The organism is Dolichospermum sp. UHCC 0260 (assembly GCF_009711985.1).
Lineage (GTDB): Bacteria > Cyanobacteriota > Cyanobacteriia > Cyanobacteriales > Nostocaceae > Dolichospermum > Dolichospermum lemmermannii.
This window is the reverse complement of record NZ_VIKZ01000035.1, coordinates 14,701-57,733: the sequence shown is the minus strand read 5'-3', so window position 1 is coordinate 57,733 and position 43,033 is coordinate 14,701. Positions and strand designations below refer to the sequence as shown.

Annotated in this window: 42 protein-coding genes and 2 pseudogenes; 22 read left to right on the top strand and 22 right to left on the bottom strand. The window is 36.6% G+C overall.

The annotated features are described in order from the left end of the window. From FJR08_RS14670 to FJR08_RS14650, 5 genes are all read right to left on the bottom strand, one after another. Positions 1-547: carotenoid oxygenase family protein (locus FJR08_RS14670; protein WP_174783105.1), on the bottom strand; the 547-nt coding region annotated here is incomplete at its 3' end. A gap of 23 nt (positions 548-570) precedes the next feature. Next, positions 571-1,902 carry a folate/biopterin family MFS transporter gene (locus FJR08_RS14665; RefSeq protein WP_168633650.1) on the bottom strand — a complete coding sequence of 444 codons (1,332 nt, stop codon included), beginning with the start codon at positions 1,900-1,902 and terminating at the stop codon, positions 571-573. A 755-nt stretch (positions 1,903-2,657) separates the two neighbouring features. Next, on the bottom strand, positions 2,658-3,119 hold the full coding sequence (locus FJR08_RS14660) for a hypothetical protein (protein WP_015078414.1): 462 nt from the start codon (positions 3,117-3,119) through the stop codon (positions 2,658-2,660). Positions 3,120-3,124: 5 nt separating this feature from the next. Then, on the bottom strand, positions 3,125-4,276 hold the full coding sequence (locus FJR08_RS14655; RefSeq protein ID WP_168633649.1) for a ParM/StbA family protein: 1,152 nt from the start codon (positions 4,274-4,276) through the stop codon (positions 3,125-3,127). Positions 4,277-4,640: 364 nt separating this feature from the next. After that, complete coding sequence (locus FJR08_RS14650; RefSeq protein ID WP_041457566.1) at positions 4,641-5,723, bottom strand: Gfo/Idh/MocA family protein; 1,083 nt, start codon at positions 5,721-5,723, stop codon at positions 4,641-4,643. Between the two features lie 576 nt (positions 5,724-6,299). Here FJR08_RS14650 and queC point away from each other — a divergent pair. Beyond that, a complete protein-coding gene (queC, locus tag FJR08_RS14645; RefSeq protein ID WP_168633648.1) occupies positions 6,300-6,983 on the top strand; it encodes a 7-cyano-7-deazaguanine synthase QueC in 684 nt (227 codons plus the stop codon). 155 nt (positions 6,984-7,138) lie between these two features. On the opposite strand, the gene FJR08_RS14640 is transcribed toward queC, so the two are convergent. Continuing rightward, complete coding sequence (locus tag FJR08_RS14640; RefSeq protein WP_168633647.1) at positions 7,139-7,477, bottom strand: XisI protein; 339 nt, start codon at positions 7,475-7,477, stop codon at positions 7,139-7,141. Between the two features lie 353 nt (positions 7,478-7,830). Here FJR08_RS14640 and FJR08_RS14635 point away from each other — a divergent pair, with 353 nt between their 5' ends. From FJR08_RS14635 to FJR08_RS14600, 7 genes are all read left to right on the top strand, one after another. Then, positions 7,831-8,067 carry a type II toxin-antitoxin system HicA family toxin gene (locus FJR08_RS14635; protein ID WP_168633646.1) on the top strand — a complete coding sequence of 79 codons (237 nt, stop codon included), beginning with the start codon at positions 7,831-7,833 and terminating at the stop codon, positions 8,065-8,067. A gap of 1 nt (position 8,068) precedes the next feature. Continuing rightward, entirely contained in the window at positions 8,069-8,470 is a 402-nt protein-coding gene (locus FJR08_RS14630) for a type II toxin-antitoxin system HicB family antitoxin (protein WP_168633645.1), read from the top strand. 169 nt (positions 8,471-8,639) lie between these two features. Beyond that, positions 8,640-9,620: a pentapeptide repeat-containing protein gene (locus FJR08_RS23665; protein ID WP_254435761.1), complete on the top strand. Its 981-nt coding sequence runs from the start codon at positions 8,640-8,642 to the stop codon at positions 9,618-9,620. Positions 9,621-9,790: 170 nt separating this feature from the next. After that, positions 9,791-10,045, top strand: coding sequence for a hypothetical protein (locus FJR08_RS14615; RefSeq protein WP_168633644.1), 255 nt, complete (start codon positions 9,791-9,793; stop codon positions 10,043-10,045). After that, entirely contained in the window at positions 10,038-10,481 is a 444-nt protein-coding gene (locus FJR08_RS14610) for a type II toxin-antitoxin system VapC family toxin (RefSeq protein ID WP_015078407.1), read from the top strand. Before FJR08_RS14615 ends, FJR08_RS14610 begins: the two co-directional genes overlap by 8 nt. A gap of 119 nt (positions 10,482-10,600) precedes the next feature. Continuing rightward, positions 10,601-11,650: a cobalamin biosynthesis protein CobW gene (gene cobW, locus FJR08_RS14605; RefSeq protein ID WP_168633643.1), complete on the top strand. Its 1,050-nt coding sequence runs from the start codon at positions 10,601-10,603 to the stop codon at positions 11,648-11,650. 1 nt (position 11,651) lies between these two features. Beyond that, the gene (locus FJR08_RS14600; RefSeq protein WP_168633642.1) at positions 11,652-12,113 is read left to right on the top strand and encodes an ABA4-like family protein; all 462 of its coding nucleotides are present in this window, start codon (positions 11,652-11,654) and stop codon (positions 12,111-12,113) included. A gap of 66 nt (positions 12,114-12,179) precedes the next feature. On the opposite strand, the gene FJR08_RS14595 is transcribed toward FJR08_RS14600, so the two are convergent. The 4 genes from FJR08_RS14595 to FJR08_RS14580 form a co-directional block, all read right to left on the bottom strand. Then, entirely contained in the window at positions 12,180-12,404 is a 225-nt protein-coding gene (locus tag FJR08_RS14595) for a hypothetical protein (RefSeq protein WP_015078404.1), read from the bottom strand. 57 nt (positions 12,405-12,461) lie between these two features. Beyond that, a complete protein-coding gene (locus FJR08_RS14590) occupies positions 12,462-12,770 on the bottom strand; it encodes a DUF3181 family protein (protein WP_015078403.1) in 309 nt (102 codons plus the stop codon). A 118-nt stretch (positions 12,771-12,888) separates the two neighbouring features. Further along, positions 12,889-13,146 carry a hypothetical protein gene (locus FJR08_RS14585; RefSeq protein WP_015078402.1) on the bottom strand — a complete coding sequence of 86 codons (258 nt, stop codon included), beginning with the start codon at positions 13,144-13,146 and terminating at the stop codon, positions 12,889-12,891. 140 nt (positions 13,147-13,286) lie between these two features. After that, on the bottom strand, positions 13,287-13,550 hold the full coding sequence (locus FJR08_RS14580) for a hypothetical protein (protein WP_168633641.1): 264 nt from the start codon (positions 13,548-13,550) through the stop codon (positions 13,287-13,289). A 692-nt stretch (positions 13,551-14,242) separates the two neighbouring features. On the opposite strand from FJR08_RS14580, the gene FJR08_RS14575 reads away from it, so the two are divergent. Next, positions 14,243-15,643 (top strand): TldD/PmbA family protein, encoded by a 1,401-nt coding sequence (locus FJR08_RS14575; protein WP_168633640.1) that lies wholly within the window; start codon positions 14,243-14,245, stop codon positions 15,641-15,643. Between the two features lie 121 nt (positions 15,644-15,764). Here the strand turns inward: FJR08_RS14575 and FJR08_RS14570 are convergent, their stop codons facing one another. The 4 genes from FJR08_RS14570 to purQ all read right to left on the bottom strand — a co-directional run bounded on the left by FJR08_RS14570 (position 15,765) and on the right by purQ (position 23,579). Continuing rightward, a complete protein-coding gene (locus tag FJR08_RS14570) occupies positions 15,765-19,313 on the bottom strand; it encodes a helicase-related protein (RefSeq protein WP_168633639.1) in 3,549 nt (1,182 codons plus the stop codon). A gap of 147 nt (positions 19,314-19,460) precedes the next feature. Then, complete coding sequence (locus FJR08_RS14565; RefSeq protein WP_168633638.1) at positions 19,461-19,604, bottom strand: hypothetical protein; 144 nt, start codon at positions 19,602-19,604, stop codon at positions 19,461-19,463. 123 nt (positions 19,605-19,727) lie between these two features. After that, positions 19,728-22,766, bottom strand: coding sequence for a hypothetical protein (locus FJR08_RS14560; protein ID WP_168633637.1), 3,039 nt, complete (start codon positions 22,764-22,766; stop codon positions 19,728-19,730). A 141-nt stretch (positions 22,767-22,907) separates the two neighbouring features. Continuing rightward, a complete protein-coding gene (purQ, locus tag FJR08_RS14555) occupies positions 22,908-23,579 on the bottom strand; it encodes a phosphoribosylformylglycinamidine synthase subunit PurQ (protein WP_168633636.1) in 672 nt (223 codons plus the stop codon). Positions 23,580-23,660: 81 nt separating this feature from the next. Between purQ and FJR08_RS24035 the strand changes: the two genes are divergently transcribed. Then, positions 23,661-23,786, top strand: coding sequence for a hypothetical protein (locus FJR08_RS24035; protein WP_256369724.1), 126 nt, complete (start codon positions 23,661-23,663; stop codon positions 23,784-23,786). Between the two features lie 67 nt (positions 23,787-23,853). Here the strand turns inward: FJR08_RS24035 and purS are convergent, their stop codons facing one another. Continuing rightward, on the bottom strand, positions 23,854-24,132 hold the full coding sequence (gene purS, locus FJR08_RS14545; protein WP_041457555.1) for a phosphoribosylformylglycinamidine synthase subunit PurS: 279 nt from the start codon (positions 24,130-24,132) through the stop codon (positions 23,854-23,856). A gap of 125 nt (positions 24,133-24,257) precedes the next feature. On the opposite strand from purS, the gene FJR08_RS14540 reads away from it, so the two are divergent. Further along, positions 24,258-24,692 (top strand): Fur family transcriptional regulator, encoded by a 435-nt coding sequence (locus FJR08_RS14540; protein ID WP_168633635.1) that lies wholly within the window; start codon positions 24,258-24,260, stop codon positions 24,690-24,692. Here the strand turns inward: FJR08_RS14540 and FJR08_RS23660 are convergent. After that, positions 24,679-24,780 (bottom strand): annotated as a pseudogene (locus FJR08_RS23660) (NfeD family protein); the annotation flags it as partial. The gene FJR08_RS14540 and the pseudogene FJR08_RS23660 sit on opposite strands and share 14 nt — an antisense overlap. A 235-nt stretch (positions 24,781-25,015) precedes the next feature. Here FJR08_RS23660 and FJR08_RS14535 point away from each other — a divergent pair. Together FJR08_RS14535 and FJR08_RS14530 are read left to right on the top strand one after the other, a co-directional pair. Beyond that, positions 25,016-26,944: a protein phosphatase 2C domain-containing protein gene (locus FJR08_RS14535; protein WP_168633634.1), complete on the top strand. Its 1,929-nt coding sequence runs from the start codon at positions 25,016-25,018 to the stop codon at positions 26,942-26,944. A gap of 305 nt (positions 26,945-27,249) precedes the next feature. Beyond that, a complete protein-coding gene (locus tag FJR08_RS14530; protein WP_015078389.1) occupies positions 27,250-27,471 on the top strand; it encodes a ferredoxin-thioredoxin reductase variable chain in 222 nt (73 codons plus the stop codon). 80 nt (positions 27,472-27,551) lie between these two features. On the opposite strand, the gene hetI is transcribed toward FJR08_RS14530, so the two are convergent. Both hetI and FJR08_RS14520 read right to left on the bottom strand, forming a co-directional pair. Next, on the bottom strand, positions 27,552-28,268 hold the full coding sequence (gene hetI, locus FJR08_RS14525) for a 4'-phosphopantetheinyl transferase HetI (protein WP_015078388.1): 717 nt from the start codon (positions 28,266-28,268) through the stop codon (positions 27,552-27,554). A gap of 12 nt (positions 28,269-28,280) precedes the next feature. Next, positions 28,281-29,354 carry a YheT family hydrolase gene (locus FJR08_RS14520; protein WP_168633633.1) on the bottom strand — a complete coding sequence of 358 codons (1,074 nt, stop codon included), beginning with the start codon at positions 29,352-29,354 and terminating at the stop codon, positions 28,281-28,283. A 219-nt stretch (positions 29,355-29,573) separates the two neighbouring features. Here FJR08_RS14520 and FJR08_RS14515 point away from each other — a divergent pair, with 219 nt between their 5' ends. Next, entirely contained in the window at positions 29,574-30,317 is a 744-nt protein-coding gene (locus FJR08_RS14515; RefSeq protein ID WP_015078386.1) for a response regulator transcription factor, read from the top strand. Between the two features lie 293 nt (positions 30,318-30,610). Here the strand turns inward: FJR08_RS14515 and FJR08_RS14510 are convergent, their stop codons facing one another. After that, a complete protein-coding gene (locus FJR08_RS14510) occupies positions 30,611-31,234 on the bottom strand; it encodes a hypothetical protein (protein ID WP_168633632.1) in 624 nt (207 codons plus the stop codon). A gap of 450 nt (positions 31,235-31,684) precedes the next feature. Between FJR08_RS14510 and der the strand changes: the two genes are divergently transcribed. From der to FJR08_RS14495, 3 genes and pseudogenes are all read left to right on the top strand, one after another. Then, positions 31,685-33,049, top strand: a complete 1,365-nt coding sequence (gene der, locus FJR08_RS14505) for a ribosome biogenesis GTPase Der (protein WP_015078384.1) — start codon at positions 31,685-31,687, stop codon at positions 33,047-33,049. 244 nt (positions 33,050-33,293) lie between these two features. Beyond that, positions 33,294-34,223 carry an energy-coupling factor transporter transmembrane protein EcfT gene (locus FJR08_RS14500; RefSeq protein ID WP_168633631.1) on the top strand — a complete coding sequence of 310 codons (930 nt, stop codon included), beginning with the start codon at positions 33,294-33,296 and terminating at the stop codon, positions 34,221-34,223. Between the two features lie 207 nt (positions 34,224-34,430). Continuing rightward, a pseudogene (locus tag FJR08_RS14495) lies at positions 34,431-34,637 on the top strand (nucleotidyltransferase family protein); the annotation flags it as partial. Between the two features lie 173 nt (positions 34,638-34,810). On the opposite strand, the gene FJR08_RS14490 reads toward FJR08_RS14495, so the two are convergent. Together FJR08_RS14490 and FJR08_RS23275 are read right to left on the bottom strand one after the other, a co-directional pair. After that, a complete protein-coding gene (locus tag FJR08_RS14490) occupies positions 34,811-34,981 on the bottom strand; it encodes a hypothetical protein (protein WP_168633629.1) in 171 nt (56 codons plus the stop codon). Between the two features lie 147 nt (positions 34,982-35,128). Next, on the bottom strand, positions 35,129-37,348 hold the full coding sequence (locus FJR08_RS23275; protein ID WP_217357520.1) for a tetratricopeptide repeat protein: 2,220 nt from the start codon (positions 37,346-37,348) through the stop codon (positions 35,129-35,131). Between the two features lie 218 nt (positions 37,349-37,566). On the opposite strand from FJR08_RS23275, the gene FJR08_RS14470 reads away from it, so the two are divergent. Then, positions 37,567-38,403 (top strand): DUF4351 domain-containing protein, encoded by an 837-nt coding sequence (locus tag FJR08_RS14470; protein WP_168633628.1) that lies wholly within the window; start codon positions 37,567-37,569, stop codon positions 38,401-38,403. 89 nt (positions 38,404-38,492) lie between these two features. Here FJR08_RS14470 and FJR08_RS14465 read toward each other — a convergent pair whose 3' ends face one another. After that, entirely contained in the window at positions 38,493-39,629 is a 1,137-nt protein-coding gene (locus FJR08_RS14465; protein ID WP_015078379.1) for a cob(I)yrinic acid a,c-diamide adenosyltransferase, read from the bottom strand. Positions 39,630-39,904: 275 nt separating this feature from the next. On the opposite strand from FJR08_RS14465, the gene fraC reads away from it, so the two are divergent. From fraC to purN, 4 genes are all read left to right on the top strand, one after another. Then, positions 39,905-40,450 carry a filament integrity protein FraC gene (gene fraC / locus FJR08_RS14460; protein WP_168633627.1) on the top strand — a complete coding sequence of 182 codons (546 nt, stop codon included), beginning with the start codon at positions 39,905-39,907 and terminating at the stop codon, positions 40,448-40,450. 36 nt (positions 40,451-40,486) lie between these two features. Next, the gene (fraD, locus tag FJR08_RS14455) at positions 40,487-41,497 is read left to right on the top strand and encodes a septal junction protein FraD (protein ID WP_168633626.1); all 1,011 of its coding nucleotides are present in this window, start codon (positions 40,487-40,489) and stop codon (positions 41,495-41,497) included. Positions 41,498-41,517: 20 nt separating this feature from the next. Next, on the top strand, positions 41,518-42,297 hold the full coding sequence (locus FJR08_RS14450; protein WP_168633625.1) for an ABC transporter permease: 780 nt from the start codon (positions 41,518-41,520) through the stop codon (positions 42,295-42,297). Between the two features lie 83 nt (positions 42,298-42,380). After that, complete coding sequence (purN, locus tag FJR08_RS14445) at positions 42,381-43,031, top strand: phosphoribosylglycinamide formyltransferase (protein ID WP_168633624.1); 651 nt, start codon at positions 42,381-42,383, stop codon at positions 43,029-43,031. Positions 43,032-43,033 lie beyond the last annotated feature (2 nt).

Genomic DNA, 43,033 nt, shown 5'->3' with positions numbered 1-43,033 from the left:
GGGCGCTAAAGGCTTCTCCTTTGGATAAAACGCCGTTAAAATATTCATTTCCTAATGTTTCTAAGGTTTGGGGATTAAGTGAATAAGGTTCGGCTGCTTCCCATAATGCTAAGAGTTTTTTACCCCAATAAATCACATTTGTATTAGCAATGTTTTTAATTTTTAAATCAAAAATGTTAGCTAACCAACCACCAGGTTTTTGTGTACCAAAAACACCACGATAAAGAATTTTACCCGCTTTCTGTTCTGCTAAATAACCGGCTGTTTGCACAAATCGGTTACGAAAATGGGCGCGGCCATTGGTAAATGTAATGCGGCTAATCATTCCGTCACCATCAAAAGGATGATGTAATCTTTGCTTGTTGATATCTAATAAACCAGCCCCGTTCCTAAATAATGTTCCTGCTAGTTCTGGAGGAATTTCTCCTTCTATATCATCAATCCAATAGTCATATTCTTCGGTAAGAGATTCATATCCTCCTTGCCAGTCTTTGAGGGTGTAGGATTTCTCTAAAACTTGACTATCTTGGGGTTCTAATATTTGCATTTTTTGTTTGCTATGCTGAAAAACTAGATTGATTGACTATGCTCAATCTCAATTTTAGCATCTGGTAGCCAGTTAATAAAAAATATTGGGATAAGTGAGCTACAGTTAGTAATAATGATTAACAACCATAATGAATCAAATTGATGTTCTGTGATTCCCAACCATTTCATCATGATTGATCCTAATGCGTAAGAAACTGTTCCTCCTAAATTAAATACAGACATTATTAAAGCAAAGAATGTGGCCTCTATGCCGGGAGGACAAAGTTTTGTTGATAATACTAATATAGGCATAAATAAAACTTGCCCAATCACAGTAATAATTAAACTATCACCTAAACTGAACCAATGATCATCTATTCCTAAAAGTCTGTTGGTATGAGTTACTAATAATAAAGTTGTCATTCCTAAAGCTGTGGATAGAAAAATCCCCCAACTAAACATAATTCTAAAGGGGATAGTTTTCAGGTAACGTTGAAAAGCCCAAACTCCAATTAAGGAAGCCAAACTGGTGACTAACCGAACTCGCCCTAAAAATTCTGGTTGAAATTGTAGTTCGTTAGTTGTAAAATAGAAAAATGCTGATTCGGCATTTGGTGTAGCGTGCCAAACAAATATAAATGCTGTTGGTAGCCAAATTGCTTTCTGCGTAATAGCTTGGCGTATCTGTCCTAATTGATATTTTGTGTTATTGCTTTTTTTATCATCTTTATTAATAGGTTTTTCGGAAATTAACCAAGCTACACATGAGATAATTAGCGGAAATAATGCTGTTATTAAAAATACTGTACGGTTGGTAAAATATTCTAAAAGTAAGCCGCCAAGGTAAGCTGTACACAAGCCACCTATAGCTGAACTACCCCAACAAAGAGATTGTAAAGAACCTATTTTGGCTTCTGATTCACTTCTAGCTCTTTCAACTACTATGGAATCAACTATCACATCACTAATAGCTACAGAGAGAGAAGAAAGTACAATCATAATTGTGGCTGTTGTGCTAGTATGAACTGTTGTTCCTAAACATACCAAAGCCGCACTTCCCAAAATTCCAGATAGGACTATATAAGGCTTTCTATGGTAGCCAAATAATGGTAAACTATCAGAGATAAAACCATATAATGGCTTAGTCATCCAAGGTATGGTACTGATGCCCACGATTGCTGACATCTGCACTGGACTTAATAGCAATTCATCTTTGAGAAAAAAGCTAACAGCTAAACGGGATAATGCCAAGATGCCTTGAACAAAATAGATGGTAAGAATTGCTATTAACTCAGCACTAGGTTTATTACCTAAGAAAATTTTTTGGGTTAGTAGATCTTTGAATTTGGGTAAGGTAGGGGAGTCATTTAGCATTTGGATGAATAAAAATTAAGTTTTATTTACTTTTATATCATGGATTTTTAAATTGGGGATAAGTTTTTATTAATTATGAATAAAAGCGAACAACCATGTTCAATGAATTGCAATACTTTTGATACATTTATAGAATTTGTATAAGAGGATGTTTTAAAAGTTTTTAATGTGTAAACAGACCCCTCTCCAAACCTCTCCCCTACCAGGGGAGAGGCTTTAAAACCCCTATTCCCTTGTAGGGAGTGGGGGGAGGGGGGTTAGGTTTTTGGAGATTATGGGTTTCATATAATACTTTTCAAACAACCTCTAAGTTTATCTACCAAAGGACATTCCGCAGATGTGACTGATGATTATTGATAAGTAATCAGACAAAATTAATTAGATAGTTTTCTGCAAATTCTCTGAGAATTTTTTCAACAAATGCGACGAAAGTTTTCCAATCTTTGTAAGCAATGCCAAAAATTTCTATTTACTACTTTTATCGAGAACTAAGTAGGTGAACGGAAAAAAACCGTAGACGCGGAGCGGCTTCTCGAAGAGTAATATGTAACGAAAATTAAAATCGTCCAAATCCTCTTGCCTCTTGCCTAGTGCCATAACGACGATTTTCAATGCTAACCTACTTATCTACATCTTTGTGGTCAAATAAACAAAATATCCCACCAATAATGCCGAAATGGCTTATGGGTGGGACTCATGGTAGTTTAGTTAAGAATTTTTCTCGAAGTAAAAACTAGGTTCTTCCTGGTTTTTTCTTAGAAATCATCAAGAAACTGACCAATACGACTAATTACAGGGTCTACTTCTTGAGGTATGGCTGGTGCCACGCTAACGCTATCAGAAGGAATACAAGTAAGTGGTTCCTGATTCAGGATGATTGTCAACTTTGCTACTTGTTGAGTAAGTTGCAACATTTGACTTTCCATAGACTCCAAACGATGAGACTCTTTAGCGAAAAAACGTTCTTCAAAACCAGCTATTTGATTTTGGATCTCACCGATTTTTTGTTCAACCGTGGTTACATTTGCTATCTTAGAAGTTAGTTGTACAGGTTCTGGGACACACAAAAAGTTCCAAAGAGCCTCTTTGCACAGGTCACTGAAAGTTTTATCTGGCTGTGTCTCTAAGTAGTTTTCCACCTGCGCTAACAAGCTCTCATCAGCAATTTCTGGATTGAACGTAACGGATTTAACTACCTTTTTTGACCATTGGAACATCGGTTTTATGACCTAGCACGAACAGCAGCAGATAATTGCGCTTCTCCATAAATATACTGCCCCAAAGCATTAGCCTGGCGAGAAGGTGCAGCTAAGTAAGCGTTGATTTGAGCTTCTTTGAGCAGACGTTGGACATCTTCCCAGAAAAATTCTCCACCACCACCTGTAATAATCACATCAGTTACCCGCTCTGGCAACCACGCTAACACACGAGAGCAAATTTCCCGTGAAAACTGTTCTTTGAGGTTAGGCAGAAAATCATCTAAATTGGTAGGTTTACTAGCACCTTTAGGACGATAAAAGCGATCGCCTTTAGGCTTATTAACCGCAGAAATCAGTGCCAAAGATTGACTATCAGCACCCTGTACTTCCGCAGCTACCAGTTCATAAAACTTGCTCATGCCAAAGTCTTCACTCTTAGAAGCAGCCCTGGCAAAGCGGAAATTATCCACCATGATCATATCAATGGTTTGGTGGCCAATATCAACAATCCCTACAGATATTTTCGTAAAATCGGGAACTGCTGTGCCTTTATTAGGTTGAGTTTCTGACCACAGCAAACTACCATAGCCTTCGGGCATTACCCAGACTTTGCTAATATTCAAAGTTATGGATTCACCTCGGAAATTCAATACATGAGGTCCAGTTACCAAGCTACTTAACTGTGCCTTTTCTTTTTCAAATTGTTCCAACGATAAGAACGGCAAACCCAGGACAACGAAAATTTCATCTCTGAGTTTAAAGTACCCGGCAGATGATAATACTTTGACCAGAGCATCTTCTACCTTAGATTGGCCAACGCCAAGATTAGCCCCAAAATCGGCGGCTAATTGCCCTACAGCATAACCACTACCTTGATACTCCAGCCACAAATCCATCAGTGGGTCAGTTGCCTTAGCCTCAAATACACCGCCGCGAATTTGCTCAATTGATGTTTGCTTGACATTGGCAGGAATGAAAGCCACATTAGCGGGTTCACGGCTCACACAAGTCTTTGTAGAGGTTCTACCTAAATCCACACTCAGAATAGTTTTACCGGTAATATTGCTTGGCCTTCCAGGATTTACCGAATTCATGGGTGTCGCTGCTGCTGGTTGACGGTTCATGGAAATGGCAGCGGCATTCATTGGATTGGCTACGGGGGGTTGGTCTGTCATGAAATCTCCTCTTTAAAAAGTTATCATGCTCATCTTACAAAAAAGGTGAGCTCCAAAAAATTTTAGGTTGGGTTAAGTGTAACTAGAAATACGTGAAAATTGAGAACAGGCAATGGTCAATTTTCGATGATTTAGCATTTTTGATGGCGGTTTTCGGTAGATGTCCGGCTTTTCTTCCTGATTTGGTGTTTTTACGCTTGTAATTGATTTGCCAACAAATCAACACTATAGCAAGTAGTCCTACTTTAATTGCTAAAATTAGTTGCAGAAGATTATTTTATCAATACTCCTGAGTTCTGACTCCTGATATGGTGGGAGAAAAAATCATTAATTTCCCCCCACTGCCAGTTTTAGCTACATCTAACTAAATGCTTGATGTCAACGATTGAACTCTGGATTCCGAAGACCACTCTAATGGATTCCAAACTCTTTCTTCTAAAGCCATTTGCTCAATTAAACTAGCCAAACGTAAAGCTTTGAGAGCTTGTTCACCACCGACAGAAGGCTGATTGCCACCACGGACACAGTTGACAAAATGCTCTAATTCTGCACTGAGAGGCTGAACATTACTGGTATAAACCTTTTCGATTAAACCATCTTGTCTATAGAGGACTTTTTGGTGGTCAATCAGAGGATTTATCGGTGTTTGCCGATGTACCAATATCTCATTAGTGAGAAAATCTGCTTCTGTAAATGAATTTTTACAATGGGCAACTAAGCGGCGAATTTTGCGATGAGTAACTTTGCTGGCTGTAAGCGTGGCAACAACACCATTGGCAAACCCCAAGGTGGCAGTTACATAATCTAAATAACCTGAGTCTAAAGAACGAGTCCCACTAGCAGTCAATTTTACTACTGGTGAGGCGGCTAATTCTAGCAGCAAATCAATGTCATGGATCATTAAATCCAGGACTACGGAAACATCATTCGCCCGCGCTGAATAAGGACTCATGCGGTGAGATTCTAAAGCCAAAACTTCCTCGGTTTTGAGGACTTGGGTGAGTTCCCTGAAGGCGGGATTGAATCGCTCAATGTGACCAACTTGCAAAATACACTGAGATTCGGCCGCAGCATTAACTAGAGATTCTGCTTCAGAAATACTAGCCGCTATGGGTTTTTCAATTAAAACGTGGATTCCTGCTAACAAACAGTTGATACCCACAGCATAGTGAAGCCGTGTAGGTACAGCAACACAAATTGCATCTACATGAGGTAGTAAGTCGCAGTAATCTTCAAAAAACCGGACTTTGTATTTGCTGGCAGTTTCTAAACCACGTTCGACGTTAATATCGGAAACGCCGACTAGTTCCACATCTTTCATGGAACTCAGGACGCGGGTATGATGTTGTCCCATGTTGCCAACCCCAATCACACCTATACGGATGTGATGCGGCTGACTGCGCTGTGAATATAGATTTGGTTCTGACACTGATATGCTATCTTGCACTATTGTTCTCTCCTCAACCACCAAATTTAGAGACGCTACGGTCGTTGGCCTTTATACTTAAACGCCAGGTTTGATTTGTCTTAAACCATCCAGATGGTAACATAGTGATTATCTTTATGAAGAATTTCAAAGTTTGGGTTCAGTTCCCGCCATCTGGTAATCTTTTCGGTCAGCAGTTGTTAATTATCCTGTTTTATTCATCTATGATAAAAATTATGTGTTTTTTTGGGTTGACTGTGTAAATTTCATAACTTCTTAGTAGAAATTCTCAGGTACGTATTTGGGAAATTAACTAAGTTCAATAAATACCTGATTTTTACAGGGGGTAAATTAATCACCCTTACTACAAGTAAAATTACAAGTCATCAAATAGTTAATACTCAGAGTATAATGTTTTAGACGATTTATACAATTGATATTCTCATTCCTGAGTGTCTTTTTGGACATATTTAATTTTTGTTTGTGGCATTTTGTTGATTTTCCCATCTTTTGGATGCAATTTATCAAGGAATGGGTAATTGGTCAAATTTCCCGCTTCTACCCCTGTTTATTGATCTCCCATTTCTTATTCTGAATATGAAAGCTGTAATTCTGTTGTCTGGTGGTTTAGATTCTTCGACAGTTCTTTACAAAGCAAAGGCTGATGGCTGTGAATGTTACGCTATTTCTTTGGATTATCAACAGCGGCATAGGAAAGAATTAAATTCTGCTTTGATGATTGCTAAAGCGGCTGGAGTCATTCAACATCAAGTGGTTAATTTTGACTTGGGACAATGGGGTGGTTCAGCGCTGACAGATCAGAAGATTGATCTCCCTACAGGGCGCTCGCTCGCTGAAATGGGGGATAATATTCCTGTAACCTATGTTCCAGCGCGGAATACCATCTTTTTAAGTTTTGCTTTGAGCTATGCCGAGGCGATCGCCGCAGAAAGAGTATATATTGGCGTTAACATCCTAGATTATTCTGGCTACCCAGATTGTCGTCCTGATTATATCGAAGCTATGCAGGAAGTTTTCCGCTTGGGAACAAAACAAGGACGTGAGGGAGAAGCTATGAAAATTATTGCTCCGTTAATTGATTTGAAGAAGACAGAAATTATCCAATTAGGTAATCAATTAGGAGTTCCTTGGGACCTCACTTGGTCTTGCTATGCTGGTGGTGAGTCAGCTTGCGGTGTCTGTGATTCTTGTCAGTTGCGATTAGCGGCTTTTGCAGAATTGGGTTTAAAAGATCCTATTGATTATTCTGAAGTTGGTTAGAGAGTAAACAATTAAAAAACTTTTTTAGATCTCGTTTAACAGTGACGCAAACTCACAACGTACACGAAGATGTCTAAATATGAAATATCTCTGTTTGACGATAGTATGAGTTTAGAGGAATTTCAAGCAGAAGTAAATCAGGCAAAAATGAAATATTAACTAACAGCAAAGTTTGTATATTGTCTGATTTTAGGATGACGAAAACCAAGGACAATATCCTGTGCAGGAATACCTGCTGCTATAAAATCATTAGCAATTCCTTCTTCTGTATCATCATATTGAATCCAAATTTTCTGATCAATCAAATCTATATGAATAGGTGTGGTATGTAGATATTGATCATCACTCCAACCAATATCTAATACTAGATAACGTCCATGTTCATCATCAAATAAAACTTGGGAGTTATAACCATCAGGTATAGAAGCGCGATATTCGGCGGTTTCTGTTAATATGCTTTTGATAATTTCTTGATATTTTAATTTGGTATCCATTGTACTATCTCCTCATTTTTATCATCAAATACAGCACTTCCCGGTGTTATGAGGTACATATCTAGCGGGCAAGATGCCCGCACTACAAGAGTTTCATGATTCAACTTTGTACCTCATAAGAGCGGAAACCGCTGTATAATCTGAATATGGAACTATTGATTACAATTTTATGTGTTAATTGTATACCGTAATTATTTGTAGTTATTTTAAAGTCATTAATGTTCTAATAGTTACATTTATTGTGACTATTAGAAATATTCTATATTGACATTGATACTATATATGATATCATATTTATAAGCAAAATAAACAGAGAGGTAAACAAAATATGAAAATAAAAAGGAAATTAATTTATGAGTCAGCTAGAAAAACTAATTCAGTTATTTCTGTCTCACCCTGTTGAAGTAAGATTTGGAGAAGTAAGACGTATATTAATAGCATTTGGTTTTGAAGAAGTTCGTTCTAATGGGAGTCATCACACTTTCCGTCATGAGGATGGACGGATACAAATTGTACCCAAAAAAGAGGGGCAAAAAGTAAAAGGAATTTATATTAAGCAGATTGTAAAACTGCTCAGATTAGGGGAGTAGTATGTCTAAGAAAAATAAATCTGAACGTGAGTCACTGGAATTTTACTTAAATTTGAAATATCCAGTTACACTTTACCCTGATCCTGATGGGGGATATGTAGCAGAAATTAAAGACCTTCCTGGATGTATGACTCAGGGAGAAACGACAGATGAAACGTTATTTAATATTGAAGAAGCACGTAGTTTATGGATAGAAACAGCCTATGAATATGGGGATGAAATTCCCTTACCCTCAACTCAAGTTCAATACAGTGGTAAAGTTTTATTACGGATACCTCGATCATTGCATGAGAGATTAACAGAAAATGCAGAGAAAGAAGGAGTTAGTCTTAATCAATATCTTGTGTTTTTGTTAAGTGAAAGAAATGCTGTGAAGTCTTTAAGCATGACAAATGTTAAGTAGAAATGTTTTGATCTAAGTTAAGATTTTGGTTAAACTTTCACTCTCAAAAATTTGATGAATACTAATAGCGATCGCTAGTTAATGCTAAATGCGATCGCTATTTTGATTAAACTTAATGAAATTAGGTTAAAATCCGAATATTGGCAATTTTAGGTATAAAAACTAGATTATGGCAAATCCAGAGCATTTAGCAATACTGAAGCAAGGGGTAGAGGTTTGGAATGAGTGGAGAAATGAAAATCAATATGTAAGACCTGACCTGAGTCATACTAACCTGATAGAGGCTAACCTGAGTAAGGCTATCCTGCTTGGGGCTGACCTGAGAGAAGCTAACCTAAGTGGGGCTAACCTGAGTAAGGCTATCCTGAGTATGGCTAACCTAAGTGAGGCTGACCTGAGAAAGGCTGACCTGATTGGTGCTGATCTGTGGGAGGCTGATCTGTGTGCGGCTGATCTTGCTAATGCTGATCTTACTAATGCTGATTTAGTTCACTCTCAAGTAATGGCTACCAATTTTCATAATGCAATCTTAACAGGTGCTTGCATCAAAGATTGGCAAATTAACAGTGAAACAAACCTGGATGGTGTAATTTGTGAATATATTTATCTTGATCATCTTTATTTTGGAGAGGATCAAGCCAAAAGACGACCTATAAATGGTAATTTTGCACCTGGAGAATTTGCCAGTTTATATAAAAAGATTATAGAAAATACAGATTTAATTTTACGCAAAACTCCCGAAAATGATAATAATATTAATAACCAAGGCATTCAATTTTATTCAAACTCAACAATTCACACTTGGGAAAATCTACGCTTTCGCTCAAAAACAGAAATCAAAATTGCTGAAGCATTAGACAGAACTGGAGTTTTATTTGTACCCAACTCCTTAGCACGACTCAACACTCCCAAAGGTAGAGAAAATAAAGAAGCTGATTTCCTGATTTGTTATCACGGTAAATGGGGAGTTTTAGAAGTTGATGGACCATTTCACACCGCAGAACGCAGAGTTGAAGAACAAGAAAAAGAACGCATTTTTAAGAAAAACGGTATCAAAGTTGTAGAAAGATTTGATTCTGAAAGATGTTATAACAATCCTGATGAAGTAGTCCAGGAATTTTTCAAAATGATAGAAATTGGATATTCTTAAAAGCAAGCATAAAGAAGATCCCCGACTTCTTTTTTAATCTTGTCAATAAAATGTAAATTAATCTAAGAAGTCGGGGATCTGGATCTTGTTGTAAAATTGAGGTTAAATCAAGCAACTTACGTTATAATCAAATAAATATCAACAATTATTCCTTACCAATAACCACAACTATGAACAGGGAATTAGTCAAAAAATTAGTTGAAATTATTCATTGTTTATCCCCAGAAGAGAAACAATTATTAGAAACAGAATTACAAATTAAACCTGATTGGAATATTATCAAAAAAAGCATCATTCAAAGAGGAGAAATACTTAACCAAAGACTTAACAATCAATCTTTACAAAATACAATTACTAATATTATCTCAGAAATGAGAGAAGAAAGATGTGAAGAATTAATCAATTCATTGAAAGTCCATGAATAATTATCTAATTTGTGTAGATGCCAGTTTTACCATTAACTTAATTAATAGTAAATCTCTGGATTCACCATTTATCAAACTATGGGAAAATTGGCAACAAAACTCTGCTACTATTATTGCTCCCACATTATTTTATTATGAAATCACCAATGCTTTACATCGCATGAATCAAGCAAATTTATTAACCATTGAAGATACAGAAAAAGCGTTGCAAGATGCGTTAAATTTGGGGATAGTTCTTTATGGAAGTTCTCAATTTCCCCAACTTCACGAAATGGCATTAACTCTAGCAAAAACTCTGAAACTATCTGCTGCTTATGATGCTCATTACCTAGCATTATCAAAGCTATTAAATGCAGAATTTTACACAGCAGATAAACGTTTATATAACAGTATTAAATTATCTTTAAACTGGGTACACTTTATCTCTCACACTTAACCTAAATCTGGTTCTATACCTAACCCCTTAACAAGTTTAGATCCCCGACTTCTTAGAGAAGTCGGGGATCTGGGTTATACAATATATGGTAAAATTGAATTCAAAACCACACACAAAACATGGCTACAAAAATCCCCGTTACCGTGATCACAGGCTTCTTAGGAAGCGGTAAAACCAGCATTATCCGTCACCTCCTCCAAAACAACCAAGGACGACGCATAGCAGTATTAGTCAACGAATTTGGTGAACTGGGAATAGATGGAGAATTATTAAAATCCTGTCAAATTTGCCCCGAAGATGAAACAGCATCAAATCCAGAAACTAACATATTTGAACTGACAAACGGCTGTTTATGCTGCACCGTTCAAGAAGAATTTTACCCGACAATGCGGGAATTAATTAAACGTCGAGATAGTATAGATTATATTATCATTGAAACCTCTGGTTTAGCTTTACCAAAACCCTTAATTAAAGCCTTTCGTTGGCAAGAAATTCGCAATGCAGCTACCGTAGATGCAGTAATTACAGTAGTAGATTGTGCTGCGGTTGCTGCGGGAACATTTGCTAGTGATTTAGATGCTATAGCCGCTCAAAGACAAGAAGATGATAGTCTAGAACATGAAACACCATTACAAGAATTGTTTGAAGATCAACTTGCTTGTGCTGATTTAGTAATCTTGAATAAAACTGATTTAGTTGATAGTGAAACCCAAGCACAAGTTCTAGAATTAGTCAAGCATGAATTACCGAGAGTTGTGAAAATTGTCTCTAGTGATTATGGTAAATTAGACCCATCTATCTTATTAGGATTTGCAGCCGCAGTTGAAGATAATTTAGATAATCGTCCTAGTCACCATGACACCGAAGAAGACCATGATCATGATGATGAAATTAACTCAACTCACGTGATTTTAAACCGCACTTTTGACCCCGAAAAGCTACAAGCAACCTTAGAAAAACTGGCACAGGAACAAGAAATTTATCGAATTAAAGGTTTTGTGGCTGTTGAGAATAAACTCATGCGGTTAGTTATGCAAGGTGTAGGTAATAGATTTGATAAATTTTATGATCGTCCTTGGAAACCAGAAGAAGCAAAACAAACCAGTTTAGTTTTTATCGGTCGTAATTTACAATCTTCAGTAATAGAATCTCAATTAGTAGCTTTGTAATATGAATATCACAGATTTATTTAACGTTGCCAATGTTTTTGTTTTGCCTTTTTGGGCTTTGATGATTCTGTTACCAAATTGGAAAATTACCCGCAAGGTAATGGAATCTTATCTACCTTTTGTGGTTTTAGCAGGTGCTTATTTGTATTTGTTTGTCACTAGCATTACTCCAGAAAATGCTGCTGCTTTATCAAATCCTCAACTAGCAGATATAGCCAGGTTTTTTAGTAATGAAACTGCTGCTGCTACAGGTTGGATTCATTTTCTGGTAATGGATTTATTTGTCGGTAGATGGATTTATTGGGAAGGACAAAAAACCGGAATTTGGACAATTCACTCGATAGCTTTGTGTTTATTTGCAGGTCCTTTAGGTGTGCTTTCTCATATTTTCACCTATTGGATTACAAAAGCCTTTTCTAAAGGTTCTGAATCTGTGATAGTCACACAAAAAGCAGAAGTTTAGGAATTTAGATCCCCGACTTCTTGGAGAAGTCGGGGATCTGTTTTTGTTCACCCTAGGTATTTAAAATTAAGCTGCTACAGCTTCTCTTTCTCTAAATTTGGCATCTAACCAACAGCGGGGCAATTTTTCCCCAGAAGGAAATACTAATTCTTCCTTTTGATAAATGTCCGTTTCCTGTTCTTCTTGTCCTTCTTGGTCTTGGGCATGGACAATCTTACTAGTGGGGTCTAATAGTTCTTGAACATCAACTATTTTCACCAAATCGCGGCTATCTTTGATTTGTAAAAACATCTTGATCAACCTCCATTATTTAAATATGTAAACTTGCCAATGGGAAGAAAATGAAGACTAGATTTCCCGTTGATATTTTTCGACAATATCTACTAAGGTCACTTGACATTGCAAGGGTAATAAATCAATTAAAGATAGTTCCTTTCTACCACCACCAACTTTGACAGTAATAGATTCTAAAACAGCAATTACCTTATCTTCATTAACGCTTTTAGAAGTAATTAAAGGATACAATTTTTCAGCCACAACATTATGCAGTTTGGCATCAGATAGATATAGATGCCACTTGGCAATATCTATATAAACACTTTCACCAATTTCTGCGGCTAGGGTTTCTAGTAATTCTGTGGTATTAGTTTTAGCCATAAATATAGCCTCTTTGTTAGTAACATCGGGATATCTTAGCTTATTTCATATTATCACTCAATTAGCTAGACTTGATCTACTACCACAGGTGAGAATTCCCTAGCTTGTTTTTCTTTCTTTAGGTAGATTTCGGTGGTGTGGGGTCGTAATTAGCGATCGCACCAATGTAAATTAGATGCAGCAGCAATACTCCTACCCAACCAATTGTTACTCCAGGTAGCCATTCCCAGGCAGTAGTTTTCAAAATGTGAAAAAACCACAACCCAGAAGTGACAGTTGCACAAATACCGACATGAACAGCGAAATTCATGCGATCATCTAGTTTACGGAAATCTGGATCTTTACGATCTGGTTTGCGAGGCCAACGGGGAGGCATAAATATAAATGTTTGTAACAGCAGTTAACGCACCTTATTTATTGTAAGGTGTTTGCGACTGACTTGCTCAGATACACAAATAATTTCACCCATCTGGGGATGAGATAATATTGATGGTGTTCCCCAGATGGTAATATAGGCTATGAACTCTGCACAGTTGACTCTGCATAGCAACTATCACCAAATTCGCTACCTCTGGCACTAGGTACTAAAGTCCAACCTGCTTTAAAGAGTTTTTGATAAGTTGCCCAACCTTTAGAACCACGAGGGACGCGATAATCTGGAACTGAAAATTGCGGAAAAGCTGTGTAAGGCCGCCAAGGTTGTCCAGGTGCAGTTTGCAAGTACAAAATCTTTTCATCATCGCCGTTAGACTTAGATAACCAGCACATTTGTCGAACCATAGTGAACTCCTTGATTGTTTAGTTGAAATATCACAAGGACGCTAACTGCGGATATTTAGGATGGTGGGAAGTGACTGCAAAGGTGTTTTTTATTCCCAATCTAAAATCCCAAATTGGTATGACAGGTTTTTGTGATGTCATACGCAATTGTGATAAAGTTATTTTGTCCCTATGTTTAAGGCTGTAAAGATTATTTTTGTCAGGTAAATTATTGAGGAAGGCAAACTCCTGTGGGCTGCTGTTTATGAAAATAGAAAGATGAACAAGAACAATGGTTTTTTGGTTCTTGATGTTTTTTTACTATGTGAATATTTTTATCATGTTATCCACGGTTGCAAGAATTGGATGTATCCATAGTTACGATTTTGCAAAAATTATTAAAAATTTATTGGCAAGGGAATTTATAAGTTAGGAGGTAAAATAAGTATTACAGCAGATTTCGCTCTAATGAGGTACAAACTTGAATTATGAAACTCTTGTAGTGCGGGCATCTTGCCCGCTGAATATGTACCTCATAACACCGGAAAGTGCTGTAAAAGATTTTAACTTCTTTCAAAATGATCAAGTAAGCTGTTATGATTTAAGATGGTTCTATGTTGGTTTTTATATTCATATAGATAAGTAAAGATTATGATAACTCCAAAATATGTTTTTCAATCAGAAAATAAATGTAATTTATAGCGATTTATAAAATGAAAACTAAACTTACTGACGTTCAAAATCTCCTCTCAGATTTAATTTCCCGTTATTCTTCCCGTGTGGATTATTTGATGATTCGCTTGGAAGAAGCCGAGGGAACAGATATTGTCTTGCGGGGTGATAAAGTGGAAACTCTCAGCGAGGGAATTTCTATTGGTGGTCATGTTCGCACTTGTTATAAAGGTGGTTGGGGATTAAGTAGTTTTAATAAATTAACAACCATTGAAGACCGCATAGAAGAAGCCATTGCCGCAGCCCGGATAGTGGGTGATGAAGAGACTATACTTGCAGCCATTGATCCCGTACAAGCTGTATGTAGATTGCCTTTATTGGGTACTGACCCCCGCCAGGTTTCGCTAAAGCAGAAAAAACAATTATGCGATCGCTATACTGACCTCCTGAAAACAGTTGATCACCGAATTACTACCACCTCAGTTCATTACAGTGACAGCACCCAAAGAGTCATTATTGTCACCTCTGAAGGAACTTTCATTGATCAATCTTGGGTAGATATGGAAATGCGCTTTGCAGCCACAGCCAGGAATGGGGAGACTGTGCAAACTGGTAGAGAAACCACTGGTTCTCGCAAAGCCTACGAAGACTTAACTAATTTAGACAAACAAGTTAAAGGTGCAGCAGAAAGAGCAGTTACGTCTTTATTTCTACCATCTGTTAAGGGTAATACGTATACTGTAGTTATTGATCCCATTCTCAGCGGTTTGTTTGTGCATGAAGCCTTTGGACATCTTTCCGAAGCAGATATGGCTTATGAAAATCCCGATATTCTCGAAGTTATGACTCTAGGAAGACGTTTTGGACCGGAAGAACTGCAAATATTTGATGGTGCTGCACCCCAAGGACATCGCGGTAGTTATTTTTACGATGATGAAGGTACACCTGCGACAACTACCCAGTTAATTGAAGATGGTGTATTAGTTGGGAGACTGCATTCCCGTGAAACTGCTGGTAAATTGGATGAGAAACCCACAGGAAACGCCCGTTGTCTTAATTATCACTATTCCCCCATTGTGAGAATGACAAATACCTGGATTGAACGGGGTAAAACTCCCGTCGCAGATTTATTTACGGGGATTAAAGAAGGTGTTTTTGCCCAAAATTGGTTAGGGGGAATGACGAACGGGGAAATGTTCACTTTCAGTGCTGGGGAAGCCTGGATGATTAGAAATGGCAAAATTGCTGAACCTGTGAAAGATGTCACCCTTTCCGGTAATGTTTTCCAAACCCTCGCAGATATCGAAGCCATTGGTGATGATTTTTACTGGGATGAATCCGGGGGTTGTGGTAAAGGTGGACAAAATGGTTTACCTGTCGGTTGCGGTGGTCCCAGTTTACGAATTCGGGATGTGGTGGTGGGAGGGGAAAGTGGAGAATAGTTCTTCCTTATCAAGATTCAGTCTAACATATTTTTTGGCGCGAGTCAATAGCTTCAACCCATAAAACGCGAAAAATTATCATTCATTTTAGATTCCCGACTTCTCCCCGCAGTCGGGGATTTTATTTTTGGGGACTTATGGGAGATATTGAGGAAGAAAGAATTAAATTGAGGACATTTAACTCATGAGAATTTAATAGGTACTTTTCTGTAAATATTTTGTTTCTGATTTCTTCTAAGCTATAACTTCTAAATACCACAAAGGGAAATTCTTTGTAATTATGACCAATTGGTAAAACATTACCGACGGGATATAGTGAACGAATGTAGATAGATAAAATATCTTTAAAACGTTGATCTTCTGGTTCTTCAATTTCACTTTCAAAGTATTCTTTCATGACTTTACCACTAATAAATGCAAATAATGGTAAAGCATAATATTGATAACTGTGTTGACTTTTCTGGATAAAGTTCTGGGTTTTTGGTGGTGCGTTTCTGAGTCTTTCAACTAATTCTATGGCGTTTTTAACCGCATAAGTGAGACTTTCTGGATAGATTTTGCTTCTACTAATGTTTTTGAGATTTTCCCATAATTCTGCATTTGCGTATTTTTCAATATCTAATAATCGCATTTGATATGATTCTTCGATGTTTTGACTGGGTACTATTAATAAACCACCACTAATATAGCCTAATTCCAATGGTCTAAAATCCAGTAATTGATCAAAAGTTTTCGCAATTTCTAGAAATTTGTGATTGAAATTATCTCGAATAGCTAAATAACTTTCTTCTGTGGTTTTTTGTACCAGAAAATCACCATCTCCCATGAGTAATTCTAAACTGGTATAAGCTTGTTTTAATAACAGATGACTTTTGTTGATATTATATTCTTTTTTAAGTTGGTTAATCAGATTTGCGATTTGACTAGAAAAGGTTTCTCCAGCAGCTAAAACCGATTTTCCTCCAATGGGAATTAGAATATATTTTTTTCTACCAATCATACCATAACCTTGAATTCTTGTCATAATTGATGCTTTGAGAATTAAGAGGAGATTTAATAAACTCAAAACATTTTCCTGGACAGAGAGTTGGGGATGATCTTGATAATATATTGAACGTTCTGCTAAATAAAAAGTTAGGTATTTATCTTGATTATCTATAAGATCATTTCCTCTTCCTCTGTAAATTACTTGAATAATTTCCATGAGGTTTTTTTCAATTTCAAACTTAGGAATTTCTACTAAGATGTGTTTGGCTTTAGGAAAAGATAAACCGCGACTTCCTGAAGCTGTCATGAAAACGACTTTGACAGTTTCTTGATATTTTTTAATTTCTTGCTTTTCATGTTCAGATATATTTGCGTGTATTTCTAGGTAATGGATATTTTTGGTAAAGTTGTCTCTTCCTAACTTTGATTGGATTTTATCAATGAGTTCTGCTAATTTGGATTTATTTTGGATATAAACTATAACTTGTTCAACGTCAGATTTTTGCAAGAGATTTTGAATATCTTGGAAAATTTGAGTTTGTAATTCTTTCTCTAAATTAGATTTATCCCGTAATTTGGCTTTATCGGTAAATTGACAAGATTCAATAAGAATTTGATAATTGATAGTTAAGCTTTTGGCTGGGTATGTATTAGTATTAATAATGATAGCGGGTAAATTGTTAAATGTGAAAGATTCCACTGACAGAGGTTGAATATTTTCTTCTGCTTGACGAAAGAAAATTTTATTAGGTTCGGGGGTAGTATCTTCTAAATGTTGACGGATGACATTTTTATCAACTATAGAAGCATCAGCAACAATAATTTTAGTGTTAAAACCATTTCCAGGTTTTGTTAACTCATAACGGGTAACAATTTTTTGAATCCCAGCTAAAAATTCTACTCCTCCTTCATCTCCAGTAATTTCATCTATCATAATAAATAGATGTTTGATGCGACGAGAAATATTTTGCATTTTCTCTGGAAAAACTTGACTTTCTCTTTCGTTGTATGCGTCACAAAAAATTTTAGTAAGATGTTTTAACGTATCTCCATAGTCGGTTTTTTTCAATGACTGAGTGGAAGCTGTAGCAATAATCTGATTATATTTTTCACAGCTAATCAGGTTATACAATCCTTCGCAAATACTATTTAATACTCCTTTAGTTTTTTGTCCAATATCTTGAAATGTATGATCGGTAATATGTTCTAGTCTGTTTTTTCGTCGAGATTTTCTTTCCACATTTTTACTGTTGAGAAAATGAACTTCCCCTAAATAAAAATCATCTTCATGTTGGTTTGAGGTATATGCGACTGAACATTTACCATGATTATCTTGGATTAAGTTGCTGTGAGTATTTATTGCAAAAATTCTGTCATCAATCAATTTTTCATTTTGCTGATCTTTGAATTTTTCGATGATATCAAGATTGACTTGTTTGCGGGGACTGACGTAGAATAATAAGAAACCTTCATCTTTATATTGTGTGAGAAAATTCACAATAGCGGTAGTTTTTCCAATTCCTGGATTTCCGGTTAAGAAGATGTAGGTATTTTCAGAAAGGAGATATTTTTTAATTAGTTGATTATGTGCTTGTCGAAAGTTGGGATTTCCGATTAAGTGTAAATTAGAAATTAACTCTGATGGTACTGTGGCGACGGAGTTATAAAAATTGTTAATATGTTCTGTGTGAAGCGGTAAAATATTGATGGTATTTGGAGTAATCTCTAACAGTGAGTTGACAAATTCTTTTCCTTGATCAAAACTAATAGCAGCATTACGTTTAATTTTATCCAAGACTCGATGACGTGCTGATATAATTTCTTCTTGGTTATCATGGTGTTTATATATTTGATAACAAGTTTGGAAAATGTCGAGATTTTCTGCTTGAATAGAGATAGTATTAAATGAGCGATCGCTGTATCCCACCGCATTACATACTAACTGTGATATATTGGGGATAATCGCCGTTTTTTCGAGAAACTGACAGAAGCTATAAATATAACCAGCAGCTTGAATTAATTTCGCGCTTTCCTTATCCTTAGATTTAAAAGCTGTAAAATATTCCTTTAAACTGGGGGAAAAATCTAAACCTAAAGATTCGGTATCAATTCGCAAACTAGAAAATACACTTTGAGAACGAATATAGTTAACATCTCGCATCAATAACCGGCGAATAATTTCTACATAGTCAATATTTTCTATATCCTCATCAGTGTGGATAGAAAACACCGATAAATCCAGACATAAAACCCGATATGTACGCCGATATTTTAGCAAGATTAAAGTATCTGCGTTGAGAAAATCACCTTTACTTTTATATATATTAATATCATCAAAAACATTGTCTAAATTTTCAAACTGGGAAAGAACATCTTTAAACCATTGTTTATTATTAACTTCATGAGTACCAATGCTATTATCACCATTGAAACAACATTGATAATATATAATTTCTAAATGTCGAAACTTTTCCTTTTGATCACATCCAATAGATTTGAGATATTCTTGGAAGAAGTTTAAACCACATAAAAACCCTTTTTGTACAAAAAATTGACACCAGGTTTCAGCTATTTTTTGATCTAATTTACTGACAACTTTCCTAACTATAGTTTTTCTGATTTCTGAAAATCTGAGATTTTTAAGTTCATCATGGTATAAGCTTCCAAACCAGGGGAAACGCATCTAAATTTTATTGACAAAATACCATTTTTGTGTATAAACGAAAGAATCGGTATTTATCGTTTGATGGATTTTTTCAGAGTCATCGTGATGGTTTAAATTATTGTCAATAAGTAGACGTTAATGCAAATTTTTGGGTCATTATTGAGATTAAATAGTCCTTATTGATAAGATGCGTTTCCCCTGGCTTCCAAACCGATTTTTGAGATTATTTTGTTGAATATAAGATAAAATTCCCATATTAAATCCTACCTCAAATAATCTTCCTAAATCATCGGCTATTTTTGCTGACATCTTTTTTTCCTCCGTAGGTTAGGTTGACACAAGGAAACCCAACATTAACATTATCAAAATTTTGTTGTTGGTTATTTTCAGATATGTTGGTTTAAGCGAAAACTCAATCCAACCGACAATTTTTTATTTGTCTTGTTTGTTGAGTATTTGTTTGATGTGAGTTAAAAATGCTAGGGAGTTGAAATTTCCTTTGCTGCGACTATGGGGAAATAACGCAACTTGACTAACTGATTCATCTCCGATTAAATTTTGATAGGGATCTAATTTTAATTGAATATCTCTCGACTTTTCATAACGAGAAAAATGAAACAAGGTTAAACATTGCAAAATTTCATTTTTTAATTGACTATCATCATAAATTAATCCGTTTCTGATATCTTTATCATCTAAAATACCATCGTAAATGTTTAATAATGTCGCATAAGACATGACTCCATGATAATGATTATCTTCAGAAAGTGCGATGCCATTGAATAAGTTAAAAAAGATGACAGATTTTTTATTCTTATCTTCTGCTAAGTTGGTAAGTTCCAGGGTGTCTTGAATATATAATGATGTTGATTTTATCCCGGAAACTTTTACTGCGTAGTATTTTTCAAAAAACATCGGATAAATTTTGATATCATGTTTTTCTTTTGTTAATGCGGTAATAACATTTTTCGACATAAAAAATAATTCTTCATCTTTTTCAGTTTGGGTAATATGTAATGTGCTGCTATAGGGAACTTTTGCGATATAAAGAAAGTGTCTGTACCCTTTTTGATAAAGTTTGTCTACATTATCAACTACTACGGTAGGATATTCAAACATCTTCTCATGATCATCAAAGTTTTCTGAGAAGGTTTTCAAAAGCTGAAATCTCACACGTTTGGGTTTCATTTGTAAGGTAATAATTTCTCCCATGAGGTTAGATTTCTTCGCTTTTGTTACCCATGTACTATCAGTTTCTCGACTGGAAACTACGATAATTGCAATTTTATCAAGTTCCTGAAATGCAAATTTATCACTTTCTGATAACTGAAATTTTTTGGGGAGAACTGAATACAAGGAACTCAGAACATTAGGGATTTTATATGTCACTTTATTAGTAATAACTATTCCCTGTTCATTACTGCGATATCCATCATTAAATAAATGAGATAATACTTTAGTTAAGGAAACTATAAATTTTTCTATTGGTGCGTTGTCGGTTTTTTCTTTAAGATGTATTCTTAAAAGAGGAATAAATACTTTCCTTTGTTTTTCAAGGATGACGTGAAGACAAATATACGCTAGTAAGCTATATGTTATTTTGTAAATAATTTCTTGATGGATTTCTAGTTTGTCATTTTCTGAACGTTGGGGGAAAATTAGTAATTTCCGATGTTGTAAGTTTTTGTTATAAAATTCACTCCCTTGTTTCATTGCTAAAAATATGACTGGTAAAACCTCAATACCTTGAGGAATATCATATTCCATCTCGAAAGTTTCTTTATCTTCTGTCTCTAAAAAATGAATTTCACTAATACTTATTTTTGCGGGAAGAGTAATCAGTAAGTTTTTCTGCGTGGTTGCATTTCCTATGTTGATATATTTCAAACAATCTTTAAAATTTCTTCGCAACGCATCTTTAAAGATTGTCTCTCTTTCGTTAATAGTGTCAATGTCATCTTCTAAAATACTATTCTTCACGGAAATATGTACAGGATAGTCTCTACTGGGAAATGGAGTTTCTCTTTTGATCAAACTTATTAAAACTTTTTTGAGAGTTTTGATTTTTTCCCTAACGTTCAATTTAGTAAAACCCGCTATCCAACTTTTAAATAGTTTCTTTTTAGCTTCATCATCACTCCCTCTTAATACTGGAAGTACATCTTTTTCAAATTTTTCAAGAGGATTATATTCTAACTCGCTTTGGGGGTGATAATTTTCTGCTTGGGAATTTTGACGAGATGCAAATATGAAATAATATAAAAAGGCTATTTTTAGAATTTTATAGACAAAATTAGATTTTCTTGAATCATCTGCAATTTCAGTTTTATGTTCTTGACTATCTGGATTTAAAAGATTGAGATGATAATCAAAAACTGTTTTACCTCCATAAGCTTGAACTTTACCATCAAATTTTAATTTCAACCCAAAGGTAAATTCTATTTTCTCTCGATTTGGATCTTCTGTTTCTCCTAAATAACCTTCAATGTTGGGAATAATCGGTAAGATATCATATGCTTCACTGCGAGAAAACATGGTTTGATAATTAACTGATATTCCCGCATAACTAACTTGATATTCTCCATCTGCTTTATTGCTATCGTTGATATGATCTTCTAATAGGTTCAATCTTCTAATTAGATCTTCTAAATATATCTTCCCTTTTAAGTTGTCATCACTAGCATTTTTATCAATGTTTTCTGAGAGAAATTCTAAATATTTGATTTTAGCTAATTTTTTTAATTTTCCTAATGTTTCTTGGTTAACTAGATTTTCTAAGCTGTAAATATCCGAGTTGGTATTTTTTTCTAAGTTATCAATAATATCCTCTAAATCTTCTCGATCTTGAGAATTTATCCCAGCAAATTTTATATCAATAAAATTATTAATTCCTGTTAATAGGGTTGATTGAAAATCACGAGGTTTATCTACAGAAAATTTGACATTATGCGCTTTTAATAGTTGTTTCTGTTGGCTATTTTCGTTTCTGTTAACTGTCAATCTTTGCTTTTCCAAATTTGTCGCAGGAGGAAATGGATAGGTAAAATCTAAAATTGGTGTTTTAGTTTTCTCATCTTTCTTATATTCTCCTTTGAATGTCTGCAAATCAGTCATTAATTTTTTAATAAATTCAACTCTATTTGTTGAGTGATTTTCAGGATTTTTCTGAATAGCTGCTGTTAAATGTTGCTGAATATCAGCAGTAATTTCTTTAATTTGTTGACTAAATGAATCTTGAGAACCGGAACTAAAATTTAGAGTAGCAGTACGCACTGATCTCTCATTTCCTAAAGGATTATATGGTTGTAAATCAATAACTTCATTCACTACTTGATTAATATTAATCAGTACCCTTTGATTATCTGGAGAAATTGTGAATATTTGCTTTTCTTTGAGAATTTTTAAGATCTTCACCAATAAATCAGTATAATCAACATTGGCTAAGTCTGGATTTATGGTTATTTTGTTCATTTGCACCCTTCCTTGTTGTTTTTAAAATTAATTACTATAAATAATAATCCCTTGCGATTTGACAAGTCAAGATATATAAATAAAAAATAAATTATAGATCCCCAACTTTTCCAAAAAGTCAGGGATCTGTTTATCAGTCAGTTACACCAAAGCCGCTACCTTCCCCAACAACCCCTCAAACAAACGCAAACCATCGCTATTCCCTAACGCGGAATCTGCTGCTCTTTCTGGATGTGGCATCATGCCCAAAACATTACCTTGCAGATTACAAATCCCCGCAATGTTATTGAGTGAACCGTTGGGATTTGTTTGATAACGAAATAAAACTTGTCCGTTGGCTTCGATTTCTGCTAAAGTGGTTTCGTCACCGTAAAATCGCCCCTCTCCGTGGGCAATGGGTAAAGTGATGATTTCCCCTTCCGCATAACCTTGAGTCCAAGGTAAATTATTACGCTCAACTTTCAAGGGAGAGCGATCGCATATAAAGTGCAAATCCTGATTTCTAGCCAATGCTCCCGGTAATAAACCAGCCTCAGTTAATACCTGAAACCCGTTGCAAATACCGATGACAAATTTACCCTGTTGTGCATGATTAATCACTTGCTGCATCACAGGAGAGAAGCGAGCGATCGCCCCACAACGCAAATAATCCCCATAACTAAAGCCACCGGGGACAATCACTACATCTATATCACTAATATCTGTCTCTTGATGCCAAACCATGCGCGTTGGTTGTCCTAGTAAATCTCTAGTAACATAGGCAACGTCACGATCACAATTAGAACCTGGAAAAACTAAAATACCGAATTTCATTGTTTGTCAGTTGTCAGTTGTTAGTAGGGGCGAAGCATTTGGAAGATAAATTATTGGTCATTGCCAAAAATAGTTCTCCAAATGCTTCGCCCGTACAGTTGTCAGTTGTCAGTAGGGGCGAAGCATTTGGAAGATAAATTATCGGTCATTGCCAAAAATAGTTCTCCAAATGCTTCGCCCGTACAGTTGTCAGTTGTCAGGGAATAGGCAAAAGGCAAGAATTTTCCCTCTTACCCATTACCAATCACCAATCACCAATTACCCATTACCCATTTCAAAATACGCCAGTTTGTGATTCTACCTCAATCAAGTCAAAGCGATAATTTTCGATGACCGGATTAGATAACATTTGGTCACAGATTTGATTTAAGTCTCGACGTGCTTTCATTTCATCAGGTGCGACAATGGTTAACTCAATGTACTTACCAATTCTCACCTGTTCGACGTTGTCGTATCCCATTTGTTTGAGGCCAGATTGTACAGCCACACCAGCAGGATCTAAAACTGAAGTCCTAAGTGTCACGAAAATTTTAGCTATATATTTTATTTGCACAGGCTTTTTGCTGAATGCTGCGATCGCTATCCTATAACTTTTATGGTCTAACTGAGTGAAAATATAATGAGGAGTAGGGGAATTGATGAATTCCCCCTACATAGATACAAATTTAACAAACATTTATGAGAGCCATACATACTCGTAGTCAAGAACGGATTTTAAACCTGTTACAAAATCTTAAACAAGGCATTTCTGCCCAGGATATTTACGTAGAATTACGTAATCTCAAACAAAGCATGGGTTTAGCAACAGTTTACCGTTCCTTGGATGCTCTCAAATTAGAAGGCTTAGTGCAAGTGCGAACTTTGGCAAATGGGGAAGCCTTATATAGCTTAACACAACAGGATAAACACCATCTCACCTGCCTACAATGCGGTATTTCCATTCCCATTCATCAATGTCCTGTCCATGAACTCGAAAACCAATTACAAACCAGCCATCAATTTAAAGTGTTTTATCACACTCTAGAGTTTTTTGGACTGTGTACAAAATGTCGAGTCAAGGAGTCACCGAGTCAGGAGTCACCGAGTCAGAATGAAGGAAGGAAGAAGGAATGAAGAAAGAAACAAAAGCTGATGGTAAAGAAAGTTCCGTTAAACACAGAACCGACCCTGCTAACAGCCAAATTAAGGTAAAACTTGGCATAACGCTTTTCCCTTACAATAGATTTACTCGTACTAATTTTATGAGAGACTGCAAAGAATCATGAAATCTATTGATCCATCCTTATCTGCGTTTATCTGCGTTTATCTGCGTTTATCTGCGTTTATCTGCGTTCAAATATTCTTAAAATCTGATTCCATGCAGTTCCATCTTAACTTGAGATTAGATACATCAATACAGTGAATATTTACATAAAAAACTAATCATCAATTTAATTATGCTTTCTACTCAACGGATTATTAATTGCCCAAATTCAGAATGTGATCAACCAATTAACTCTGTGGGGGATACTATTTGCGATCGCTGTCACACTCCCCTAATTTACCGCTATCTCCGGGCAACTGGCAACCAAGTAGCAGAAATTCCCCCAGGAACAAAAGTAGCAGACAGATATGAAGTCATCAAACCACAAATTTGGCTAGATACCAAACCTGCAACCTTACCACATATACCTGCCCAACTGCCAAATATCGTTATTCCCTATCTCAGCTTATATTCACAACGTTTACATATTCCCCAAGCTTATGGGTTTACTTCCTTAGCAGAAATATATGGTGATATTTTACTGCTAGAAAATGCCCCCATAGATGAAACAGGCTGCATTTACCCGAAAATTACCGACTCCTGGGAACAAGCATCTCCCGTCAGACAAGTTTACTGGTTATGGCAAATTCTCCAACTATGGACACATTTATCAAAATTAGGAGTTGCCCAAAGTTTACTATTAGCAGATAATTTATGTGTGCAAGGTTGGTGTATTCGGTTATTAGAACTGCATCAAAGTACAGAACCACCAACTTTACAAGATTTAGGTAATTCTTGGCGGAACTGGGTGACAATAGCCAAAACCACAATTGCCGAAAAACTAAACATCATAGTTGAGTTAATGTGTCAACCAGAAATTGATTTACAGATCATCAATACTCAACTCAATGAATTATTGCTAACAACAGCCGCCGACTTACCTTTATATTTAACCATAGCCGGGGCAACAGATCCTGGAACTGTTATTAAACATAATGAAGATGCTTGTTATCCCAGTCATCCGAGAGATATAGATGATCAATTACAACCACGACTAGCAATTATTTGTGATGGTATTGGTGGCCATGAAGGTGGTGAAGTTGCGAGTCAATTAGCTTTGCAGTCTCTCAAATTGCAAATGCGGGCTTTATTAACAGAGATAGGACAACAAACAGAACTATTAACCCCGAATTTATTATATCAACAAATAGAGTCTTGTTTGCGAGTCGTTAATAATGTGATATGGTCGCGCAATGACGAGGAAAAACGCCAGGGCAAAGAACGCATGGCCACAACCTTAATCATGTCCTTGCAAATCCCCCAAAGAGGAGAACAATTAGAAAATTCCCACGAACTTTATTTAGCCCATATTGGTGATAGTCGGGCTTATTGGATAACCCAGAATTATTGTCAACTTCTGACTGTAGATGATGATATGGTAAAACGAAAAGTTGGTTTAGGGAAAAGTTTATATCGTCAAGCATTGCAAATCCCAGAAGCCAAAGCCCTGACCCAAGCACTAGGCACAAAAGAAGCCGAATTTCTCAACTTTTCGATTCAACGATTTATCATAGAAGAAGATGGGATTTTATTGCTGTGTTCCGATGGTTTAAGCGATCGCAATTTAGTCGAACAATCCTGGCAAGACTACGCAATTCCCGTGCTTACAGGCGATTTAGACATAGCAGATGCTACCCAGGAATTAATTAAACTCGCCAATGAAAAGAATGGCCAAGATAATATATCTGTAGTATTGACCCTTTGTCGTGTGGCCAAAGCATCCTCAATGGCAATTATCCCCGCACCTCCGGCAGAAATTATTCCTCCCCAACCCTTAGCTGTTCCCGATTCAGAAGCATTAATTATCACAGCATCCATAGAAACAGATTTAGCCGCAAGTTCCCAAGCCCTGCTTGATTTAAGTCTGACAGAAGCACAGACAGCACCGATAAAACCATCTAGAAGCAAAGGTTTGGGACTATTTGCGAGATTATTAGTTTTGTTGCTGGGAAGTACCACTGTCGGTTTATTTGCTTGGTGGCAATTATCTCCCCAATCATTCTCACAAGTCTGTCGGCAACTTCCCCAAAAGGTGCGAGAATTCTGTCCAGGTAGGGAGTAGGTAGGGAGTAGGTAGGGGAGGTAGGGGAGGTAGGGGAAGTAGGGGAGGTAGGGGAAGTAGGGGAGGTAGGGGAGGTAGGGGAGGTAGGGAAAAGAGTATTACCATTACCAATTACCAATTACCCATTACCCATTACCCATTACCAATTACCAATCATCTTAATAAGAAATATACAAGTTTGTTCCACGGCTGAATAGCGCGATGTGTTGTAAAATTGAGTTTGCCATTAAATCATGCTGGATTTTATATTCAAAAAAGCTGTGGAGATGGTTTGGGAACAAAAAAAGTTAGATACATAAGATATTATGAAAGTAGGCGATCGCGTGCAAGTGAAAGAATCAGTAGTAGTTTATCATCATCCTGAACATCGCGGTCAGGCTTTTGACATCAAAGGTACAGAAGGAGAAATAGTGGCTATTGTCACCCAATGGCAGGGTAGACCCGTGAGTGCTAACTTTCCTTTTTTAGTGCAGTTTGGCAAAAAATTTAAAGCCCACTTACGCGATTTTGAAATAGAAAGTATCTAGAATAGGAGTCAGAAGTCAGAAGAGGGAATAAAAAAGAATTCAGTATCCCCAATAATTGATTCTCACTTCTGAACTCTTTTTCAGTAATATTCCCAGCAATGCAAATTAATATTGCTACCTGCAACTACAACCGCAGCCGCAAAATTTTCTGCTGGTGTTAATTCTCTTAAATTCCAATCTCCTGATACAAGTAATTGACTTGGTTGATTTGGTGTTAAAGATATTTCAATTTCTTCTAACTGTACTAAACCATCTCCTGTGGCTTTTAAATAAGCTTCTTTGCAAGTCCAATAACGGAAAAATATTTGTTGCTGTTCTTGGGGAGAAATAAGTCGCAGATGTTCATATTCTTTAAAAGAAAAAAACCGTTTTGCCAGACTTTCCAAATCAGACATAGTGCGAATATATTCTAAATCCACACCAATTTGATTTTGATAACTTACTCCACACAAAGCCAAATCTTGGGAATGAGATAAGTTAAATAATAATCCTTGATCAGCAAATTTAGCCGCTAATAAAGGCTTACCACGGGGCTGATATTCAAATTCTACTTGTTTGGGATCAATACCCAAATATTGCCCTAAAATGGCGCGGAGAGTGCCACGTCCAGCAATAAATCTTTGCCGATGTTCAGGAAAATAAAACCTTTGGGCGCGAGCAATTTCATCACTAGATAAAGTTTCTCGAAAAAATTGTAATTGTGATTCTGATGAATTTAAATTAATGCGCCAAATATGCACATCATTTAATAACAAATCTAATTTTTTAGGTGCAGGTAGCCAATTAAAATTAAACACAATCGCTAATAATTAAACTTTACTTTTTTGCATAGAACCATTTTCAATTTTTTGGCTACGGCTTGTTTCTATCCACTCTAAAACACGATTCCAAGCCCACCATTGATCAGGATCTTCATATTGATTTTGACATTTTTTGCTACTCACATAACCAACATGGCCACCGTAGCGAGTCAGTAATAAATCTATGTCAGGGTTTTTCGTAGCAGCGGCTTCTAAATCAGGAATAATGGCAGGATCAAATAAAGGGTCATCAGCAGCATATAAAATTAAAGTTGGTTTGGACAATTTAGGTAATAATTCTAACCCACTGCTGGCTTGATAATAATCAGCGACGGTGGCAAAACCCAAACGTTCAATCACCAATTCTTCATCAAATCCCCAAATACTATTAGCCCGTGCAATAGCTTCTGGTTGCATAGATTCAGGATAAACAGCATGAATTTTCCAGGCCAGTTTTTTCAATTCCTTAGCAATGCGAGATTCAATATATTTACCAAAGGGGTGTGTAACCAAATAAGTCAATGAACGGAACGAATCCAAACTCGGACAAATCACCGCCCCACCTGCAATATCAATGTCTTTAGGTGCTAAATCCGCTGCGGCTTTCACTCCCCACAACGCCAATTGTCCCCCCAAAGAATAGCCCGTAAACCAAAATGGCGAAGGACAACCCATTTTTGCCGCAGTTTCCGCAATTCTGACAAAATCTTCCCCTTCATACAAACCATCAGAAGTCAATGTTGGCGATAATTCTGCGGTTTTACCATGCGCCCGCCAATCAAATAACACCACAGCATAGCCTTGGGCGTAAGCCTTGCGTCCCAAAATTCTTAAAAACCATTGTTGGTCTAATTCTCCAGTAATACCATAAGTGCCAAGAATCGTACTATGGGCATTTGGGGGAATAGCAACTTTTCCAAAAATTGGCACACCTTGACCACCTGTGAAGATGACTTCCTGGTATTTTGGTTCTGGGTGAGTAGTTTTACGCTCCCAATCACGATTAGCCCATAAAGCTGTATAAGTCGTCATGGTCACGCCATTTTGCAAAAAATAGGGCGGCAAATACTCGTATTTATACATATAAATATTACAATCATTTACTTTTAATATTTATATTAGGTTTAACATATTTTTTATAATTGAGGTGGTAATCTTTTTATATATCAAGGAAAACAACTGTCTAGAGTTTGCTCCATGATCTCACAATCCCTCAACTTTTTCCCAGAATCAGCAAAGCGAAATTTTGGTAGTCGAGGAAACGTCAATTATCCTTAAATAAAGTAGTTATAATTTTTAAGAATGCCGAGGATTCTTGTCATAGACGATGACCCAGCGATTTCAGAACTTGTTGCCGTCAACTTGGAAATGGCGGGCTACGATGTTAGTCAAGCCGAAGATGGTATCAAAGGTCAGGCGCTGGCTCTCCAGCTACAACCAGACTTAATTATGCTCGATCTGATGTTACCTAGAGTAGATGGGTTTACAGTTTGTCAACGCTTACGTCGGGATGAACGCACTTCCGAAATTCCTGTATTGATGTTAACTGCTTTAAGCCAAACTCAAAACAAGGTAGAAGGCTTTAATGCTGGTGCGGATGACTATCTCACCAAACCCTTTGAGCTAGAAGAGTTATTAGCGCGGGTACGGGCTTTATTAAGACGCACGGACAGGATTCCCCAAGCTGCAAAACATAGCGAAATTCTCAACTATGGACCGATTACTCTCGTTCCCGAAAGATTTGAGGCTATCTGGTTCAAAACAACAGTGAAATTGACTCATTTAGAATTTGAGTTACTCCACTGCTTGCTACAACGTCATGGACAAACCGTTTCCCCCAGCGAAATCCTCAGAGAAGTTTGGGGTTATGATCCTGATGATGATATTGAGACTATTCGCGTGCATATTCGTCATTTGAGAACCAAACTCGAACCAGATCCTCGTCATCCACGCTACATTAAGACTGTCTACGGTGCGGGATATTGTCTGGAATTACCTAGTGTATCTTCTGGAATTGACGAAGCGATCGCTACAATAGTTGAGTGAAAGGGAACAGGGAACAGGGAACAGGGAACAGGCAAGAATTATTACCACTGACAACTGTACGGGCGAAGCATTTGGAGAACTATTTTTGGCAATGACCGATAATTTATCTTCCAAATGCTTCGCCCCTACTAACAACTGACAACTGACAAAAAGTCCATTTTTTGTAGGTTGGGTTAAGCGACAGCGCAACCCGACGCATTTGTTGGGTAACATACGTCAACCCAACCTACAAATCAAGAGTTTTTTCGATTTGGACAAGGTATTGTTATATAGATTGAATTTTTAACGCCAACTTAACTTATTGTTAATGTTTTTTTGCTTTTTAATCGCTTTAACCCTACACCAAGACCAATTCCTGTTATAGAACCAAGAATAGTACCACTCCCTGAAATATCCCAAGGCACAGGCACACCTATAGCTATAGCGAACCATCGATTGGGATTATTCCAGTTATATATGTTGTAGGAGTGTTGAACTTCTCCTATATATGGAAGTTGGGTTGAATTGTTCGGCTGTATTGACGCTAAACTTAGAATGGAGTTCGTCTTTCCAGGTACGTGTTCAGTCTGGGTTGCATAAGCGAAGTACGCTCCTGCCCAATTATTCCCATTTATTCCAGTCGGATTCACGTAACAACCGCCTAATGGACAACCAACAACACTAGCCAATCCATTAGCAAGAGATTGATTTCCCCACAACGCATTACGTGGACTGTTCAAAGCGTTTGTGCCGAAAAAAGCATCATTGCCATTGAAACTGTGCGTAGTTACATCGTACTTTAAACCATTATAGGTAAAAACAACAGCACCAGCAGGGGAAGCAGAAGCAATCATCGTCCCAGCCAAGGTAGCACCAGCGATAGCTATACAAACTTTTTGGTTGATGAACATGGTGTTCAAAAATAAAATAGTTAACACAAACAAAATTTAATACTATGTCACCATAAATATTGAATCTCATAACAAAATTTCGTACTTAAAGACATAGTAACCCCAAAATAACAAAATTAGCTCGCAAAGACAATCTTCCTGAACCAGTCTACATAGCTCGTATGTTGACACAAAAAATTCTGTAAATATCGCAGTTTACCTCACTTGGTCGTACTCACAATGCTTATACAGCCTTTGAACCATCCTAATTTGGCTACAGTATTGACAAATTTAATTATTTCTAATTGCAGATTTTTAGAACAAAACTGTTCCCAGTTAAGAGTTAAGAGTTCCCTACCCTGACAGACAACTTTTTCAAAAACTCCTAATTATCAAAAACCATGGTAAAATAAATAGTTCTCTAAAACAGTGCTGGGTGAAGAACGTAGAGACAAAACTCAGCACACCTACACACTCAGCACTAAAGAACTCTAGTTTATGCCATTGCCAATTGTTGCAATTATCGGCCGCCCCAATGTGGGCAAATCTACCTTTGTAAATCGTCTTGCCGGAGATCAAACGGCAATAGTCCATGATGAACCAGGGGTAACACGCGATCGCACCTATCGTCCAGCTTTTTGGAATGATCGGGAATTTGTGGTAGTGGACACAGGTGGCTTGGTTTTTAACGATGACACCGAATTTCTCCCCATGATTCGCCAACAGGCGTTAACAGCACTTTCAGAAGCTTGTGCTGCTATTTTTGTTGTGGATGGACAAGCTGGTTTGATGCCCGCAGATGAAGAAATTTCTGAATGGTTACGTCAACAACCAGTACCCGTATTACTGGCTGTGAATAAATGTGAATCTCCAGATCAAGGGGTGATTCAAGCTGCTGAATTTTGGGAATTGGGACTAGGTGAACCTTTCCCCATTTCCGCGATTCATGGTAGTGGGACAGGGGAAATCCTGGATGAGTTAATGAATCACATTCCTCTGATAGTAGAAGAAGAGGAAAATAAGGAAATTAAAGTTGCCATTATTGGTAGACCAAATGTAGGCAAATCCAGCCTACTCAATGCGTTTGTTGGTGAATATAGAGCTATTGTCAGTCCTATTTCTGGAACAACTAGAGATACAATTGATACAGTAGTTGAACGAGGTGATCAAACCTATAGGTTAATTGATACTGCTGGTATTCGCAAAAAGAAACATATCGAATACGGGACAGAATTTTTCAGTATTAACCGCGCTTTCAAAGCTATTCGCCGTTCTGATGTGGTTTTATTAGTGATTGATGCGGTAGATGGCGTAACTGAACAGGATCAAAAATTAGCAGGTCGCGTCTTAGAAGAAGGTCGCGCTTGTGTTATTGTTGTCAACAAGTGGGATGCTGTTGAGAAAGACTCGTATACCATTTATGATCATGCAAAAGAATTGGAATCACGCTTACACTTTACAGAATGGGCAGATACCATTTATGTTAGTGCTGTTACGGGACAACGGGTAGAAAAGATTTTAGAATTGGTAAATACAGCGGCTGAGGCACACAAACGCCGTGTGAGTACATCAGTAATTAATGAAGTGCTAGAAGATGCTATCAGTTGGCATTCACCACCGACTTCACGGGGCGGTCGTCAGGGCAAGATATACTATGGTACTCAGGTGAGTAGTCAGCCTCCTTCTATCGCGCTGTTCGTTAATGACAATACCCGCTTTAATGATAATTATCGCCGTTACATTGAACGCCAATTCCGCAAACAGTTAGGCTTTCAAGGTACACCCATTCGGCTATTTTGGCGCAGTAAGAAAGTTCGAGACGTGGAAATTGGCGGTCCAAACCGCGCTACTCGTGTAAAATAGGAAACGTAAGGAGTCAGGAGTCAGGAGTCAGTTAGGAAGCCAAAAAGGAAGCCAGGGAATAAATTCCTAAAAGCTAAAGTCGGTTAAAACCGACTGTTTTATGTTTATTTATTCTAGAAATAGGATAATTTTTGATTTTGAGTTAATCAGAGTGCGTTTTAACGTACTTTAGCTATTAGACCGGAGTTTTATTTCTGGGTGGCTTACTGACAACTGACAACTGACCAATGACAACTGACAAAATATGGATTTATTGCGATCGCTTCCTCTCGGACTTTACTTAGAAGAGCCACAAACTTGGTTACATAAACTCGACCCGCGAGTTAAGTTAATTTGGTTATTGAGCTTTCTGAGTAGCTATATTGTCGCTAATAACTATTGGCGAGTATTATTGGTATTACTGCTAATTACTTTTACTGTATTTGCCAGAATTCCTCTGAGAGTATGGCGACAACAAATGGGCTGGTTGTTGATATTATCATTTATGGTATTAGTTATTGGCTCCATTAGTCCTGATGGATTAGGTGTAAGTTATCAGTCCCGTTTACCTGCAAATGAACAAATCCTCACCCAACCAATAACTGATAAAAAGATCCAAGTTACTCCCGAATTAGCAGATAGTCATAAAGAATATAGCTATGTGCTATTTAATAAAGGATTTGTGAAAGTAAATCGCCGTTCTTTGGATTTGGCAATTAGCTTGAGTACAATAGTTTTTACATTAATCTACAGCACTAATTTATATTTACTCACAACTGCACCGGAAGAAATTACTTCGGGAATGGAAAGTTTAATGCAGCCGTTGAGAAGGTTCAATATTCCCGTTACAGAAATTACCCTGACGTTAACTTTATCTTTGCGGTTTATTCCCCTAGTTTTAGAAGAAATCCAAAACCTAGTGCGTTCTGTAATGACTAGGGCAATTAATTGGAAAAAGCTAGGATTAAAAGGAGGGGCAAAAGTTTGGTTAATTGTGACTGAGAGATTATTAGAAAATCTGCTTTTGCGGGCAGAACAAATGGCAAATGCGATGATGGTAAGGGGTTTTACTAGTCCTAACGAACATCGAGTTAAATGGCAGGAATTAAAGTTGAAAATGGGTGATTGGTTAGCGATCGCCACTTTAATGATATTTTGGGTAATTAGGATAGCTTTTGGTGCTGATGTTTCTTAAATAGACACCTGGCGAAAAAAAATGTAGAGACGTTCCATGGAACGTCTCTACTGGGTGAGGTAATTGATTATTTTTTAGTGCTGAAAATGGTAGTAAACATCATTAACATTCCCCCTGCCAAAATAATGATTGCTAATCCTCCAGCCACTAAATCCAAAGTATTACTATCTATGGTCATATTATCCATGCTCCTCTAAATTATACATTATGAATAATAATACACAACTACAAATTATTCTTGCTAATTCTATTATTGCCACCGTGTTACCTGCAATAGCCCAACTCGATTTACCTAACTGGTGGTTGGCTGGGGGTGCAGTCAGAAATACAGTTTGGCGTTCTCTGTTTGGGAAAGAATGTGATTTATTTATTAAAGATTTTGATATTGCTTTCTTTGATGATGTGGGAAATCGTGGCGTTAGCCATATCAGGATGTCCAGGATTTAAGGATTTACAGGATTTAATAAAGTGATCATCTTAATTATTTTGTGATCTAAAAAGCGAAGCTTACCAAAAGTATAAAATCAAATTCCTATCGTGATAATTTATTTTGCATCAATAATTAACCCGATAGGAATTTGTCTTAGTTATTTATCATCACCTCTGGCTAAATGTTCATTTAACAAAACATGGCTTGCTAGTCTAGTCATAGACGGACTCGTTTTTCTACAACCAGATGCTGACTGAGATAAAACTGAGGCTGCCAATTTCTTAGCTAGATAGTGAATATAATTAGGGTCAGGCTGAAAATATTGCATTTTTCTCCTTGCATATAAAATATACTGGCAATTTTAGCACATTTATTTTTAAAAACAAGGATTTTCCAAAATATCAAGATTTTATTTAGATTTATATAAATGGGATATAAGTTTAAATTAGTGCTTGCTGGTAATGAGGCTTATATTTTAAATATTACAAGTCTCAACGCGAGAGAAGATATAAAAAAAACATACCAAAAATCCATTAGATTCTTCCACTAATATTTGTCTTGGGAGATGGCCTTTTGGTGCATTTATATTAAAAGTAATATCGCCATAATAAAACCACTCTGTTGCTGTTTTCCATCCCACAGCGTAGCCAAAAGCTGACGTAATTATTCTGTTATGCTTGTTTGTTTCTCCCATATGCTTGTTTGTTCCTCCAACATTTTGATAAATACGCTTTTGGATAGAAAAACCAAAACGTTCATTGCTGTATTTTACCCACAATTGATCAATAGTACGGAGGTCTTCACACGGGAAATTATTAATGCTATTAAAATCTAGCGAGCCTAGATATTCCCGTTTCGCAACCGCTAACATGACTCGCGTTGTCTCTTCATCAGCTTCTTTCCATTTTCCTGCTGCAAGTAAGTCACGAAGACGGGTATAATTCATATTTACTGCTGATTTTAGCTCAACATCAACACACTGAATATATTCAAGTCGTTCAAGAGTCTCATTGTAATCATTAATATTATTTTCTTGTTTGTAAATATGGGCTGCTTTTTTAAAATCATCTATTGCGGCCTGCTGATTTTTTAAAGATAAAAGAGTTAAGCCACGATTGTAATAGGTGTTAGCACAATTAGGAAGAATTTTTATTGCCTGATTATAGTCTCTAATTGCATCTTGATATAGTTCCAAATTATAATAAATTAATCCGCGCTTGAAATAAGCTTGAGCATCATTAGAATTGATTGCAATCATAGTTGATAAATCTTGAATAGCACCTCGATTATCTCCTGCATTGAAACGAGCTAACCCACGATAGTAATAGTTATTAGCATCACGTGGTGAAAGTTTAATAAGGTATGTAAAATCTTCAATAGCACCTTGATTATCTCCTAAATTATAACAAGCTACTCCTCGGTTGTAGTAAGCATAATTATCAGTGGGTAAAATTTCAATAATCTGTGTATATAGCCATATAGCATCTTGATATAGCCCCAAATTATAATAAATATTTTCTACCTTCCAACAAGCACTAACTTCATTAGGAGCAATGTTAATAATTTTGGTTAAATCTTCAATAGCAGCTAATTTGTATCCTAATTTAGAGTAGATTTCTGCTCGTTCATAGTAGGCATCGATATAATTACTATCAAGCTTAATTGCCTGAGTATAATCTGAAATAGCAGCTTGATTATCTCCTAAATAAGAATGAGCCAAACCCCGCTTGTAGTATAATTCAGTATCGGCAGGATTAATAAGAAGTGCTTGAGTATAATCATCAATTGCACCCTGCGTATCTCCCAAGTTGTTACGGATGTCTCCTCTATTATAATAGGCTTCAGTAAGGCTAGGATTAATAAGGAGTGCTTGAGTATAATCGTCAATTGCACTCTGCGTATTTCCTAATGCCTCATGTATAAGTCCTCTATTATTGTATATTGCAGAAATATTAGGATTGCTAAATATAGCCTTATTATAATTAGATAATGCTCCTAAATAATCTTTTGATTCTCGACAAGCCATTGCTTGTTGATCATAAATCAGAGCTAAATTATAACCTGAATTAATAGAATCATTTGGTTCATAAAATATAAAACTCTCTAAATAGCCACGTAACCCACCAGGATAAAGTAATTCATCTATTCCGACTAAAGTTTTATCACCAGTTGATTTAATCATATTGGTTGGTAAAAAGCCAGCTATAATAAAACGATACTCTTTTTCATTTTCACTAAATTCTTCTTGACATAAAATACAAATTAAAACAGCATTTTTTTCAATTTCTTCTCTATCAATTGACCATTGAACCTTATCAAAATTTCCATAACGAGTTTTAACCTGAATACCAATTGATGAATCAGAAGTTAAGGTAAAATCAACCTTACCATCTCCACCTTTGCGTTTTTTATAATCAACTTCAGTTACAAAGTCACCTAAACGACTTTTAACAACTTCCTCACCCAGCTTTCCCTTGAAATTATTGATAACAACATCACGAATAGGAGTTGAAGAAGTATGTCTATATTTTTCAGCCATATCCCAGCAAAAATCCCGTAATTGCTGTAACCTCTCTCCAGAGATAACTGTCAACTCACTATGCTGGCCTTCCTTCTTACAATGGAGTAAGTCACCAGATTTCAGTCTTTGAATAAAATCAGTCTGCTGTGCTTTGAGTATAGTTGTCCAGTCCATTTGTCAAAACCCACCTTTATCTGACAAAAAGTATTTATTCTATTATTCCCTATCAAGCAACAAAAAGCACTAATCTAGATCACATTGCAGTTTTTGAGTCTAACCGAAAAGTATAGAATCCTCAAACCCTAAAAACACAACTCAAACAAACATCCTGTAAATCCTTAAATCCTGGATATCCTGATTCTGACAATTTGACAATTTAATTTTATAACCCTATGAGTTTTGACAACGTTTGTAAACTACTAGCAGAAAAATATCCCTTTGATTTTGCTAAATGGTTACTTCCCCAAGAACCAAAAACAATCAAAGTCTTAAAAACCGAATTGAGTATAGAACCAATTCGCGCTGATTTTGTCACCTTCCTACAAACAGAAAATCGGATTTTACATATTGAATTTCAAACTAACCCACAATCTAAACCTCCCATTCCTTTTAGGGAGTTAGACTATTCAGTGAGATTAATCCGTACATATCAAGTTCCTGTAACCCAAGTAGTGATTTTCTTACAAGAAACAAATGATCCAACTGTTTTTACTGAAGAATATGTTAACGAAACAACCAGACACCGTTACCGTGTCATCAGAATGTGGGAAGAAGAACCAGAATTATTTTTGCATAATCTGGCATTATTACCATTAGCACCATTAACCCGGACAAATTCACCCCAAGGTTTATTATCCCAGATTGCCAATAATGTTGCTAAAATTGCAGATAGGGAGACTAAACAGGATATTGCAGCTTACACAGAGATTTTAGCCGGGTTACGGTTTGAAAAAGATTTTATTCGTCAATTGTTAAGTGAGGATATTATGCAAGAATCAGTAATTTATCAGGATATTTTGCAGAAGGGAGAAGGAAAAGGAGAACAAAAAGAGGCAGTTAAATTTTGTCTAATGTTACTTAATCAACGCTTTGGACAACTTGATTCTGAAATACTTGAAAGAGTAAAAGTCTTATCGGTTGAACATCTAGAAAATTTAGGTGCAGCGTTGTTTAATATTTCCGAAATTGCTGATTTAGTAACTTGGTTAAATCAAGAAGATCATCATTAATAGTGATTTTTGGGTTGGGTTTTCTCAATCCAAACAAAAACTAAAAACTAGATCCCCGACTGCTTTAAGAAGTCGGGGATATTATCGGTTTAAAAATCAACCCCCCGCTTCAATTCCACACCTTGATTTGCGTAGTGTTTATGACAGTAAACCTCAGAGTGAATACTAGCTAAATCAAAATAAGCCGGTTGATTTTGACAGCGCCCAGTAATAATCACTTCCGTATCACGGGGTTTACGTAACAAAGCTTGAACAATGGGATCAACTGGTAACAATTCTAAATCCACAGTGGGATTGAGTTCATCGAGGATAATAGTTTTATACACACCAGAAGCGATCGCAATTTTGGCAATTTCCCAACCCCTCTCCGCTTCTATATAGTCTAAATCTTGACGAGAATTCCGCCAAACAATGGCATCCCGTCCACACCGTTGATGATCTACTACTTCAGGATAAGATTGCTGTAAAGCCGCTATAGCTGCATCTTCAGTATAACCACTCCCACCTTTCAACCACTGCATAATTAATACACGGGTAGAACCAGGATGATTGATACCTCTCCCAATAGCTTGCAAAGCCTTACCCAAAGCACTGGTAGATTTACCCTTACCTGCACCTGTATAAATTTCAATCCCTTCAATAAAGAGTTCTGCGGCTGTGGGGTGGTGGTGGGGTTTCATTTCCGAATGCAAATCCGCAATATCTAACAATGCTTGTGGTGCAGCGCGTCCAGTCGTAATGATTTCCAATTCTTGGGGTTTAGATTTTAACGTGTTTACCACTTCCTCCACCGATAACAAACCCAAATCCAAAACCGGGTTAATTTCATCCAAAACAACTACTGAATACAACCCGGAAGCGATCGCACCTTTGGCTACATCCCAGCCCCGTGCAGCCTCAGTTCGATCAAAAGGTGTAATTTGATCATGGCCAAAAAACTCCGCTCTTCCTGTGCGAACCTGATCAATAAGATGGGGAAACCCTCGCTGTAAAGCAGTTATCGCTCCATCTTCATCATAATCCCGTTCTGGACCCTTCAAAAACCGCAGCAATAAAACCCGGCTAGAATCACTGGGTGTATTAATGCCCAAACCAATCGAGCGCAAAACCACTCCTAAAGCTGCTTGGGACTTACCTTTCCCAATACCATCATAGACGTGAATTTGACCCGTAAGCCGCTCAGAACGCACTTGCGCTGTGCGAATACCGATACCGTTCCTTGTCATATTTTGAAAAGCTATAAAGTGGCAATTCCTTATCTTAACGAAACTAGAGTCTAGAATGTGCGGTTTTTTATCTGCGTATTACAGTTTGATGAATGTATAATAAAATTAATCTAAATATCTTGACGCACTCAGATCATAAATGTCAGAAGAATGAGATAATTGCCGATTATCCGTATTCTTTCAGTTATACTCTGTACAACTAATCCCCAGATCCCCGACTTCTTGAAGAAGTCGGGGATCTAACTAACTCCTAAAATCTCCTTGTTGTTACCATTATGTCTGATGAATTATCACTACCTATAATTTTGCCCATTGGGGCGATATTTTTTGAGATATTATTCTTACTAATTGCCATTCCCCTAGAAGCTTATATTCTGAATAGATGGCTGAAGTTTGATAAAAGAACCAGCATTTTTTATGCTATAGCCTTAAATGTTTTTTCGAGTGTAATTGGTTGGATTGTGTTTTTCACAGTCGAACCAATATTAGACATCGCTATCAAAAAAGAATTGATTAATTATGTATTTTTTAATAAACTTCAAGATCCTAGCATTGGCACAATGATAGTTTTATTGTCATTTACTATTTTCATAGCGACTTTTCTAGTGAAATTTTTACTAATGAAGATCCTCATAATTTTTATGGGAGAAGGAGGAAAAAAAACAGAAACAGAAATCATTTCTTCACAGCAAAGAGCCAGTTATATGAATATGGCTAAGTTGCAAAATACTAATTTAATAACTGCAACCTTAATAGCCAATTCACTCAGTTACACTGCCATAACCTTCATTATCCTAATTCGCTCGCTCTCGATAAAATGATCAATATTCATCATTGCATTAATTAGAGGTAATCTCATGAACTTTTTATTGAAGGAAATACGTGGCATATTTAAATATATTCAGGATTTATTTGCAGGAGTGCAAAAATTTCTGACACCTGCTAAAGCATACTCGTGGCAAACATTAATTTATTTGAGTATTTTTTCTTGGGGAATATCATATTTTGCCCTAGGGTATATCAAAGATATTATTGCCTTTTGTGGTTGGCTATTTTTATTAGCAGGAACAGCTTGGTATACTACCGATGATCCTTTAAGAGTTCCGGGAACTTTTATGCCAGTGGGGGCAGTAACAACGGGATTTTTAGTGAGTATCTTTGCTTTTGGACAAAAAGAAGGTGTATTAACACCGAATACGATAGTTATTTGGCCAACAATAGCTGCCATAGTTACAGCCATACCTAATTTCTTTGAAGGTACAGGTGGAAAATTAGCAAAAGCCAAACTTCCTAAATTACAAGATCGTCAAAAAGTTGTAGTTTTATTAGCTTGGTGTATGCTAATTAGTTGTTGGCTTCAGTTTTACTTTGTCATAGATAAATGGTTAAAAGAATATCCTAGTTTACGAGCAGATAATTTTCAAAAAAGTGCTTTTGTGATTAGATTAGAACCACCAGCCAAAAAGCCGAAAACTGGTGATTTGATCTTAAATAAATTACAACCTTTAGTTAATCAACAAATTGCCAATAAACCTTGGTCAGAAGTGGAAAAATGGTTACTAGAAGCTAAACCGCGACTAGGAAACTTGGGGAGAAGAACGATTAATAGTAATTTAGGTCAATCTCAAGAAAGGCTATTATGGCGAGTTGAACCCCGTGTAGTCAATATTAAATCTGGATATAGACTAGATATTTTGACAATTTGGGGGGGACCTGGTGCCAACTCTCAAGGATATTACTGGAAAAAATCTTGTTTGATAGAACCATCTAACTCTGGTAAACAAACAGATAATAAAAACACCATTGCCCGTCTGACTTGCGATCGCACAAGTAAATTTATCATGGGTTCTCCACCAGCACAGCAATAAGGAAGAAACAAGCAATTACTATGAATGTAATGAGAACTGTCGTCATGGCTAAGAATGTATTTCAGGAAGTGATCCGCGATCGCATCCTGTACATCATCGGTTTTTATGCCATTATCCTGGGTATTGCCTTCCGTGCCATTCCCGAATTTACTGTCACTGCTTTTGATAAAATCTTTTTAGACTTTGGTTTGGCAACCATGAACGTCATTGGTTTAATTGTGGCTATATTTATCGGCACAGGATTAGTTAACAAAGAAATCGAAAAACGGACTATCTTAGTATTAATTGCCAAACCCATCAGCCGCAGTGAATTTATTGCTAGTAAATATTTAGGGTTATCAGCAGTTATCGCTGTCCTCATTACTGCAATGACAATAATTTATTTAGGATTCTTACAACTTGGTCAAGTATCCTATCCGGTTACTAGCATTTTTCTGGCTACGCTATTCATCTTTTTTCAATTATGTTTAATTACTGCCGTAGCCATTACTTTGGGCGTTTTTACCAGTTCACTAATAGCCACAGCCCTAACATTTGCAGTGTATTTAATGGGGAATGTTACTCAAGATTTAGTGGCATTAGGTAAATTAAGTCAGAATCCTGGTATGGAACGCATTACCCAAAGTTTATATCTAATTTTGCCAGATTTATCTAGATTAGATTTAAAGAATGATGCTGTTTACGGTTTGCAAGCACTACCTGATACAATTACATTAATTACCAATGCGGGATATGGTTTGCTTTATAGTTTTATGTTGTTAGCGATCGCTATTCTTATCTTTTTAAGACGAGAATTTTAAATAACAAGATCCCCGACTTCTTAGAGAAGTCGGGGATCTGAAAATCTCGACTTTCAAAAATTTTGTGAAAATAATTATTGTCTATGATTTACGATTCCCCACTAAATACTACTGATAGTCTCATTTATCCTGATATTTATCATCACCAAGTTTCCTCGAATCAGCCTTTGAAACTAGGAATTATGGCTTCTGGGAATGGTAGTAACTTTGAAGTAATTGCCCAAGCCATTGCCGATGGTAAAATTAACGCCCAAATTCAAGTTTTAATTTACAACAATCCTGATGCGAAAGCAGCCGTCAGGGCTGAAAATTGGGGTGTAGAATCTGTATTGTTAAATCATCGGGACTACAAAAATCGGGAAAAATTTGATCATAAAGTTGTCCAAACATTACAGCAGTATAATGTAGAATTCGTGATTATGGCGGGATGGATGCGATTAGTCACACAAGTTTTAATTGACGCTTTTCCTAATCGGATGATTAATATTCATCCTAGTTTATTACCGAGTTTTAAGGGCGTGCAAGCTGTAGAACAGGCTTTGGTTGCTAAAGTCAAAATTACGGGCTGTACTGTACATCTTGTTTCTTTAGAAGTTGACAGTGGTGAAATTTTAATTCAAGCGGCTGTTCCGGTTTTACCAGATGATACATCAGAAACACTACACGCGAGAATTCAAATCCAAGAGCATCGGATTTTACCAATGGCGATTTCTTTGTTGAGTCAAAGGAAATAGAC

Coding starts and splice junctions, on each gene's coding strand:
- FJR08_RS23275 (WP_217357520.1), bottom strand. CDS start 37,348: ATGGACTGGACAACTATACTCAAAGCACAGCAGACTGATTTTATTCAA.
- FJR08_RS14450 (WP_168633625.1), top strand. CDS start 41,518: ATGAATGTAATGAGAACTGTCGTCATGGCTAAGAATGTATTTCAGGAA.
- FJR08_RS14610 (WP_015078407.1), top strand. CDS start 10,038: ATGAATAATTATCTAATTTGTGTAGATGCCAGTTTTACCATTAACTTA.
- purQ (WP_168633636.1), bottom strand. CDS start 23,579: ATGAAATTCGGTATTTTAGTTTTTCCAGGTTCTAATTGTGATCGTGAC.
- queC (WP_168633648.1), top strand. CDS start 6,300: ATGAAAGCTGTAATTCTGTTGTCTGGTGGTTTAGATTCTTCGACAGTT.
- FJR08_RS14540 (WP_168633635.1), top strand. CDS start 24,258: ATGAGAGCCATACATACTCGTAGTCAAGAACGGATTTTAAACCTGTTA.
- FJR08_RS14655 (WP_168633649.1), bottom strand. CDS start 4,276: ATGACAGACCAACCCCCCGTAGCCAATCCAATGAATGCCGCTGCCATT.
- FJR08_RS14570 (WP_168633639.1), bottom strand. CDS start 19,313: ATGCGTTTCCCCTGGTTTGGAAGCTTATACCATGATGAACTTAAAAAT.
- FJR08_RS14580 (WP_168633641.1), bottom strand. CDS start 13,550: ATGGTTCGACAAATGTGCTGGTTATCTAAGTCTAACGGCGATGATGAA.
- FJR08_RS14635 (WP_168633646.1), top strand. CDS start 7,831: ATGAGTCAGCTAGAAAAACTAATTCAGTTATTTCTGTCTCACCCTGTT.
- FJR08_RS14660 (WP_015078414.1), bottom strand. CDS start 3,119: ATGTTCCAATGGTCAAAAAAGGTAGTTAAATCCGTTACGTTCAATCCA.
- FJR08_RS14665 (WP_168633650.1), bottom strand. CDS start 1,902: ATGCTAAATGACTCCCCTACCTTACCCAAATTCAAAGATCTACTAACC.
- fraD (WP_168633626.1), top strand. CDS start 40,487: ATGAACTTTTTATTGAAGGAAATACGTGGCATATTTAAATATATTCAG.
- FJR08_RS14595 (WP_015078404.1), bottom strand. CDS start 12,404: ATGTTTTTACAAATCAAAGATAGCCGCGATTTGGTGAAAATAGTTGAT.
- FJR08_RS14630 (WP_168633645.1), top strand. CDS start 8,069: ATGTCTAAGAAAAATAAATCTGAACGTGAGTCACTGGAATTTTACTTA.
- FJR08_RS14465 (WP_015078379.1), bottom strand. CDS start 39,629: ATGACAAGGAACGGTATCGGTATTCGCACAGCGCAAGTGCGTTCTGAG.
- FJR08_RS24035 (WP_256369724.1), top strand. CDS start 23,661: ATGCTTCGCCCGTACAGTTGTCAGTTGTCAGTAGGGGCGAAGCATTTG.
- fraC (WP_168633627.1), top strand. CDS start 39,905: ATGTCTGATGAATTATCACTACCTATAATTTTGCCCATTGGGGCGATA.
- FJR08_RS14515 (WP_015078386.1), top strand. CDS start 29,574: ATGCCGAGGATTCTTGTCATAGACGATGACCCAGCGATTTCAGAACTT.
- FJR08_RS14575 (WP_168633640.1), top strand. CDS start 14,243: ATGAAAACTAAACTTACTGACGTTCAAAATCTCCTCTCAGATTTAATT.
- cobW (WP_168633643.1), top strand. CDS start 10,601: ATGGCTACAAAAATCCCCGTTACCGTGATCACAGGCTTCTTAGGAAGC.
- FJR08_RS14530 (WP_015078389.1), top strand. CDS start 27,250: ATGAAAGTAGGCGATCGCGTGCAAGTGAAAGAATCAGTAGTAGTTTAT.
- der (WP_015078384.1), top strand. CDS start 31,685: ATGCCATTGCCAATTGTTGCAATTATCGGCCGCCCCAATGTGGGCAAA.
- FJR08_RS14470 (WP_168633628.1), top strand. CDS start 37,567: ATGAGTTTTGACAACGTTTGTAAACTACTAGCAGAAAAATATCCCTTT.
- FJR08_RS14615 (WP_168633644.1), top strand. CDS start 9,791: ATGAACAGGGAATTAGTCAAAAAATTAGTTGAAATTATTCATTGTTTA.
- FJR08_RS14535 (WP_168633634.1), top strand. CDS start 25,016: ATGCTTTCTACTCAACGGATTATTAATTGCCCAAATTCAGAATGTGAT.
- FJR08_RS14600 (WP_168633642.1), top strand. CDS start 11,652: ATGAATATCACAGATTTATTTAACGTTGCCAATGTTTTTGTTTTGCCT.
- FJR08_RS14640 (WP_168633647.1), bottom strand. CDS start 7,477: ATGGATACCAAATTAAAATATCAAGAAATTATCAAAAGCATATTAACA.
- FJR08_RS14500 (WP_168633631.1), top strand. CDS start 33,294: ATGGATTTATTGCGATCGCTTCCTCTCGGACTTTACTTAGAAGAGCCA.
- FJR08_RS14585 (WP_015078402.1), bottom strand. CDS start 13,146: ATGCCTCCCCGTTGGCCTCGCAAACCAGATCGTAAAGATCCAGATTTC.
- FJR08_RS14560 (WP_168633637.1), bottom strand. CDS start 22,766: ATGAACAAAATAACCATAAATCCAGACTTAGCCAATGTTGATTATACT.
- FJR08_RS14590 (WP_015078403.1), bottom strand. CDS start 12,770: ATGGCTAAAACTAATACCACAGAATTACTAGAAACCCTAGCCGCAGAA.
- FJR08_RS23665 (WP_254435761.1), top strand. CDS start 8,640: ATGGCAAATCCAGAGCATTTAGCAATACTGAAGCAAGGGGTAGAGGTT.
- purN (WP_168633624.1), top strand. CDS start 42,381: ATGATTTACGATTCCCCACTAAATACTACTGATAGTCTCATTTATCCT.
- FJR08_RS14490 (WP_168633629.1), bottom strand. CDS start 34,981: ATGCAATATTTTCAGCCTGACCCTAATTATATTCACTATCTAGCTAAG.
- FJR08_RS14520 (WP_168633633.1), bottom strand. CDS start 29,354: ATGTATAAATACGAGTATTTGCCGCCCTATTTTTTGCAAAATGGCGTG.
- FJR08_RS14565 (WP_168633638.1), bottom strand. CDS start 19,604: ATGTCAGCAAAAATAGCCGATGATTTAGGAAGATTATTTGAGGTAGGA.